At 70.9% G+C, this 56,424-nt stretch carries 53 protein-coding genes, 3 pseudogenes and 1 riboswitch (1 of these 57 only partly in view); of the genes and pseudogenes, 13 read left to right on the plus strand and 43 right to left on the minus strand.

Features of this window, described 5'->3' with window-relative positions; all coding sequences use genetic code 11:
* Positions 1-428 precede the first annotated feature (428 nt).
* Complete coding sequence (gabT, locus tag AB0903_RS16280) at positions 429-1,778, plus strand: 4-aminobutyrate--2-oxoglutarate transaminase (protein ID WP_366703217.1); 1,350 nt, start codon at positions 429-431, stop codon at positions 1,776-1,778.
* A gap of 354 nt (positions 1,779-2,132) precedes the next feature.
* Positions 2,133-2,702 (plus strand): phosphatase PAP2 family protein, encoded by a 570-nt coding sequence (locus tag AB0903_RS16285; RefSeq protein ID WP_366703219.1) that lies wholly within the window; start codon positions 2,133-2,135, stop codon positions 2,700-2,702.
* A gap of 102 nt (positions 2,703-2,804) precedes the next feature.
* Here the strand turns inward: AB0903_RS16285 and AB0903_RS16290 are convergent, their stop codons facing one another.
* The 7 genes from AB0903_RS16290 to AB0903_RS16320 form a co-directional block, all read right to left on the minus strand.
* Positions 2,805-3,236, minus strand: a complete 432-nt coding sequence (locus tag AB0903_RS16290) for a hypothetical protein (RefSeq protein WP_366703221.1) — start codon at positions 3,234-3,236, stop codon at positions 2,805-2,807.
* 224 nt (positions 3,237-3,460) lie between these two features.
* Complete coding sequence (locus tag AB0903_RS16295; RefSeq protein WP_366703223.1) at positions 3,461-4,873, minus strand: FAD-dependent oxidoreductase; 1,413 nt, start codon at positions 4,871-4,873, stop codon at positions 3,461-3,463.
* An 18-nt stretch (positions 4,874-4,891) separates the two neighbouring features.
* Positions 4,892-5,704, minus strand: coding sequence for an ABC transporter permease (locus AB0903_RS16300; RefSeq protein ID WP_366703225.1), 813 nt, complete (start codon positions 5,702-5,704; stop codon positions 4,892-4,894).
* Positions 5,704-6,633: an ABC transporter permease gene (locus tag AB0903_RS16305; RefSeq protein ID WP_366703227.1), complete on the minus strand. Its 930-nt coding sequence runs from the start codon at positions 6,631-6,633 to the stop codon at positions 5,704-5,706. The genes AB0903_RS16300 and AB0903_RS16305 overlap by 1 nt, the downstream gene beginning before the upstream one ends.
* Positions 6,630-7,781 (minus strand): ABC transporter ATP-binding protein, encoded by a 1,152-nt coding sequence (locus AB0903_RS16310; RefSeq protein WP_366703229.1) that lies wholly within the window; start codon positions 7,779-7,781, stop codon positions 6,630-6,632. Before AB0903_RS16310 ends, AB0903_RS16305 begins: the two co-directional genes overlap by 4 nt.
* Before the next feature lie 37 nt (positions 7,782-7,818).
* Positions 7,819-9,066, minus strand: coding sequence for a spermidine/putrescine ABC transporter substrate-binding protein (locus AB0903_RS16315; RefSeq protein WP_366703231.1), 1,248 nt, complete (start codon positions 9,064-9,066; stop codon positions 7,819-7,821).
* Between the two features lie 48 nt (positions 9,067-9,114).
* Positions 9,115-10,629, minus strand: coding sequence for a gamma-aminobutyraldehyde dehydrogenase (locus tag AB0903_RS16320; protein ID WP_366703233.1), 1,515 nt, complete (start codon positions 10,627-10,629; stop codon positions 9,115-9,117).
* Positions 10,630-10,805: 176 nt separating this feature from the next.
* Here AB0903_RS16320 and AB0903_RS16325 point away from each other — a divergent pair, with 176 nt between their 5' ends.
* A complete protein-coding gene (locus AB0903_RS16325) occupies positions 10,806-11,360 on the plus strand; it encodes an NADAR family protein (protein WP_366703235.1) in 555 nt (184 codons plus the stop codon).
* On the opposite strand, the gene AB0903_RS16330 is transcribed toward AB0903_RS16325, so the two are convergent.
* Positions 11,350-12,054, minus strand: a complete 705-nt coding sequence (locus AB0903_RS16330; protein ID WP_366703237.1) for a DUF4190 domain-containing protein — start codon at positions 12,052-12,054, stop codon at positions 11,350-11,352. The two genes, AB0903_RS16325 and AB0903_RS16330, sit on opposite strands and share 11 nt — an antisense overlap.
* A 146-nt stretch (positions 12,055-12,200) precedes the next feature.
* Here AB0903_RS16330 and AB0903_RS16335 point away from each other — a divergent pair, with 146 nt between their 5' ends.
* The 3 genes and pseudogenes from AB0903_RS16335 to AB0903_RS16345 all read left to right on the plus strand — a co-directional run bounded on the left by AB0903_RS16335 (position 12,201) and on the right by AB0903_RS16345 (position 14,699).
* A complete protein-coding gene (locus tag AB0903_RS16335; RefSeq protein WP_366703239.1) occupies positions 12,201-13,226 on the plus strand; it encodes an adenosine deaminase in 1,026 nt (341 codons plus the stop codon).
* 1 nt (position 13,227) lies between these two features.
* Complete coding sequence (locus AB0903_RS16340) at positions 13,228-13,935, plus strand: glycerophosphodiester phosphodiesterase (RefSeq protein ID WP_366703241.1); 708 nt, start codon at positions 13,228-13,230, stop codon at positions 13,933-13,935.
* Positions 13,932-14,699, plus strand: a pseudogene (locus tag AB0903_RS16345) (SAM-dependent methyltransferase). The gene AB0903_RS16340 and the pseudogene AB0903_RS16345 overlap by 4 nt, the downstream one beginning before the upstream one ends.
* 24 nt (positions 14,700-14,723) lie before the next feature.
* Here the strand turns inward: AB0903_RS16345 and AB0903_RS16350 are convergent.
* Both AB0903_RS16350 and AB0903_RS16355 read right to left on the minus strand, forming a co-directional pair.
* The gene (locus AB0903_RS16350; protein WP_366703243.1) at positions 14,724-15,263 is read right to left on the minus strand and encodes a hypothetical protein; all 540 of its coding nucleotides are present in this window, start codon (positions 15,261-15,263) and stop codon (positions 14,724-14,726) included.
* A gap of 162 nt (positions 15,264-15,425) precedes the next feature.
* Entirely contained in the window at positions 15,426-16,865 is a 1,440-nt protein-coding gene (locus AB0903_RS16355) for a gamma-aminobutyraldehyde dehydrogenase (RefSeq protein ID WP_366703244.1), read from the minus strand.
* A gap of 164 nt (positions 16,866-17,029) precedes the next feature.
* Here AB0903_RS16355 and AB0903_RS16360 point away from each other — a divergent pair, with 164 nt between their 5' ends.
* The 5 genes from AB0903_RS16360 (at position 17,030) to AB0903_RS16380 (ending at position 22,392) form a co-directional block, all read left to right on the plus strand.
* Entirely contained in the window at positions 17,030-17,545 is a 516-nt protein-coding gene (locus AB0903_RS16360; protein ID WP_366703245.1) for an Lrp/AsnC family transcriptional regulator, read from the plus strand.
* A complete protein-coding gene (locus tag AB0903_RS16365; RefSeq protein ID WP_366703247.1) occupies positions 17,530-18,918 on the plus strand; it encodes an aspartate aminotransferase family protein in 1,389 nt (462 codons plus the stop codon). Before AB0903_RS16360 ends, AB0903_RS16365 begins: the two co-directional genes overlap by 16 nt.
* A 219-nt stretch (positions 18,919-19,137) precedes the next feature.
* Positions 19,138-19,869: an ATP-binding cassette domain-containing protein gene (locus AB0903_RS16370; protein WP_366703249.1), complete on the plus strand. Its 732-nt coding sequence runs from the start codon at positions 19,138-19,140 to the stop codon at positions 19,867-19,869.
* On the plus strand, positions 19,851-20,960 hold the full coding sequence (locus tag AB0903_RS16375; RefSeq protein WP_366703251.1) for a hypothetical protein: 1,110 nt from the start codon (positions 19,851-19,853) through the stop codon (positions 20,958-20,960). The genes AB0903_RS16370 and AB0903_RS16375 overlap by 19 nt, the downstream gene beginning before the upstream one ends.
* Positions 20,961-21,255: 295 nt before the next feature.
* On the plus strand, positions 21,256-22,392 hold the full coding sequence (locus AB0903_RS16380) for an LOG family protein (RefSeq protein WP_366703253.1): 1,137 nt from the start codon (positions 21,256-21,258) through the stop codon (positions 22,390-22,392).
* 172 nt (positions 22,393-22,564) lie between these two features.
* Here AB0903_RS16380 and AB0903_RS16385 read toward each other — a convergent pair whose 3' ends face one another.
* The 11 genes from AB0903_RS16385 to rpsB all read right to left on the minus strand — a co-directional run bounded on the left by AB0903_RS16385 (position 22,565) and on the right by rpsB (position 34,254).
* A complete protein-coding gene (locus AB0903_RS16385; protein ID WP_366703255.1) occupies positions 22,565-22,945 on the minus strand; it encodes a hypothetical protein in 381 nt (126 codons plus the stop codon).
* Positions 22,942-23,529 carry a TetR/AcrR family transcriptional regulator gene (locus AB0903_RS16390; protein ID WP_366703257.1) on the minus strand — a complete coding sequence of 196 codons (588 nt, stop codon included), beginning with the start codon at positions 23,527-23,529 and terminating at the stop codon, positions 22,942-22,944. Before AB0903_RS16390 ends, AB0903_RS16385 begins: the two co-directional genes overlap by 4 nt.
* Positions 23,530-23,849: 320 nt before the next feature.
* A complete protein-coding gene (locus AB0903_RS16395) occupies positions 23,850-24,884 on the minus strand; it encodes an ABC transporter ATP-binding protein (protein WP_366703259.1) in 1,035 nt (344 codons plus the stop codon).
* Positions 24,884-26,500 carry an iron ABC transporter permease gene (locus tag AB0903_RS16400; protein ID WP_366703261.1) on the minus strand — a complete coding sequence of 539 codons (1,617 nt, stop codon included), beginning with the start codon at positions 26,498-26,500 and terminating at the stop codon, positions 24,884-24,886. Before AB0903_RS16400 ends, AB0903_RS16395 begins: the two co-directional genes overlap by 1 nt.
* Before the next feature lie 38 nt (positions 26,501-26,538).
* Entirely contained in the window at positions 26,539-27,636 is a 1,098-nt protein-coding gene (locus AB0903_RS16405; RefSeq protein ID WP_366703262.1) for a thiamine ABC transporter substrate-binding protein, read from the minus strand.
* Positions 27,632-27,751: riboswitch (TPP riboswitch) on the minus strand. Its footprint overlaps the gene before it by 5 nt.
* Positions 27,752-27,813: 62 nt before the next feature.
* Positions 27,814-28,920 carry a 23S rRNA (adenine(2503)-C(2))-methyltransferase RlmN gene (gene rlmN, locus AB0903_RS16410; protein ID WP_366703264.1) on the minus strand — a complete coding sequence of 369 codons (1,107 nt, stop codon included), beginning with the start codon at positions 28,918-28,920 and terminating at the stop codon, positions 27,814-27,816.
* Between the two features lie 685 nt (positions 28,921-29,605).
* Positions 29,606-30,760 carry a phosphatidate cytidylyltransferase gene (locus AB0903_RS16415; RefSeq protein ID WP_366703266.1) on the minus strand — a complete coding sequence of 385 codons (1,155 nt, stop codon included), beginning with the start codon at positions 30,758-30,760 and terminating at the stop codon, positions 29,606-29,608.
* Positions 30,760-31,317, minus strand: coding sequence for a ribosome recycling factor (frr, locus tag AB0903_RS16420; protein WP_366703268.1), 558 nt, complete (start codon positions 31,315-31,317; stop codon positions 30,760-30,762). Before frr ends, AB0903_RS16415 begins: the two co-directional genes overlap by 1 nt.
* A 127-nt stretch (positions 31,318-31,444) precedes the next feature.
* Positions 31,445-32,209, minus strand: coding sequence for a UMP kinase (gene pyrH / locus AB0903_RS16425; protein ID WP_366703270.1), 765 nt, complete (start codon positions 32,207-32,209; stop codon positions 31,445-31,447).
* A gap of 158 nt (positions 32,210-32,367) precedes the next feature.
* Positions 32,368-33,204 (minus strand): translation elongation factor Ts, encoded by an 837-nt coding sequence (gene tsf / locus AB0903_RS16430; protein ID WP_366703272.1) that lies wholly within the window; start codon positions 33,202-33,204, stop codon positions 32,368-32,370.
* Between the two features lie 105 nt (positions 33,205-33,309).
* Positions 33,310-34,254: a 30S ribosomal protein S2 gene (rpsB, locus tag AB0903_RS16435; RefSeq protein WP_366703274.1), complete on the minus strand. Its 945-nt coding sequence runs from the start codon at positions 34,252-34,254 to the stop codon at positions 33,310-33,312.
* Positions 34,255-34,732: 478 nt separating this feature from the next.
* Between rpsB and AB0903_RS16440 the strand changes: the two are divergent.
* Positions 34,733-35,341, plus strand: a pseudogene (locus tag AB0903_RS16440) (M23 family metallopeptidase); the annotation flags it as partial.
* A 305-nt stretch (positions 35,342-35,646) separates the two neighbouring features.
* Here the strand turns inward: AB0903_RS16440 and AB0903_RS16445 are convergent.
* From AB0903_RS16445 to proS, 18 genes and pseudogenes are all read right to left on the minus strand, one after another.
* On the minus strand, positions 35,647-36,213 hold the full coding sequence (locus AB0903_RS16445) for a TetR/AcrR family transcriptional regulator (protein WP_366703372.1): 567 nt from the start codon (positions 36,211-36,213) through the stop codon (positions 35,647-35,649).
* Positions 36,214-36,275: 62 nt separating this feature from the next.
* Positions 36,276-37,112 carry an RNA polymerase sigma factor WhiG gene (gene whiG, locus AB0903_RS16450; protein ID WP_366703276.1) on the minus strand — a complete coding sequence of 279 codons (837 nt, stop codon included), beginning with the start codon at positions 37,110-37,112 and terminating at the stop codon, positions 36,276-36,278.
* A gap of 243 nt (positions 37,113-37,355) precedes the next feature.
* Positions 37,356-38,540 (minus strand): DNA-processing protein DprA, encoded by a 1,185-nt coding sequence (gene dprA, locus AB0903_RS16455; RefSeq protein ID WP_366703278.1) that lies wholly within the window; start codon positions 38,538-38,540, stop codon positions 37,356-37,358.
* Positions 38,537-40,156 carry a YifB family Mg chelatase-like AAA ATPase gene (locus tag AB0903_RS16460; RefSeq protein WP_366703280.1) on the minus strand — a complete coding sequence of 540 codons (1,620 nt, stop codon included), beginning with the start codon at positions 40,154-40,156 and terminating at the stop codon, positions 38,537-38,539. The genes dprA and AB0903_RS16460 overlap by 4 nt, the downstream gene beginning before the upstream one ends.
* Complete coding sequence (locus AB0903_RS16465) at positions 40,156-40,518, minus strand: YraN family protein (RefSeq protein ID WP_366703282.1); 363 nt, start codon at positions 40,516-40,518, stop codon at positions 40,156-40,158. Before AB0903_RS16465 ends, AB0903_RS16460 begins: the two co-directional genes overlap by 1 nt.
* 223 nt (positions 40,519-40,741) lie before the next feature.
* Positions 40,742-41,050 carry a DUF2469 domain-containing protein gene (locus AB0903_RS16470; RefSeq protein WP_005311352.1) on the minus strand — a complete coding sequence of 103 codons (309 nt, stop codon included), beginning with the start codon at positions 41,048-41,050 and terminating at the stop codon, positions 40,742-40,744.
* A 56-nt stretch (positions 41,051-41,106) separates the two neighbouring features.
* A complete protein-coding gene (locus AB0903_RS16475) occupies positions 41,107-41,610 on the minus strand; it encodes an NUDIX hydrolase (protein ID WP_366703284.1) in 504 nt (167 codons plus the stop codon).
* Positions 41,600-42,343, minus strand: coding sequence for a signal peptidase I (gene lepB / locus AB0903_RS16480; RefSeq protein ID WP_366703285.1), 744 nt, complete (start codon positions 42,341-42,343; stop codon positions 41,600-41,602). The genes AB0903_RS16475 and lepB (AB0903_RS16480) overlap by 11 nt, the downstream gene beginning before the upstream one ends.
* Before the next feature lie 74 nt (positions 42,344-42,417).
* Positions 42,418-43,323, minus strand: coding sequence for a signal peptidase I (gene lepB, locus AB0903_RS16485; protein ID WP_366703287.1), 906 nt, complete (start codon positions 43,321-43,323; stop codon positions 42,418-42,420).
* Positions 43,253-44,300 (minus strand): annotated as a pseudogene (gene lepB / locus AB0903_RS16490) (signal peptidase I); the annotation flags it as partial. The pseudogene lepB (AB0903_RS16490) and the gene lepB (AB0903_RS16485), both read right to left, overlap by 71 nt.
* Positions 44,293-45,096 carry a signal peptidase I gene (gene lepB / locus AB0903_RS16495; protein WP_366703289.1) on the minus strand — a complete coding sequence of 268 codons (804 nt, stop codon included), beginning with the start codon at positions 45,094-45,096 and terminating at the stop codon, positions 44,293-44,295. The pseudogene lepB (AB0903_RS16490) and the gene lepB (AB0903_RS16495), both read right to left, overlap by 8 nt.
* Positions 45,097-45,167: 71 nt before the next feature.
* A complete protein-coding gene (gene rplS, locus AB0903_RS16500) occupies positions 45,168-45,518 on the minus strand; it encodes a 50S ribosomal protein L19 (RefSeq protein ID WP_366703291.1) in 351 nt (116 codons plus the stop codon).
* A 128-nt stretch (positions 45,519-45,646) separates the two neighbouring features.
* Positions 45,647-46,468: a tRNA (guanosine(37)-N1)-methyltransferase TrmD gene (gene trmD / locus AB0903_RS16505; protein WP_366703293.1), complete on the minus strand. Its 822-nt coding sequence runs from the start codon at positions 46,466-46,468 to the stop codon at positions 45,647-45,649.
* Entirely contained in the window at positions 46,468-47,013 is a 546-nt protein-coding gene (gene rimM / locus AB0903_RS16510) for a ribosome maturation factor RimM (protein ID WP_366703295.1), read from the minus strand. Before rimM ends, trmD begins: the two co-directional genes overlap by 1 nt.
* 93 nt (positions 47,014-47,106) lie before the next feature.
* Positions 47,107-47,346 carry an RNA-binding protein gene (locus tag AB0903_RS16515; RefSeq protein WP_018850017.1) on the minus strand — a complete coding sequence of 80 codons (240 nt, stop codon included), beginning with the start codon at positions 47,344-47,346 and terminating at the stop codon, positions 47,107-47,109.
* A gap of 2 nt (positions 47,347-47,348) precedes the next feature.
* Complete coding sequence (rpsP, locus tag AB0903_RS16520; RefSeq protein ID WP_366703297.1) at positions 47,349-47,801, minus strand: 30S ribosomal protein S16; 453 nt, start codon at positions 47,799-47,801, stop codon at positions 47,349-47,351.
* Between the two features lie 250 nt (positions 47,802-48,051).
* Complete coding sequence (locus AB0903_RS16525) at positions 48,052-48,645, minus strand: hypothetical protein (protein ID WP_356895622.1); 594 nt, start codon at positions 48,643-48,645, stop codon at positions 48,052-48,054.
* A gap of 199 nt (positions 48,646-48,844) precedes the next feature.
* The gene (gene proS / locus AB0903_RS16530; protein ID WP_366703299.1) at positions 48,845-50,257 is read right to left on the minus strand and encodes a proline--tRNA ligase; all 1,413 of its coding nucleotides are present in this window, start codon (positions 50,255-50,257) and stop codon (positions 48,845-48,847) included.
* A gap of 210 nt (positions 50,258-50,467) precedes the next feature.
* Here proS and AB0903_RS16535 point away from each other — a divergent pair, with 210 nt between their 5' ends.
* Complete coding sequence (locus AB0903_RS16535; protein WP_366703301.1) at positions 50,468-51,271, plus strand: methyltransferase domain-containing protein; 804 nt, start codon at positions 50,468-50,470, stop codon at positions 51,269-51,271.
* Between the two features lie 138 nt (positions 51,272-51,409).
* On the opposite strand, the gene ffh is transcribed toward AB0903_RS16535, so the two are convergent.
* From ffh to AB0903_RS16555, 4 genes are all read right to left on the minus strand, one after another.
* A complete protein-coding gene (gene ffh / locus AB0903_RS16540; RefSeq protein WP_366703303.1) occupies positions 51,410-52,960 on the minus strand; it encodes a signal recognition particle protein in 1,551 nt (516 codons plus the stop codon).
* 224 nt (positions 52,961-53,184) lie between these two features.
* Complete coding sequence (locus AB0903_RS16545) at positions 53,185-55,635, minus strand: [protein-PII] uridylyltransferase (protein WP_366703305.1); 2,451 nt, start codon at positions 55,633-55,635, stop codon at positions 53,185-53,187.
* 149 nt (positions 55,636-55,784) lie between these two features.
* Positions 55,785-56,123 carry a P-II family nitrogen regulator gene (locus AB0903_RS16550; protein ID WP_150493276.1) on the minus strand — a complete coding sequence of 113 codons (339 nt, stop codon included), beginning with the start codon at positions 56,121-56,123 and terminating at the stop codon, positions 55,785-55,787.
* Positions 56,120-56,424: the 3' portion of an ammonium transporter gene (locus AB0903_RS16555; protein WP_366703307.1), read on the minus strand. The gene runs 1,051 nt beyond the window's last position; the window shows 305 of its 1,356 coding nt (coding positions 1,052-1,356); its start codon lies off the right edge, out of view; the stop codon is at positions 56,120-56,122. The genes AB0903_RS16550 and AB0903_RS16555 overlap by 4 nt, the downstream gene beginning before the upstream one ends.

Genomic DNA, 56,424 nt, shown 5'->3' on the forward strand with positions numbered 1-56,424 from the left:
AGCGCGGTGAGGAAAGCCATTCCGGACACCCCCCTCCGGAGGCCCCGCCCCCCGCCACCCACCACCAACACAGCCACGCCCCGCACAGGCGCAGCACACCCGCAGACCCGGCCAGGCCCGACCCGCCCCACGGCCCGCCACACCCACAGACCGGCCAGGCCCGAACAGCCACGGCGCCGAGGCCGCCCGGCGCCCCCGCACCACCCACCAGCGCAGCCACCCCGCCCCACGGCCGGCCACACCCACAGACCCGGCCGCGCCCGACCCGCCACCGGCAGAGCCAGGGCCGCCCGCCCCGGGGCCGTATGGCCGTCGCGGACAACGACAGACGCTCAACACTCCCGATCGGCGCATGCCCGCTGCCCCGCCCCGCACCTAGCCTGCGGAGAAAGACATCAAGCGTCCGGAAACACCCCCAGGAGCCCCGCATGACCGCAATCCCGCAGGAGCGCCGCGTCGTCACCGCCATCCCCGGTCCGAAGTCGATCGAGCTGCAGGCCCGCCGCACCGCGACGGTCGCCGGTGGTGTGGGGTCCGTGCTGCCCGTGTTCACGGCCCGGGCCGGCGGCGGGATCATCGAGGACGTCGACGGGAACCGTCTGATCGACTTCGGCTCCGGCATCGCCGTGACATCGGTCGGCGCGTCCGCAGAGGCCGTCGTGCGCCGGGCGACCGCCCAGCTGCAGGACTTCACCCACACGTGCTTCATGGTGACCCCGTACGAGGGCTACGTGGAAGTGTGCGAGCAACTCGCCGAGCTGACGCCGGGCGACCACGCCAAGAAGTCCGCGCTGTTCAACAGCGGCGCCGAGGCCGTCGAGAACGCCGTCAAGATCGCCCGCGCGCACACCAAGCGCCAGGCGGTCGTGGTCTTCGACCACGGCTATCACGGCCGTACGAACCTCACGATGGCGCTGACCGCCAAGAACATGCCGTACAAGCACGGCTTCGGCCCGTTCGCGCCCGAGGTGTACCGCGTGCCGGTGGCGTACGGCTACCGCTGGCCGACCGGTCCGGAGAACTGCGGCCCGGAGGCCGCGGCCCAGGCGATCGACCAGATCACCAAGCAGGTCGGCGCGGAGAACGTCGCGGCGATCATCATCGAGCCGGTGCTCGGCGAGGGCGGCTTCATCGAGCCGGCGAAGGGCTTCCTCCCTGCGGTCGTGAAGTTCGCGAACGACAACGGCATCGTGTTCGTCGCCGACGAGATCCAGTCCGGTTTCTGCCGCACCGGCCAGTGGTTCGCCTGCGAGGACGAGGGCATCGTCCCGGACCTGATCACCACGGCCAAGGGCATCGCCGGCGGTCTGCCGCTCGCCGCGGTGACCGGCCGCGCCGAGATCATGGACGCCGCGCACGCCGGCGGCCTGGGCGGCACGTACGGCGGCAACCCGGTGGCCTGTGCCGGTGCGCTCGGCTCCATCGAGACGATGAAGGAGCAGGACCTCAACGGCAAGGCACGCCGGATCGAGGAGGTCATGAAGGGCCGCCTGGCCGCGATGCAGGAGAAGTACGCCGACAAGATCGGATGCAGTATCGGTGACATCCGCGGCCGCGGCGCGATGATCGCGATCGAGCTGGTGAAGGACCCGGCGACAAAGGAGCCGAACCCCGAGGCGGCCGGCGCGCTCGCCAAGGCGTGCCACGCCGAGGGTCTGCTCGTGCTGACCTGCGGCACGTACGGCAATGTGCTGCGCTTCCTGCCGCCGCTGGTGATCGGCGAGGACCTGCTGAACGAGGGTCTCGACATTCTCGAGCAGGCGTTCGCGCGCGTCTGACCGGCGGCGACGGAACCGCTCTGTGAAGAAGCTGTGGGGGGCCGATGGCGGGATGGGAATCCGGCTGTCGGTCCCCTTCCGCCTGGCGTACGGTCTCTGCAGATGAGAGATACACCCCGCTCGCAGGAGACTGCGGGCGGTCCCGGGCCGGAGCCTCCCCAGCTCCGACCTGGTCGTGCCCTCGCGCACACCACTGGAGCTTCAGGCTCCGGAACTCCTCACCGATCGGATGGCCGCCCGCCCCAAACCCCCCGGGGCGCGCGGCACACCGGTCCGGCCGGCCATTTCGGAACCACCCCCCCTGTTCCGAGGTGGCCGGCCTCTCGGCGTTCGGGCGCCGCCGTCGGTCTGTGCGTGGTGCTCTTCGCGGTGATCACCTGGCAGGTGGTGGTCGAAGGACCGCTGTTCGCGGCGGACGTGGCGCTGGGCCGCGCCCTGTTCGGCGCCGGGCCCACCGCCGTCGCGGAGCTGTTCGCGGATCTGGGGAACACGGCCGTCGCGCTGCCCGTGGCGGCCGCGGCGGTGGGGTACGTCCTGGTGCGTGACCGACGGCAGTGGCCGGCGGCACTGGCGGCCGTGGCAATGATGGCGGCGGTGCCCGCACTCGTGGTTCCGCTGAAGCTCCTCGTCGCGCGTCCGGCCCCGCTGGAGCCGGGCAGCACCGGCTGGTATCCGTCGGGCCACACGGCGACGGCGATGGTCGCCTACGGAACAGCGGCGCTGCTCGTCACGCCGTATCTGCGGCGGAGGTGGGCGATGCCCGTCGCCGTGGTGCTGACGGCGGCGACGGGCATCGGCCTGGTGCTGCGCGGCTATCACTGGCCGCTGGACGTGGTGGGCAGTCTGTGCCTGTTCGGGGCGGTGCTGCCCTTCTTCAGCGCCTCGGACAGGCGTCGAAGTTCCTCGAGAACTCGTACTGGTTGAAGCGGTCCCAGTTGACGGACCAGGTCATCAGCCGGCGCAGGGCGGGCCAGGTGCCGTGGGTCGTGGCAGGAGCCGCGGTTCGTCGTGTTCATGAGGGGCCGGTCAGCCCTCCGGCCCGCGAGCCATACCGGCCGCCGCCTCATGCATCGCTGGCTCCAGCAGCGAGGGGTCGGTGAGGGCGCCCGACCCGTCGGGGGCGACCAGCGAGCGCACTCCCCCGGCCGCCCGGCCCGAGTACGGCACGACGATCCAGGTGCCGTGCCCCGCGTTCCGCACTCCCGTGCCCAGCCACCGTCCGGCGGTGCCCGGCGGTACGAAGAAGCCGATGCGCGACTCTTCGGAATCGGCCAGGACCGGGCCGGGCCGGCCGACCAGCCGGGTCGGCACGTCCAGCGTGGGAAAGCCCAGTGCGCCCGGGAGGATCAGTACGTCCCAGCGCCGGCCGGCGGGCAGGAGCGCGACTCCGTGCTCGATCCGTTCCCACTCCCACCGGCAGGCGTCCGGATCCGGCGCCACCGCCGCCAGCCATTCCACCGCGTTCCTTGCCCCCGAGCCGCGCGTCTCCTGATCTCCCTCCGTGCCATCAGTACTTCCGCATGAAGGAGAGGAGGGATGCGGCCGTTCCATTACGTGACTTCGGCTGCCCGTCGGGAGTGACCTGCCCCACGCGCACCTGACTGCACCGCGCCGGTCCGGACAGGTACGGTCCGGACCGGCGCGGTGCAGTCAGGTGCGGGGGCCTGACAGGTGCGGTCCGGTCAGCTGTCGAAGCCGAGACCGAGACGGTCCATCGTCCGCAGCCAGAGATTGCGGCGGCCGCCGTTGGCGTCGGCCCTGGCCAGGGACCACTTGGTGAGACCGATCCCGGCCCAGGCCACCGGTTCCGGCGGGAACGGGAGGGGCTTGCTGCGGACCATCTCGAGTTCCGTCCGCTCGGTCCGCTCGCCGGAGAGCAGGTCCAGCATGACGTCCGCGCCGAACCGGGTCGCGCCGACGCCCAGACCCGTGAAGCCTGCCGCGTAGGCGACCCTGCCGGCGTGCGCGGTGCCGAAGAAGGGCGAGAAGCGCGTACAGGTGTCGATGGCGCCGCCCCAGGCGTGACTGAAGCGGAGCCCTTCGAGCTGGGGGAAGCAGCGGAAGAAGTGCTCAGCGAGCCTGAGATACGTCTGGGGCCGGTGGTCCATCTCGGCGCTCACCTTGCCGCCGAAGGGGTAGACCGCGTCGTAGCCGCCCCACAGGATGCGATGGTCGGCCGTGATGCGGAAGTAGTGGAACTGGTTGGCGCTGTCGCCGAGCCCCTGGCGCCGTTTCCAGCCCACGGAGGCGAGTTGGGGGGCGCTGAGCGGCTCGGTCATCAGCGCGTAGTCGTAGACGGGGACGGTGTAGGCACGCACACGCCGGATCAGCGAGGGGAAGACGTTGGTGCCGAGGGCCACCCGGTGGGCGAGGACCCGGCCGTACGGGGTGCGCACGACGATCCCCGGACCGGATGCGGCCAGTCGCAGTCCGGGGGTGTTCTCGTAGATGCGGACACCGAGGTCCAGGCAGGTCCGCTTCAGGCCCCAGGCCAGCTTCGCCGGGTGGAGCATCGCCACACCCTGCCGGTCCCACAGCCCGCCGAGGAAGGTCGGCGAGTCGACCTCCGCCCGTACTGCTTCCGCGTCGAGGAGTTCGAGGCCGGTGAAGCCGAGCCGGGTGGCCTGTTCGTGCATCTCCTGGAGCTCGGCGAGCTGGTGGGGCTCGGTGGCGACGTCGATCTCGCCGGTGCGTTCGAAGTCGCAGTCGATTCCGTAGCGCGCGACGGTCTCCTCGATGGCACCGAGGTTGCGCGCGCCGAGTTCCTCCAGTTTCGTCAGTTCGTCCGGCCAGCGGGCGAGTCCGTTGCCCAGGCCGTGGGTGAGGGAAGCGGCGCAGAAGCCTCCGTTGCGGCCGGAGGCGGCCCAGCCCGCCTCCCTGCCCTCGATCAGGACGACGTCCCGCCCGGGGTCGCGTTCCTTGGCGAGCAGCGCGGTCCACAGACCGCTGTAGCCGCCGCCGACGACGAGGAGGTCGCACCGCTCGTCGCCGGCGAGGGCGGGCAGCGGGTCGGGCTTGCCGGGGTCCTCGAGCCAGAAGGGCGCCGGCCGGGCGTCGGAGAGCGATCGGGCCGTGTTCATGGCTGCTGGGGCCATGGTTCCCACTCCTTCGTGCTACTGCGAAAGCGCGCGTTTCCTGCGGCGGTCGGTGACGATCTGGGCGCCGGCCACGATCAGCACGGCGAGGGCGAACATGGCGGTGCCGATGACGTTGATCTGGACGGGCGTACCGCGTTGCGCCGAGCCCCAGACGAACATGGGGAAGGTGACGGTGCTGCCCGAGTTGAAGTTGGTGATGATGAAGTCGTCGAAGGACAGGGCGAAGGCCAGCATCGCGCCCGCCGCGATGCCGGGGGCGGCGATCGGGAGGGTGACCCGCAGGAAGGTCTGCACCGGTCCGGCGTACAGGTCCCGCGCGGCTTCCTCCAGCCTCGGGTCCATCGACATGACGCGTGCCTTCACCGCCACCACGACGAAGCTCAGGCAGAACATGGTGTGGGCGATGAGGATGGTCCAGAAGCCCAGCTGGGCACCCATGTTGAGGAAGAGGGTGAGCAGCGAGGCCGCCATGACCACCTCGGGCATGGCCATCGGCAGGAAGATCAGCGAGTTGATCGTGCCGCGGGCCCGGAAGCGGTAGCGGACGAGCGCGAAGGCGATCATCCCGCCGAGGACCGTGGCCCCGATCGTCGCCCACAGCGCGATCTGGAGGGACAGGGTGAGCGAGCCGCAGAGATCGGCGACACCGCACGGGTCGCGCCACGCGTCGGTGGAGAACTCCCGCCAGGCGTAGTTGAAGCGCCCGGCCGGCTTGTTGAAGGAGAACACCATCACGACGATGTTCGGCAGGATCAGATAGGCGAGCGTGAGCAGGCCCGCGATGACCACGAGGTTGCGCTTCAGCCAGTTCGTTGCGTGTCGCGGCATCAGACCAGGTCCTCCGTTCCGGCCCGGCGGATGTAGACGGTGACCGTGAGCAGGACGACGGCCATCAGGATGAACGACAGCGCCGCCGCCGTCGGATAGTCGAGAACGCGCAGGAACTGCGACTGGATGACGTTTCCGATCATGCGGGTGTCGGTGGAGCCCAGCAGCTGGGCGTTGACGTAGTCGCCGCTGGCCGGGATGAAGGTCAGCAGCGTCCCGGAGACCACGCCCGGCATGGACAGCGGCAGGGTCACCTTGCGGAAGGTGGTGGACGGCCTGGCGTACAGGTCGCCGGCCGCCTCGTGGAGCCGCGGGTCGATCCGCTCCAGCGAGGTGTAGAGCGGCAGGATCATGAACGGCAGGAAGTTGTACGTCAGACCGGTGACCACCGCGAGAGGCGTGGCGAGGACCCGGTCGCCCGCGGTCATGCCGAGCCAGCTGGTGACGTCCAGGAAGCCGACGGTGTTCAGGACGTCGACCACCGGGCCGCCGTCCGCGAGGATCGTCTTCCAGGCCAGCGTGCGGATCAGGAAACTGGTGAAGAAGGGGGCGATGACCAGCACCAGCAGTACGTTGCGCCAGCGGCCGGCCCGGAACGCGATCAGATAGGCGAGCGGGTAGCCCAGCATCAGGCACAGGGCCGTGGCGGTGCCCGCGTAGAGCAGCGAGCGCAGGAACTGCGGGTAGTACTCGCTGAGCGCCTCCCAGTAGGTGGCGAAGTGCCAGGTGACCTCGTAGCCCTCTTCCAGGGAGCCCGTCTGCACGGACGTCGACGCCTGGTAGACGAGCGGCAGTACGAAGAAGACGACGAGCCACAGGATGCCGGGCAGCAGCAGCCAGTACGGGACCAGTCTGCGGCGCACCGGGGTCCGGTGGACGGGCGGCTGCGCCGGGGCCGGGGAGAGGGGCGGTGCCTCGGTGACGGTCATGCCGTCTCCCCCAGCGTCTCCACACCGGCGTCGATGGCCTGGGCGGCGTTCAGGCCGAAGGTGTGCTCCGGGTTCCAGTGCAGGACGACCTCGGCACCCGGCTCGAGGCCCGCGCGGTGCTCGACGTTCTGTGCGTAGACCTCGAGTCCCTTGCCGGCCGGGCTTTCGACGACGTACTGCGTGGAGACGCCGATGAAGGAGGAGTCGGTGATCCGGCCGGTGACGGAGTTGCGGCCGGCGGGGACGGCGTCCGCGTCGGCGGCGGGGGTGAGGGAGATCTTCTCCGGACGGATGCCGACGCGGAGCCTGCCGCCGGTGGGGGTGGCGTCGGGGCAGCGTCCGGCCGGCAGCCGGAGCTTGCCGCCGCCGGCGGTGACGACGACCTCGCCGCCGGAGTTCCGGACGACCTCGGCCTCGATCAGGTTGGAGGTGCCGAGGAAGTTGGCGACGAACGTGGTCCGCGGGTTCTCGTACAGCTCCGCGGGCGGGCCCAGCTGCTCGACCCTGCCCCCGTTCATCACCGCGACCGTGTCGGCCATCGTCATGGCCTCCTCCTGGTCGTGGGTGACGTGCACGAAGGTGATACCGACCTCGGTCTGGATGCGTTTGAGCTCGAGCTGCATCTGGCGGCGCAGTTTGAGGTCGAGCGCGCCCAGCGGTTCGTCGAGCAGCAGGACCTGGGGGTGGTTGATGAGGGCGCGGGCGACGGCGACACGCTGCTGCTGTCCGCCGGAGAGCTGGTGCGGCTTGCGCCGGGCGAAGTCGCCGAGCTGGACGAGCTCCAGCATGTCGTCGACCTGCTTCTTCACGGACTTGACACCGCGGCGGCGCAGACCGAAGGCGACGTTCTCGTAGATGTTCAGATGGGGGAAGAGCGCGTAGCTCTGGAAGACCGTGTTGACGGGGCGTCTGTGCGGCGGGAGGGCGGTGACGTCCTTGTCACCGAGCCGGACGGTGCCCGTGGTGGGGTCCTCCAGTCCGGCGATCATCCGCAGTGTGGTGGTCTTGCCGCAGCCCGAGGCGCCGAGCAGGGCGAAGAAGGAGCCCTGCGGGACGGTCAGGTCCAGCGGATGGACGGCCGTGAAGGAGCCGTACGTCTTGCTGATCCCGGAGAGGCGGACGTCGCCGCCCGCTTGCTTGTCAGTCATGGGTCGCGATCCCAGGTGTCTCGGGGGAAGGGGACGGTCAGGCGCCGATGAGCTTGGCGAACTTCTCCTCGTACGCCGTCTCTTCCTCTGCGGAGAGCGAGCGGAACGAGTGGGACTTGGCGGCCATGGCCTCGTCCGGGATGATCAGCGGGTTCTCGGCCAGCGCGGGGTCGATCTTGGCGAGTTCGGCGCCGACTCCGGCGACCGGACACACATAGTTGATGTATGCGGCGAGCTGTGCGGCGACGGGCAGCTCGTAGTAGTAGTCGATCAGCCGGGTGGCGTTCTTGCGGTGCCTGGCCTGCGCCGGGACCAGCAGGTTGTCGGTGGCCGTGACGTATCCGGCGGCGGGGATGGCGTACTTGATGTCCGGGTTGTCGGCCTGGAGCTGGATGACGTCACCGGCCCAGGCGAGACAGGCGGCGATGTCGCCCTTGGCCAGGTCCGCGGTGTAGTCGTTGCCGGTGAAGCGGCGGATCTGGTTCTTGTCGACGCCCTTCTGGAGACGGCCGACGGCGGCGTCGAAGTCGGCGTCGGTGAAGGAGGCGGGGTCCTTGCCCATGTCGAGCATGGTCATGCCGACCGTGTCGCGCATCTCGGTGAGGAACCCGACCCGGCCCTTGAGCGACGGGTCGTCGAGCAGCTGGGTGACGGAGTCGACCTTGCGTCCGCGGGTCGCCTTGGAGTTGTAGGCGATGACGCACGGGATGCCGGTCCACGGGTACGAGTAGGCCCGGCCCGGGTCCCAGTCGACGGTGCGGAACTGGGAGGAGAGGTTGGCGTAGGCGTGCGGCAGCAGCGAGGGGTCGAGCTTCTGGGCCCAGCCGAGCCGGATGATCCGGGCCGCCAGCCAGTCGGTGACGTTGATCAGGTCGCGGCCGGTGTCCTGCCCGGCCGCCAGCTGCGGCTGGATCTTGCCGAAGAACTCGACGTTGTCGTTGATGTCCTCGGTGTACTTGACCTTGATCCCGGTGCGCTTGGTGAACGCCGCGAGGGTGGGGCGGCTCTTCCCGTCCTCGCTGGTGTCCATGTACTCGGTCCAGTTGGAGAAGTTGACCTGTTTCTCCTTGTCCGAGTGGTCGTCGGAGTCGGCCGCCCCGCCTTCCCGCTTGGCGGGCGGGATGCCGCAGCCGCTGAGGATCGCCGCACCGCCGGCGGCGAAGACGCCGGCGCCCGAGGCGCGCAGCAGCGAACGGCGGGAGAGGGCCCCCCGTCCGCTGGTCAGGCTGCGCCGCACGGCCGCAAGCTGGGCCGCTGAGAGGCGCTCGGTCTCGTACTGCTCCATGACGCTCTGCCCTTTCGGGTGGATGGCCGCCGGAGGGACGGCCGCCGGCTATCGGCCTTGGAAGATGGTGCGGTGCCAGTCCTTGCGGACCGTGGCGGTGTTGTCGTACATCACGTGCTTGACCTGCGTGTACTCCTCGAAGGAGTACGCCGACATGTCCTTTCCGAAGCCACTGGCCCGGTATCCGCCGTGGGGCATCTCGCTGATGATCGGGATGTGGTCGTTGACCCACACGCAGCCGGCCCTGATCTCGCGGGTGGCCCGCCCGGCGCGGTAGACGTCCCTGGTCCAGGCCGAGGCGGCCAGTCCGTAGGGGGTGTCGTTGGCGAGCGCGATGCCCTCGTCATCGGTGTCGAAGGGCAGCACGACGAGGACGGGCCCGAAGATCTCGGACTGCACGATCTCGCTGTCCTGTGCGGCGCCGGTGACGAGCGTGGGCAGGTAGTAGGCGCCGTTCTCGAGATCGCCGCCGGGCGCCTCGCCGCCGGTGACGACGGTGGCGTAGCCGCGGGCCCGGTCGACGAACGCGGCGACGCGGTCGCGCTGCGCGTGGGAGACGAGCGGGCCGAGATCGGTGGCCGGGTCGAACGGGTCGCCGAGCCGGACCGTCGCCATCAGGTCGGCGACGGCGCCGACGAAGGCGTCGTACAGCGGCCGCTGGACGTAGGCGCGGGTGGCGGCGGTGCAGTCCTGGCCGGTGTTGATGAGCGATCCGGCGACGGCCCCGTGCGCGGCGGCCTCGAGGTCGGCGTCGTCGAAGACCACGAAGGGGGCCTTGCCGCCCAGTTCGAGGTGGAGGCGCTTGACGGTGTCGGTGGCGACGCGTGCGACGCGTTTGCCGACGGCGGTCGAGCCGGTGAAGGAGGTCATGGCGATGTCCGGGTGGCCGACGAGATGCTCGCCGGCGTCCCTGCCCGCGCCGCTGACGATGTTGACGACGCCGTCGGGGATGCCTGCCTCGGTCGCCGCCTGGGCGAACATCAGTGAGGTGAGCGGGGTGATCTCGGCGGGTTTGAGAACGATGGTATTACCTGCGGCGACGGCCGGAAGGATCTTCCACGCGGCCATCTGCAGGGGGTAGTTCCAGGGGGCGATGGAGCCGACCGTGCCGATCGGCTCCCGCCGTACGTAGGAGGTGTGGTCACCGCTGTACTCACCGGCGGACTGGCCCTGGAGATGGCGGGCCGCACCGGCGAAGAAGGCGGTGTTGTCGACGCTGCCGGGGACGTCGAACTCGGTGGTCAGTCTGAGAGGTTTGCCGCACTGGAGCGATTCCGCGCCGGCGAACTCGTCCGCCCGGTCGGCGAGGACCCCGGCGAAGCGGTGCAGCGCGTCGGAGCGCTCTGCCGGAGTGGCTCCGGCCCAGCCGGGCAGCGCGCCCCGGGCGGCCGTGACGGCCGCGTCCACGTCCGCGGTGCCGGCCAGTTCATAGGTGTGGACCGTCTCGCCCGTGGCCGGGTCGACGATGTCCTGGGTGCGTCCCGAGGTACCGGGGCGCAGCCTGCCTCCGATGTACTGCGCACCGGCCGCGAAGCGGTCCTGTGTCCGGTAGCGGTTGCCCATAGCGCTCTCCGTAGTCCCAGCTCGAATTGAGTGCCGATCCTGGCAGAGAGTGACCCATGCAACAAGGGATTCCGTTGTTGCCATTTGATTACGCGACGGAATCGGTCGACCAAGTGTCGTGTCAGCGCGCCTTCGGCAGGACGAGGTGTCAGTGGCGGCTGCCAGACTCGTGTGTCATGGGGATCGACGAGCTGATCAAGCTGACGGCCGAGGGCCGGCGGGTCAAGTACCTGCACTTCTGGGGGCACAGGCCGCGCGGGGACGGCACGCTCGGCGCGAGCTGCCTCAGTCAGTGGTGGCCGTCGCCGTTCGAGGTGGACGGCGTGCGGTACGAGACGGCGGAGCACTGGATGATGGCGGCCAAGGCCCGGCTCTTCGGCGACGCCGAGGCGGAGCGGGCGGCTCTGGCCGCGCGGACACCTGCGGAGGCCAAGAAGGCGGGGCGGCTGGTGCGCGGCTTCGACGACACGATATGGGAGCGCGAGCGGTTCGCCGTCGTGCGCTCGGGCAGTGTTCACAAGTTCGGGCAGGACGCGGCGCTGCGCGGCTTCCTGCTGGGCACGGGGCACCGGGTGCTCGTCGAGGCCAGTCCCATGGACCGCGTCTGGGGCATCGGACTGGCCTCGGACGACGAGCGGGCGCAGGACCCCGCGCGCTGGCGCGGGCTGAACCTGCTGGGATTCGCGCTGATGGAGGCGCGCGAGGAGCTACGCGGCGGCGTCAGCGGGTGACGTCGACGACCAGCTGGTTGGAGTAGCTGTCGTAGTCGTAGTCGTTGTTCTTCTTCTCCTCGTTGATCGCCGTGGTGATGCCCCAGGCGAGCAGCGCGATGACGACGGCCCCGATGACGATGCCGCACACGCCGAGGATGATGCCCGCCAGCGCCATGCCGCCGTTGGTGGCCTCGCCCCGCTGGGCGCGCTTGCGGCCGAGGATGCCGAAGATCAGCGCCAGGATGCCGAGGACGATGGCGACGACGCCGTACAGGCAGAAGAGGCAGACGGAGAGGATGCCGAGCACCATCGCCGTGATGCCCATACCGTTGGCCGGCTGCTGCTGCCACCCGGCGGTCTGGCCGTACCCGGGGTAGCCCGGGTAGCCGGCGCCGTACGGATCGGGGGCACCGTAGCCGGGCGCGCCGGCGGCCGGGGGCTGCGGCATGCTCGGAGCGGCCGGGTAGCCGTAGGCTCCCGCGGAGGGCTGGGCGGGGGCGGGGCCGCCGGGTGCGACGGGCGGCGGCGGTACGGAACCCGTGTCGTCGGCGCCCGGCATCGAGATGACCGTCTGCTGGTCGTGCACGCTCGGCGGCGGGGTCGCCACCGGCTTGTCCATGGGTACGCCGCCGGCGGCGCTGCCGTTCTCCGGCGGAGCCCACGGATCGTTCGGCTGAGGCCCGCCGGGCGGCTGGGCCTGGTTGTCGGACATGGTTCTCCCCCATCGGTGGTCCGGCCATGTTACGGCCTTGGCTTCACGCTCCGGAGCGCCGCCTACGATGATCCCCGGGCACACCACCGCCCGGCACTCAGGACCTGCCCCCGGGCAGGAGCGGCACGCCGTACTCGGAGGAACCGATGACCGATCTGCACCCCTTCGTCGCAGGGCTGCCCAAGGCCGAACTGCATGTGCACCATGTCGGTTCCGCCTCTCCCCGGATCGTCGCCGAACTGGCGGCGAACCACCCGGACTCGAAGGTCCCCACCGATCACGAGGCGCTCGCCGACTACTTCACCTTCACCGACTTCGCGCACTTCATCGAGGTCTATCTGACGGTCGTGGACCTGATCCGCACACCTGACGACGTACGGCTGCTCACCTTCGAGGTCGCCCGTGACATGGCGCGGCAGAACATCCGGTACGCCGAACTGACCGTCACGCCCTTCAGCTCCACCCGCCGCGGCATCGAGGAGAAGGCGTTCATGGCCGCCATCGAGGACGCCCGCAGAGCGGCGGAGACCGAGCTCGGGGTGGTGCTGCGCTGGTGCTTCGACATCCCCGGCGAGGCCGGCCTCGAGGCCGCGGAGGAGACCGCGCGGCTCGCCGTCGACCTGCACCCGGAAGGACTGGTCTCCTTCGGCCTCGGCGGCCCGGAGGTCGGGGTCCCGCGCCCCCAGTTCAAGCCGTACTTCGACCGCGCGATCGCCGCCGGACTGCACTCGGTACCGCACGCGGGCGAGACGACCGGGCCGCAGACCGTCTGGGACGCGCTGAACGACCTGGGCGCCGAGCGCATCGGGCACGGCACCAGCTCGGTGCAGGACCCCGCACTGCTGGCGCATCTGGCCGAGCACCGCATCCCGCTGGAGGTGTGCCCCACCTCCAACATCGCCACCCGCGCGGTCGCCCGCCTCGACGAGCACCCGATCAGGGAGATGGTCGCCGCCGGAGTGCTGGTGACGATCAACAGCGACGACCCGCCGATGTTCGGCACCGACCTCAACAACGAGTACGCGGTCGCCGCCCGACTGCTGGAGCTGGACGAGCGCGGCGTCGCCGCCCTCGCGAAGAACGCCGTGGAGGCGTCGTTCCTCGACCCGGCCGGCAAGGCCAGGATCGTCTCGGAGATCGACACGTACACCACCGAGTGGCTGGCCCGCTGACATGCGCGCGGTGACGGTGGTCGCACACCGGGGTGACCCGTACCGGTTCCGTGAGAACACCCTGCCCTCGCTGCGCTCGGCCCTCGAACGGGGCGGGGACGCGGTCGAGATCGATGTGCGGCTCACCGGCGACGGTGTGCCCGTGCTGCTCCACGACGCGACGCTCAAGCGGCTGTGGAGGCATGACCGGCCGCTGGCGGGGCTCAGGAAGGCCGAGGTCGACTCCCTCACCCATGGAGGTGTGCCGACCCTGCGCGAGGCACTGACCGTCCTCGGCGGGCACCGGCTGATGATCGACCTGCCCGGCGCGACACCGGAGTCGGTGCGCAGGGTGGTGGACACCGTCCGCGACTGCGGCGCCGGCGAGCACGTCTACTACTGCGCGGGCCCCGCGACGATGCTGGCGGTGCGGGCGGCCGACGCCTCCGCGGAGATCGCCATGACCTGGACGACGCTCGCCCCGCCGCGTCCCGTGCTGCTGGAAGCCGTGAAGCCGCGCTGGCTCAACTACCGTTTCGGCCTGGTGGGGCCGGAGTTGACGGACCGTGTGCACCGGGACGGTCTGCTGGTCTCCGCGTGGACGGCGGACACCCGCCGTACGATGCGACGACTGATCGGCTGCGGCGTCGACTCGATCACCACGAACAGGGTCGACGCCCTCAGGGCCGTCCTGGACGACTCGCGCTCCCCGAAGGGACCTCGCAGCTGAGAGACCGGATCCGCACCGACATAGCCCACAACGCCCGTGTCCGGAACTACTGGCTGGGCGGCAAGGACAACTACACGGTGGACCAGGAGGTCGGCAGGCAGGTCGCCGGCATGTTCCCGAGCATCGCCGAAGTGGCCCGAGCCGACCGCGCGTTCCTCGGCCGGTCGGTGTCCTATCTGGCGGCCGAGGCGGGGATCAGGCAGTTCATCGACATCGGCACGGGGCTGCCGACCGCGGACAACACCCACGGCGCAGCGCATCGCGCCCGAGGCGCGGATCGTCTACGTGGACAACGACCCGATCGTGCTGACCCACGCACGCGCCCTGCTCTCCGGTACCCGGGAGGGCGCCACGGAGTACGTGGACGCGGACGCACACGCCCCGACGGCATCCTGCGGTCCGCCTCGCAGACGCTCGACCTGAGCCGTCCCGTCGCCGTGATGATGCTCGGCATCCTCAACTTCGTCCTCGACACCGACAAGGCCCGGTCGATCGTCCGGACCCTGATGGACGCGCTGCCGTCCGGCAGCCACCTGGTGCTCACCCACCCCACCCTGGAGCTCGGTGGCGATGGCAACGCGGAGGCGATGGCGTTCTGGAACGAGAACGCGACTCCGCCCATCACCGCACGCAGCCGCGAGGAGTTCGCCTCCTTCCTCGACGGTCTGGAGATCGTCGAGCCGGGCATCGTCTCGTGTGCGCGCTGGGGCGCGCCGGAGGCGACGGAAGTGGCACAGTTCGGCGCGGTGGGCCGCAAGCCGTAGCAGTCGGTCGGCCGGCCTGTCGCGTCAGGCCGCCGACGGTGCCGGTTCCCGTGCGACGGCGGGCGCCGTCAGCGCCTCGAGCCGCTTGATCCTGCGGCGTACGAGGTACAACGGGATCACCCCGAAGACGCCGAAGGACATGTCCACGACCGACCACCAGAGGGGGATCCCCCTGATGGGGCCGCAGATCAGGGCGAGCGGGATGATCCCGGCGCAGGCGATCATGCCGAACTCCACGACCCAGACGTTGCGGACGGGGTCGCGGTAGGGCCCGTAGAAGGCGACGGCGATCACCAGGTGGGCGAAGGCGAGCCAGTCCGTGCCGTAGAGCACGAAGGGGTACTGCTCCTCTGTGGCGTCGAGCCCTTCCCGTACCCGCTCGATCCACTCCATGAGGCCGGGCAACTGCTCGGGCACGGGCGAGGCGGAGGACTTCAGCAGGCCCTCCAGCCACCGCATCTCCGTCACCAGGGGAAAAGCGGTCACTCCACTGAGCACCAGGCAGACGACGAAGAAGCCCAACCAGACGCGTATCCCCCGCAAGAGGGCTGCTCGCTCGCTCATACGGGCAGCCTACGACAGAAGTGAACACGTTCAAAACGAGGCGTCGCCCCTTCCGGCCGCAGCACGGGCGACGGCAGTCGCGCCCGCGGCCCGCCGCACGACAACGCGCCCGGTGCACGGTGCACCGGGCGCGCAGCGTTTCCCCTGCGGGAGGGGCCGAGGTCAGCCGTCGAGGGACGTCATCACGTGCTTGATGCGCGTGTAGTCGTCGAAGCCGTACGCCGACAGGTCCTTGCCGTAGCCGGACTTCTTGAAGCCGCCGTGCGGCATCTCCGCCACCAGCGGGATGTGGGTGTTGATCCACACGCAGCCGAAGTCCAGGGCCTTGGACATGCGCATCGCCCGCGCGTGGTCCTTGGTCCACACCGAGGAGGCCAGCGCGTACTCCACGTCGTTCGCCCACTCGAGGGCCTGCGCCTCGTCGGTGAAGGACTGCACGGTGATGACCGGGCCGAACACCTCGTTCTGGATGATCTCGTCGTCCTGCTTGAGCCCGGAGACGACCGTCGGGGCGTAGAAGTACCCCTTGTCACCGACCCGCTGTCCGCCCGCCTCGACCTTGGCGTGCGCCGGCAGCCGGTCGATGAAGCCGGTGACCTGCTTCAACTGGTTGGCGTTGTTCAGCGGACCGTAGAGCACGTCCTCGTCGTCCGGGGCGCCCGTCTTCGTCTCCGCCGCCGCCTTGGCCAGCGCGGCCACGAACTCGTCGTGGATCGACTCGTGCACCAGCACGCGGGTCGCCGCGGTGCAGTCCTGGCCGGCGTTGAAGAAGCCCGCCACGGAGATGTCCTCGACGGCCTTGGCGATGTCGGTGTCCTCGAAGACCACGACCGGCGCCTTGCCGCCGAGCTCCAGGTGGACGCGCTTGACGTCCTTGGCCGCGGACGCGGCGACCTGGATGCCCGCCCGCACGGAGCCGGTGATGGAGGCCATCGCGGGGGTCGGGTGCTCGACCATCGCGCGGCCGGTGTCGCGGTCGCCGCAGACGACGTTGAAGACGCCCTTGGGCGCGATCGCGCCGATGATCTCGGCCATCAGCACGGTCGACGCGGGCGTGGTGTCGGACGGCTTCAGCACGACGGTGTTTCCCGCGGCGAGCGCCGGGGCGAACTTCCAGACGGCCATCATCATGGGGTAGTTCCACGGCGCGACCTGCGCACAGACGCCGACCGGCTCACGGCGCACGATCGAGGTCAGGCCCTCCATGTACTCGCCCGCGGAGCGGCCCTCCAGCATGCGCGCGGCGCCCGCGAAGAAGCGGATCTGGTCCACCATCGGCGGGATCTCTTCGGTGCGGGTGAGCCCGACCGGCTTGCCCGTGTTCTCCGACTCTGCCGCGATCAGGTCCTCCGCCCGCTCCTCGAACGCGTCGGCGATCTTGAGTAGCACCTTCTGCCGCTCGGCGGGCGTGGTGTCGCGCCAGGCGGGGAAGGCAGCCGCGGCAGCGTCCATGGCGGCGTCGACGTCGGCCTGGCCGGAGAGCGGCGACGTGGCGTACGCCTCGCCGGTGACGGGGTTGACGACATCGATCGTCCGGCCGTCGGCGGCGTCCTTGAACTCCCCGTTGATGTAGTTGCGCAGTCGACGCAGCTCGGTGGTCACTGTTGCCACCCCTCCTGTCGTGTCCGATGGGTGAGACACCCCACCCTAATCGCTTCGCAGCGCTTTTCAACAGGTCCTCCACTCTGCAACTTCGGATTCAGTGAAGTTTAACCCTCTCCACAACGAATTTCATCGGTCAGGGCTTGCCAGACAGACGAGTCGCGGTGCACAGTGAGGTTGTGGCCAGTCGTAGCGCAGACTCCAGGAACGGGACCGCAAGTGGTTCGTCGACCCCGACGATCGACGCGGTCTCCCTCGCGATCATCGAACAGCTCCAGGAGGACGGTCGCCGTCCGTACGCCGCGATCGGCAAGGCCGTGGGCCTCTCCGAAGCAGCCGTGCGGCAGCGCGTCCAGAAGCTGCTCGACCAAGGCGTGATGCAGATCGTCGCCGTCACCGACCCGCTCACCGTGGGCCTGCGACGCCAGGCGATGGTCGGCATCAAGGTCGAGGGTGACCTCGACCCCGTGGCGGACGCGCTGACGGCCATGGCCGAATGCGAGTACGTGGTGATGACCGCGGGCTCGTTCGACCTCATGGTGGAGATCGTCTGCGAGGACGACGACCACCTGCTCGAAGTGATCAACAAACGGATCCGCGCGCTCCCCGGCGTGCGCTCCACCGAGAGCTTCGTCTACCTCAAGCTCAAGAAGCAGACCTATATGTGGGGAACCCGATAGCCGTGAGCAAGGACCGCAGCGACCTGTCAAAGTCCGCCTACGACCACCTGTGGATGCACTTCACCCGCATGTCGTCGTACGAGCACGCACCCGTGCCCACCATCGTGCGTGGCGAGGGCACCTACATCTACGACGACAAGGGCAAGCGCTACCTGGACGGCCTCTCCGGCCTCTTCGTGGTCAACGCGGGCCACGGCAGGCACGAGCTCGCGGAGACCGCCTACAAGCAGGCCCAGGAGCTCGCGTTCTTCCCCGTGTGGTCGTACGCCCACCCCAAGGCCGTCGAGCTCGCGGAGCGCCTCGCCCACCACGCGCCGGGCGACCTCAACAAGGTCTTCTTCACCACCGGCGGCGGCGAGGCCGTCGAGACCGCCTGGAAGCTCGCCAAGCAGTACTTCAAGCTCCAGGGCAAGCACACCAAGTACAAGGTCATCTCCCGCGCGGTCGCCTACCACGGCACCCCGCAGGGCGCCCTGTCGATCACCGGCCTGCCCGCGCTCAAGGCCCCCTTCGAGCCGCTGGTCCCCGGCGCGCACAAGGTGCCGAACACCAACATCTACCGCGCTCCGATCCACGGCGACGACCCCGAGGCGTTCGGCCGCTGGGCCGCCGACCAGATCGAGCAGCAGATCCTCTTCGAGGGCCCCGAGACCGTCGCCGCGGTCTTTCTCGAGCCGGTGCAGAACGCGGGCGGCTGCTTCCCGCCGCCGCCCGGGTACTTCCAGCGGGTCCGCGAGATCTGCGACCAGTACGACGTGCTGCTCGTCTCCGACGAGGTCATCTGCGCCTTCGGCCGGCTCGGCACGATGTTCGCCTGCGACAAGTTCGGCTACGTACCGGACATGATCACCTGTGCCAAGGGCATGACCTCGGGCTACTCCCCGATCGGCGCGTGCATCGTCTCCGACCGCCTCGCGGAGCCCTTCTACCAGGGCGACAACACCTTCCTGCACGGCTACACCTTCGGCGGACACCCGGTCTCCGCGGCCGTGGGCCTCGCCAACCTCGACATCTTCGAGCGCGAGGGCCTCAACCAGCACGTCCTCGACAACGAGGGCAACTTCCTCTCCACGCTGCAGAAGCTGCACGACCTGCCGATCGTCGGCGACGTCCGCGGCAACGGCTTCTTCTACGGCATCGAGCTCGTGAAGGACAAGGCCACCAAGGAGTCCTTCAACGACGAGGAGACCGAGCGCGTCCTGTACGGCTTCCTCTCCAAGGCGCTGTACGACAACGGCCTGTACTGCCGGGCCGACGACCGGGGCGACCCGGTCGTCCAGCTGGCGCCGCCGCTGATCTCCGACCAGTCGACGTTCGACGAGATCGAGCAGGTCCTGCGCGGCGTCCTCACCGAGGCGTGGACGAAGCTCTAGACCCGCCGGGGCCGGGACCGTGTCCGGCCCCACCTCCGGCGCCCGCAGGCGCCGGCCCGCGGCCCGGGTACCTCCATCCGAGTGAGATGGACGGTGCCCGGGCCGCGTGCTTCCCCGGAGCCCGGCAGTGACTCCTTAGCGTGCCCAGTGACCGATCGGCCCTGTCTTCGTTCCCCCGTACGGGGGGCCGGAAATCTGATCAGAACCGAGGTGTACGTCATGGTGGCCCCGCCGGACAATGATGTGATCTGGGCTCGCTCCCTGCACCACGCCCACCGCGGCTCCCCTGCCCTCGTCGGCGTGTCACTGGGCGTGCGCGAGGGCGAGATCCTCGCCGTGCACGGTGCGCGCGGCAGCGGTAAGACCACGCTCCTGCAGTGCCTCTCCGGCCGGCTCGTGGCGCAGCAGGGCGAGGTGTGGTTCAACAGCACGCCCGTGCACACCATGCCCGCCATGGTCCGTGAGCGTTTGCGGAGGGACCGTTTCGGCTGGATCGACCCGGAGCCGACGCTTGTACCGGAACTGAAGGCGTGGGAGAACGCGGCCCTGCCGCTGCTGCTCGCGGGTGTCTCCCGCCGGGCCGCGAAGACGACCGCGATGGAGTGGATGGAGCGCCTGGACATCGGCCCGTGCGCGAGCAAGCGCCCCCGGGCACTGCTCCGGGCCGAGCAGCAGCGGGTCGCCGTCGCACGGGCCCTGGTCGTCACCCCTTCCGTGATCTTCGCCGACGAGCCGACTGCGTCGCTGCACAGCATCGACCGGGCGCACGTCCTGCGTACGCTCGCCGCCGCCGTCCGCTCGCACCGGATCACCATGGTCCTCGCCACGCACGAAGCGGACGTCGCGGCGATCGCCGACCGCACGATCACGCTCGCCGACGGACGGCGCGTGGGCTCCCTTCCGGCAGCGGACGCGGAAGGCCGGGCCTCCGCGTGCTCGCTCTCCGTCTAGCCCTCGGGGCACATCCGCTGGTACTCCTGCGCCGTCTGGTGGTGGCGGCGGCATCGGCGGGTGTCGGCTTCCTGCTGCTGTGCACGCTGATGTACGCGCTGTCGCACCCCGGAGACCCGGCCGCCCTGGTGCGCCTGCTGTGGTGCGGGCTGCCACTGGCCGCGACGGTGTACCTCGCGGTGGCCGTGGCCCGTACGGACCCGGGGACCCGGCCGCGGCCCGGCCTCGCCGCCGTCGGGCTCGGGCCCGTACGGCTCACGGCGCTCGCGGTGGTGTCCACCGCGCTGTCCTGCACCCTCGGCAGCATGGTCGCGCTGCTGTTCTTCCTGCATCTGCGGGGCGACCTGACGGGCCTGCCGTTCGACGGGGCCGCGGCCGAACTCCTCGCCGCGGACCTGTCGCTGCCGCTGCCCGCCACCCTGACGCTCCTGGCACTCGTACCGCTCCTGGCCACGGCGGCGGCCGCGGTGGTCCTGCGGCCGGGCTCCGCGGCGCCCGACGCGGAGGAGCCGGACGCCACCCCGGCCGGGCTGCCCTGGGGCGTCGCACTCGTCGCGGCCGGCCTGGCCGTCGAGACGTACACGAGCGCCACCCGCGCCAACGGGCAGCCGGCCGGAGTGCTGGTGGGCTGGACCCTCACGGCCATCGGCCTCTGGCTCGCCGGCCCGGCCGTCGCCCACCTCTGCGGCCGCCTCCTCCAGTCCACCCGGCCCGGCGCGACCCGCCTGCTGGCCGGCCGCATCCTCATGCACGAGTCCCGGCGCATCGGCCGGCCGCTCGGCGTGATGTGCGCGGTGGCCTCCGGTGCGGTCGCGGCCACGGCCGCGTACGGCTCCGCCCCGCGGCCCTGGGGGCCGATGTCGGCCCTGGGCGCGACGCTGGTCGTCGCCTGCACGGCGGCGACGCTCCTGACGTCCGCGCTCGAGGCCCGAGAGGCCCGCTCGGAGGCGACGACGACGCTGCAGACCCTGGGCGCCCCGGCGACGATTCTGCGCCAGGCGGCGGCGCTGCGGGCGGGCATCCTCGTGACGGTCTTCGTCCCCCTGACCCTCACGGTGGGCGCGCTCGCGGCGGCGCCGCTGACCCGCTGAACCGTTTCGGACGCGGGCGCCCACCGGCCCACCGGTTCCGACGCGGCCGCCCACCGAACCACTTCCGGACCGAGGCGCCCACGCCCCGCCGGCCCACCGAACCGCTTCCGGACCGAGGCGCCCACGCCCCGCCGGCCTGCTGAACCGCTTCCGGCCGCGGCCACGGCCGACTCGCGGCACCGCTTCGACGAGGCGCGGCGGTACGGGGCGGAGCCCCCGTGAACCAGGGGCGGGCGGAGCCCGTTCGGGAAGGGGCGGCGTGGGGCGAGCACCCGCCGCCGCCTATCGTGGGCGCATGACGGCCACCCCGCACGACCGCGAGATCGAGTCCCTCGACGAGTTCGACCGGGTCGCCGCCCGCGGTTCGCTCGTCGGGTACCGGCTGCAGTCCCTCGACCTGACCGCCCGCACCGCCGACCTGCTCCGCGTCGGGACGACCGCCGCGGTGTTCCTCGGCTGCCGGATGGAGCCCGACGCCGCCGCCAAGGTGCGCGCGGACGGCGCACTGGTCTTCCCGCCCGTCCCCGATCTGCCCTTCGACCCGTACCGCGGTCGCCTGTACTCCCCCGACGGCCTCTTCGCCGGCCTCACGGACGGCGGCTACGAGGCGACCCCCGACGCCCTCGCCTACGCCTGGTTCCAGCGGACCAAGGCAGACGGCGACATCTTCGCCTCGATGCTCCGTGCCGTCCACGACGACGCGATCTCCGACGCACTCGACGAACTCCTCGTCGGCAAGGGGGTCGTGGGCGTCATGGGCGGGCACGCGATGGGCCGCGGCACCGACGCGTACGCCGGTGCCGCCCGGCTCGGCCGTGAGCTGTCCCGTGCCGGGTTCACGGTCGCCACCGGCGGCGGGCCCGGCGCGATGGAGGCCGCCAACCTCGGCGCGTACGCGGCGCCCCATCCCGACGCGATGCTGCAGGACGCGCTTCTGCTGCTCGCCAAGGCCCCGTCGTTCGTGCCGTCGGTCACCGACTGGGCGCAGGCCGCTTTCGAGGTGCGTCACCGCTGGCCGCAGGGCGGCGACTCGGTCGGCATCCCGACCTGGTTCTACGGTCACGAACCGCCGAACGCCTTCGCGGGCCACATCGCCAAGTACTTCGCCAACGCCACCCGCGAAGACGGTCTGCTGGCCCGGTGCACCCAGGGTGTGATCTTCCTGCCGGGCGCGGCAGGCACCCTCCAGGAGATCTTCGACAACGCGACCCCGAACTACTACGAGTCCCGCGGCGAGCCGACCCCCATGGTGCTGGTGAACCGGACCCACTGGACGGACCATCTGCCCGCCTGGCCGCTGCTGCGGTCACTGGCGCGCGGCCGGTCGATGGAGTCCCGGATCGCTCTCGTCGACTCGGTCGAGGAGGCTCCGGACGCCCTGCGCCGACTGCTCGCGGCCACGCCCGGACAGACACCTGAGCGGCTTCGGTGACGTCGGCTGCTGATCCTTCGACGCGTGTGCGTTGAGGTTCAGGGCTTGGTCGACTGCGGTGCCGACCTCTTCGGCGGTGGGGCGGACGCACTCGGGACCGTGGGCGCGTGAAGCTGCCGGCGGCCCGGATCAGTGCTGCGGCCACCCTTGCCGTATCCCTCCACGGCTGCCGCTACACGGCTCCCGCCGCTGCCAGGACCGCGACCGGCAGGAGCAGAATCCACTGCGGCAGCCGGAGCAGTGGCTTCGGCCAGCCGACCGACAGCGTGACGACCAGGAAGGCGACTGCGTACGCGACGAAGTGCGCAGCCACGAACCACGCGACCGGGCCGGTCGCTGACGCATCGTCGGTCAGCGCGAGATGGACCAAGGCGGCCGCGGAGAGCACCAGATCCACGCTCACCATGTGCCACACAGCATGGAGGACGCGTTTGGGTTCGTCCGCGAGTCCGCAGGACAGCAGCGGGCGGACGACATCCCGGTGTCCGCCGACGATGTGCACCGCAGCCACCCCGAACGCGGTGACGCCCGCTGCGAGAAGCCAGCCGTTCATCGGATCTCGATTCCTTTGGCGATGACAGCAGCCAGCCGGCCGGCCAGCTGAGGGTCGGAGTCTTCTCCGACCAGGCCGACGTGGAAGAACACGGCTCCGGCCAGCGTGTCCAGGACCAGATCCACGGGCGTGTCGGCCGCGATCTCTCCGCGCGTCACGGCGCGCTCGAAGACGATCAGCAGCCGTTCCTTCGAGGGGGCCAGGAAGTCGCTGCGGATGCGCGCCTTCAGCACCGGATCGGCGGCGAAGTCGGCGAGCAGCCCCGGGAGCGCCGCCGCGGCGGCCGGTGCTCGGAACTCGTCGACCAGACCCCGCAGCAGTTCGTTCAGGTCCCCGGCCAGCGTTCCGGTGTCCGGGACCGGAGCATGGTCGGTGGTCGTGAACACGGCCTCGAAAACCAACTCCGGCTTGCCCCGCCACCGCCGGTAGACCGTGTCCTTGCCGACACCGGCACGGGCAGCCACCGCGCCGATCGATGTCGCGGCGTAGCCGACCTCTGTCAGCAGCTCCGAGGCCGCGCTGACGATCGCCTGGTGCGAACGGGGATCCCTGGGACGTCCTCTGGAGGACGGAGAGGAACTCATAATTGTTTACCATACGGGTCGACCCGCATGGTAAACAACCTCCGATCGATGTCACGCGGACATCGCCGCTGCGGCGGAGCGCGGGCGACGCGACGATGCGACGAGCCACGGCAGTGGCAACAACCGGAACGCACTTGCCCAAGGACCACTCAGGGCCTCCCGTTCGGAACGTCCCGGGCTCGCGTGCCCCGGCGCGCCACCTCCCTGCGCCGACGTCAGCCGCCGGCGCTCCGCGGGGAGCCCTTCCCCCGCCGCGCCGCCGTGCGGTGCACGGCACCGGACCCGCTCGCTGATCCGGCCCGCTCCGGACGGAAGACCTTCTAGGGCGGGTCCGACCCGAGGACCACGACGTCGTCGGCGGCGAACACCACGCCCACCGTGCCGCCCTCGTCCGGCGTCCCGGCCGGGGAGCACTCCGCCTCGATCTCGGGGCCGTCGTCCGGCCGCAGCCGTACGGCGACGTGGCTGCCGCGGAACGTGCGCGGTCCGACGGTGCACCGCAGACCCTGCGAGGGGTCGGTGAGCCGCACGCCGTCGGGCCGTACGAGCACCGTCCGCGCGCCCTGCGGCGAGCCGTCCGGCACGGGGACCTTGCCCCACACCGTGTCCGCGGCCGTGCCGGCGACCGTCGCGGCCACCACGTTGTCGAAGCCGAGGAAGCGGGCGACGAACTCCGACGCGGGCCGCTGCCAGACCTCCAACGGCGCCCCCGCCTGCGCGATCCTTCCGTCCCGCATGACGACGACACGGTCGGCGAGCGCGAACGCCTCGCCCTGGTCGTGGGTGACGGCGAGCACCGTCGTGCCCAGCCGTCCGAACAGGCCGCGCAGTTCGACGACGAGCCGTTCCCGCAGGCCGCGGTCCAGCTGTCCGAGCGGCTCGTCGAGCATCAGGATCCTCGGCTCGGGCGCCAGCGCCCTGGCGAGGGCCACCCGCTGCTGCTCGCCGCCGGAGAGCGCCGCGACGGACCGCTTGTGCGCGCCGGGCAGTCCGACGAGCCTCAGCAACTCGTCCGTCCGGCGGGCCTGTTCCCCGCGGTCCGCGCCGTGCATCCGCAGCCCGAACGCCACGTTGCCGCCGACGTCCCGCTGCGGGAAGAGCTGGTGGTCCTGGAACATGAGGCCCACCCCGCGCCGGTGCACCGGCACACCCGCCTGGTCGGCGCCGCCGAGCAGGACCCGGCCCGCGTCGACGTCCTGGAGCCCGGCGACGGCCCGCAGCAGCGTCGACTTGCCGCTGCCGCTCGGTCCGAGCAGGCACACGATCTCGTGCTCGGCGACCTGGAGGTCCACCGCATCGAGCGCGGTTCGCGTCCCGAACCGCACGCTCACACCGTGAAGTTCCAGCAGCGTCATCACAGCTCCTCGGACGTCGACCCGGTGCGGACGCGTTCGAGCAAGAGCAGAGCCGCCGCGCACACCACCATCAGGATCGTGCTCAGCGCCATCGCCTGCCCGTAGTTGAGCTCGCCGGGCCGGCCGAGCAGGCGGGCGACGGCGACGGGCAGGGTCGGGTTGTCGGGCCTGGCGATGAAGACGGTCGCACCGAACTCACCGAGGGAGACGGCGAACGCGAACCCGGCGGCCACCAGCAGCGCCCTGCGCACCAGCGGCAGGTCGACCTCGCGCCAGGCCCGCAGCGGTGACGCGCCGAGGACGGCCGCGGCCTCCCGCAGCCGTTCGTCCACCGCGCGCAGCACGGGCAGCATGGTGCGGACGACGAAAGGCACGCCCACGAGTGCCTGGGCGAGCGGCACCAGGATCCAGGAGGCGCGCAGGTCGAGCGGTGGTTCGTCGAGGGTGATGAGGAAGCCGAAGCCCACGGTCACCGCGGAGACCCCGAGCGGCAGCATCAGCAGGGCGTCGAAGCCGCGGACCAGCCGGCCGGCCCTGCGGGTGAGCGCCGCCGCGGCGAGCCCGCCGACCGCGACCGCGATGGTCGTGGCGGCGAGGGCGTACCGGAGCGAGTTCCACACGGCGTCGATCGGGGGCACGAGGAAGGCGCCGCCGGCCGGGTCCACGGTCGCCAGCTCCCGGTAGTAGCCGAGCCCGTATCCGGCCGGGGTGTCGAAGGAGCGCTCGACCAGCACCGCGAGCGGCGCCAGCAGCAGGACGCCCATGGTGGCGAGGACGCCGCCGAGCAGCGTCCACTGGGCGGCGCCGCGCGGCCGCCGAGCGGTGCGCGCGGGGTCGGCGAGCCGCAGCGCGCTCTCACGCCGCCGCACGGTCCAGGCGTGCACGGCGAGGACCGCACCGACCGCCGTGAACTGCACCATCGTCAGCACGGCCGCCGTCGTCAGATCCAGGAAGTCGGCGGTCTGCCGGTAGATCTCCACCTCCAGGGTGGAGAAGGAGGGGCCGCCGAGGATCTGCACGACACCGAATGAGGTGAAGGTGAAGAGGAAGACCATCAGGGCGGCGGCGGCCAGTGACGGCACCAGGGCGGGGAACGTCACCCGCCGCCAGGCGGCGAAGCGGCCGGCGCCCAGGACCCGGGCGGCCTCCTCCTGGCGGGGGTCGAGCTGGGACCAGAGGCCGCCGACGGTGCGGACGACCACGGCGTAGTTGAAGAAGACGTGGGCGAGGAGGATGGCCCACACGGTGGTGTCCAACCGGATGCCCCACAGTTCGTCGAGGAGTCCGCCCCGCCCCAGCAGCGCCAGGAACGCCGTGCCGACGACGACGGTCGGCAGCACGAACGGCACGGTGACCATCGCGCGCAGCAGCCGCTTCCCCGGGAAGTCGAGGCGGGCGAAGGCGTAGGCACCGGGAAGCGCGATCAGCAGGGTCAGCGCCGTGGAGGCGAGGGCCTGCCAGGTGGTGAACCAGAGCACCGACAGGATGTCCGGCCGGCCGAGCACCTCGCCGAACCGGCCGAACTGCCAAGCGCCGTCGGCGCGCAGACCGCGCCCGACGATCGCGGAGACGGGGTAGGCGAAGAAGACGGCGAAGAACGCGACAGGGCCGGCCATCAGACCGAGCCGTGCCGCGTTCCCGCGCAGGGGCGTCTTTACTTCACTACGAGCGAGGACCACGACCGGACCCACTGCTCACGGTTCTTCGCGATGGTGTCGGCGGCGACGGTCTCGGGCTTCTCGATCACGGCACCGTGCTCGGTGAACAGCTCAGGCAGCTTCGCGTCCCCGACCACCGGGTTGACGAACATGTTCAGCGGCATGTCCTCCTGGAACTCCTTGCCGATCAAGAAGTCCAGCAGTGCCTTCCCACCTGCCTCGTTCTTCGCGCCCTTGAGCAGGCCCGCGAACTCGATCTGGCGGAAGCAGGTGCCGGTGGCCACACCGGTCGGCGCCTCGGCCGGCTGCGGGTCGGAGTAGAGGACCTCGACGGGCGGACTGGAGGCGTACGAGACGACGAGCGGGCGGTCGGCCCCCGCCTTCTTTCCGCCGGCGGACCCGGAGAACTCCTCGTTGTATGCCTGCTCCCAGCCGTCGACGACCTTGACGCCGTTGTCCTTGAGCTTCTTCCAGTAGCCCTGCCAGCCGGACTCGCCGTACTCGCCGATGCTGCCGAGGAGGAAGCCGAGGCCGGGAGAGGACGTGGCGGCGTTCTCGACGACGAGCATGTTCTTGTACTCGGGCTTCGCCAGGTCCGCGAAGGTCTGCGGCGGCGCGAGCTTCTTGTCGGCGAAGAACTTCTTGTCGTAGTTGACGCAGATGTCGCCGGTGTCGACGGGCGTCACCCGGTGCCTGCCCGCGTCGAGCTGCACCTCCGGTTCCACCCGGTCGAGGCCCTTGGCCTCGTGAGGCGTGAAGAGGTCGTTGTCGAGAGCGCGGGAGAGGAGGGTGTTGTCGACACCGAAGAAGACGTCGCCCTGCGGGGAGCCCTTGGTGAGGATCTCCTTGTTGAGCGCGGTGCCGGCGTCGCCGCTCTTGAGCACCTTGACCGTGTAGCCGGTCTGCCGGGTGAACTCCTTCAACACCGCCTCGGACGCCGCGAAGGAATCGTGGCTGACGAGCGTGACGGTCTTCGACTTGCTTCCGCCGCCGGACCCCGGGTCCCCGGACTCCCCGCCGCACGCGGCGAGGACCGAGACACCGAGGGCGCCGACGAGTGCCGTGCCGACGGCACGCCGAAGCTGGCTGTTCATGATGATGCTGACTCCCTACGCCGGTATGACCCGGATCAGGTCCGAGGGTCTGCGGCCCTGGCCATGAAGGCTCGCCGCACTCTCAGCGCTGTGGTGCGCTCCCCTGTCGGAATGTGTTGTTGTTCATTTGTGCGAACGCACAGGGCACAGTATCAGCCATGGCCGACGGCCCTTCGGTCACCGCTCCTGCGCCGCCAGCTGCCCGCAGGCCCCGTCGATCTCCTGACCGCGGGTGTCCCGGACGGTCACCGGCACGCCGTGCGCGGCGATGGCCTCGACGAACGCCTTCTCGTCCTCGGGGCGCGACGCCGTCCACTTCGAGCCGGGTGTCGGGTTGAGCGGGATCAGGTTCACATGGACCCGCTTGCCCTTGAGCAGCCGGCCGAGGAGGTCGCCGCGCCACGCCTGGTCGTTGATGTCGCGGATCAGCGCGTACTCGATGGAGATCCGGCGGCCGGACTTCTCCGCGTACTCCCAGGCGGCGTCGAGGACCTCGCGGACCTTCCAGCGGGTGTTGACCGGGACCAGGGTGTCGCGCAGTTCGTCGTCCGGGGCGTGCAGCGACACCGCGAGGCGGCACTTGAACCCCTCGTCGGCGAACCGCAGCATCGCGGGAACCAGGCCGACGGTCGAGACCGTGATACCGCGCTGCGAGAGCCCGAGACCGTCCGGCTCGGGGTCCGTGAGGCGGCGGACGGCTCCGACGACCCGCTTGTAGTTCGCGAGCGGCTCACCCATGCCCATGAAGACGATGTTGGACAGCCGGGCCGGTCCTCCGGGAACCTCTCCGTCGCGAAGCGCCCGCATACCGTCCACGATCTGGTGCACGATCTCGGCGGTCGACAGGTTCCGGTCGAGACCGGCCTGACCGGTGGCGCAGAACGGGCAGTTCATCCCGCACCCGGCCTGCGAGGAGATGCACATGGTGACCCGGTCCGGGTAGCGCATGAGCACGGACTCGACGAGGGTGCCGTCGTGCAGTCGCCAGAGCGTCTTGCGGGTGGTGTCGTCGTCGCAGGAGATGTGCCGGACGACGGACATCAGGTCGGGCAGCAGCTCCCCGGCGAGCTTCTCGCGGGCCGCGGCGGGGATGTCGGTCCACTGCGCCGGGTCGTGAGCGTACCGGGCGAAGTAGTGCTGGGACAGCTGCTTGGCGCGGAACGGCTTCTCGCCGATCGCGGCGACGGCCTCCTTCCGCTCGGCGGGCGAGAGGTCGGCAAGGTGCCGCGGCGGCTTCTTGGCTCCGCGGGGCGCGACGAAAGTGAGTTCTCCGGGCTTAGGCATGTCCGTACCAGTGTCGCAGACGCCGACCGGTGACCTGCGGCAGGTGATTCCGGCGGTGGTCGTTGGTCACCGTTGGTCCGCCTTCGACGCCCGCAGACGGCCCGGCTGCGCCCCTCCCGCCAGCGGTCGGGGGCGCTGGCGTCAGCGCCCCCGATAGCGCAGCGGGCCCGCCTTGACCAGGGCGTTGGCCGTGAGCACCCCATCGGCGCGGCGCCGTGGAACCCGCCCTTCATGCGGTTCCGGCATCAGGCCCACGTCGCCTCACCGGCCCGGCCGGTGAGGCGCGGGCCGAAGCGAACGACGAGTGGCCAAGGTCGCTTCCGACAGCGACCCGCCGGTTGACGTGTGACCTGCACGTACGCCGTGCCCACGACGGCACGTGCACCGTAACCACGCGGCTGTGCGGGGTCGGAAGAACGGCAGCATGAACACACCCACCAAACCCCTGAACGCCGTGAACGGCACCGTGAACAATCGACCGACGTCATACGAAATAGCCGCAAGCGGGCAAATCCCTTCCCGACAGACCAATGTCGGCATCTGTGAGGACCGTCCGGGATCGTGCCGGCCGCACCTGCCAGAAGGCGGCGTTCTCCGGATCCGGCAGGGGCGCCGCCAGGGCCACGGGAAGGACGAAGGGCCCGCCGTCCTGTGGACGACGAGCCCTCGCGGACGAATCCGTGGCTCAGCCGGAACCGACGAAGAGCACCAGCAGCAGCCACACCACCGGGGCCGTCGGCAGGAGGGAGTCCAGGCGGTCCATGATGCCGCCGTGCCCGGGGAGCAGCGTGCCCATGTCCTTGATGCCGAGGTCCCGCTTGATCATCGACTCGCCCAGGTCGCCGAGCGTGGCGCTGACCGCGACCGCGAGGCCGAGGAGCAGGCCCTGCCACCAGGTGCCGCCGTCGAAGAGGAACTCCACGCACAACGCGCCGGCGGCCATCGCGAACGACACCGCGCCGAGCAGCCCTTCACGGGTCTTGCCCGGGCTGATGCGCGGCGCCAGCTTGGTCCTGCCGAAGCGCCAGCCCACCGCGTACGCACCGGTGTCGCTGACCACGGTCAGCAGCAGGAAGGTGATCACCCGCTCCGGACCGTCGTCCGCCGCCAGCATCAGGGCGACGAAGGTGGCCAGGAAGGGAACGTAGAACGCTGCGAAGATACCGGCCGTGACGTCCCTCAGGTACCCCTCGGGCGGTTCCGTCATCCGCCAGACGAGGACCGCCAGGGCGGTGAGAGCCATCGCGACCCAGGCGCCCTCCGCGCCGCGGGCGTAACCGGCGACGACCATCGCCGCGCCACCCACGGCGAGCGGGACGAGGGGCGCCTTGATCTGCTTGCGCTCCTCGAGCCGGGAGGTCAGCTCCCACAGTCCGACGACGACGGCGACGGCGATCACACCGACGAAGACGGCCTTCACGAAGAAGAGCGAGACGACGATCACCGCGCCGAGGCCGACGCCGACTCCTATCGCCGCACGAAGGTCCCGGCCGGCCCGCTTCTTCTGCGGGGGCTCGGGCCGCGGAGGCGGCTGCGGGGTGGGCTCGCCCGACGGCGGCGGGGTGGGCATGGGCTCCTGCGGCGTTTCGTCACGGAACAGGGGGCCGCCCAGCCGAGCGGCCCCCCGGTCACGGTCCTCGCGGTCTGCACCGCGACGGTTCTCGGCGTCTCTACCTGCGTCGGGAAACCCGGGCACGATGGGCATGGGCTGCGTCTCTGATGTATACCGTGCGTCGTGCCCATCGTGGGCGGGACCCGCCGGGAGGGGCCCCTGGTCGGGCGGCGGCCACGCTCCGGCGTATCCGGCGCCGTGCGAGGCCCCCCGGGAAGAGTCGTTCATCAGACCTCGAGCAGCTCGGCTTCCTTGTGCTTGAGCAGCTCGTCCACCTGCGCCACGTACTTCGAGGTGGTGTCGTCGAGCTCCTTCTCCGCACGGCGGCCCTCGTCCTCGCCGACCTCGCCGTCCTTGATCAGCTTGTCGATGGTCTCCTTGGCCTTGCGGCGCACGGAGCGGATCGAGATCTTTGCGTCCTCGGCCTTGGTCTTGGCGACCTTGATGTATTCCTTGCGGCGGTCCTGCGTCAGCTCCGGGAACACCACCCGGATGATGTTGCCGTCGTTGCTCGGGTTGACGCCGAGGTCCGAGTCGCGGATCGCCTGCTCGATGTTGCGCAGCGCGGTCTTGTCGAACGGCGTGACGACGGCCATCCGCGGCTCGGGAACGGAGAACGACGCCAGCTGGTTGATCGGGGTCAGGGCACCGTAGTAGTCCGCCACGATCTTGTTGAACATCGCCGGGTGCGCACGTCCGGTGCGGATCGCGGCGAAGTCATCCTTGGCGACCAGGACGGCCTTCTCCATCTTCTCCTCGGCCTCGAGGAGGGTCTCTTCGATCACCACTTGCTCCTGCGTGTCTTGAGGTAGGCCCGGCTCGTACCACTGGGCCGACGGAACCTGCGTCGCGTGTTGCCTGCACGGTCTCCGACCGGCAGGACTTTGTCCATCCCTCTTGGGGCGCCCCGGATCAGGCTCGGGTGCCCCGGTCGCTCACGAGCGTGCCGATCTTCTCACCCTTGACGGCCCGAGCGATATTGCCTTCGGTGAGGAGTTCGAAGACGAGGATCGGCAGGGCGTTGTCGCGGCAGAGGGTGATCGCGGTGGCGTCGGCCACCTTGAGGTTGCGCGACAGCACCTCGCCGTACTCCAGCGCGTCGAACTTCACCGCGTCCGCGTTGGTCTTGGGGTCGGAGTCGTAGACCCCGTCGACGCCGTTCTTGCCCATGAGCAGGGCCTCGGCGTCGATCTCCAGGGCCCGCTGCGCTGCGGTGGTGTCGGTGGAGAAGTACGGCATGCCCATACCGGCGCCGAAGATGACCACACGGCCCTTCTCCAGGTGGCGCACGGCGCGGAGCGGGATGTACGGCTCCGCGACCTGGCCCATGGTGATGGCGGTCTGGACGCGGGAGTCGATGCCTTCCTTCTCCAGGAAGTCCTGGAGGGCAAGGCAGTTCATGACCGTGCCGAGCATGCCCATGTAGTCGGAGCGGGCCCGGTCCATGCCGCGCTGCTGCAGCTCGGCCCCGCGGAAGAAGTTGCCTCCGCCGATGACGACCGCGATCTCCGCCCCGTCGCGTACGACCGCGGCGATCTCGCGGGCGATGGCGTGTACGACGTCGGGGTCGACGCCCAGGCCCCCGCCACCGGCGAACGCCTCGCCGGACAGCTTCAGCATGAAGCGTCCGTACTTTTTGCCGTGGTTGTCGTCGCTCTGTGCGGCGCCCTGATTCATGGAGATCTCCTCGTGCACATACGAAGAAGGCCATTGCCAGTGGGTCCTTGCGGTTTCCCGTACGGCAATGGCCTCCTCGTCAGATCTGCGATCGTCGGGCGCGTACGCCGACGACTGCTTCAGACCCTACCGGGGTCCGGTGTCCGTCGCGTACGGACTCAGATGCCGACCTTGATGCGGCTGAAGCGCTTCAGGGTGACACCGGCCTCGTCCAGAATCTGCTGAACGGTCTTCTTGTTGTCGAGCGCGTACGGCTGACCGAGGAGGGTGGCCTCCTTGAAGAAGCCGTTGACGCGACCCTCGACGATCTTCGGGAGCGCGGCCTCGGGCTTGCCCTCGGCGCGCGTGGTCTCCTCGGCGACGCGGCGCTCGGACTCGACGACCTCGGCCGGGACGTCCTCGCGGGAGAGGTACTTCGGGGCGAAGGCGGCGATGTGCTGCGCGACGCCCTTGGCGAGGTCCGCGTCGGCCTTGTCGAGCTCGACCAGGACACCGATCTGCGGGGGCAGGTCGGGCATGGTGCGGTGCATGTAGGCGGCGACGTAGGCGCCGGAGAACTGCGCGAAACGGTCCAGGACGATCTTCTCGCCGAGGTTGGCGTTGGCCTCGTCGACGTACGCCTGGACGGTCTTGCCGGGCTCGATCTCGGAGGCGAGCAGCGCCTCGATGTCGGCCGGGGCGGTCTTGGCGGCGTGCGCGGCGAGCGCGCTGGCGACGGCCTGGAACTTGTCACCCTTGGCGACGAAGTCCGTCTCGCACTTCAGCTCGACGAGCACACCGGAGGTGTTGTCGTCGGCGATCAGGGAGACGACGGCGCCGTTCTCGGCGGAGCGGCCCTCGCGCTTGGCGACGCCCTTCTGGCCCTTGATGCGCAGGGCCTCGACGGCCTTGTCGACGCTGCCGTCGGCCTCGTCCAGCGCCTTCTTGCAGTCCATCATGCCGGCGCCGGTGAGCTCGCGGAGCTTCTTCACGTCAGCGGCGGTGTAGTTCGCCATGTCCTTGAATCTCTCTCGAAGGTCGAAAGTCGAAGATCTGCGGGTGAGCGGCGAGGCCGGTGCCTGCTGGCACCGCCCCCGCCGTCAACCACCGAACCGGTGAGGTCAGCCCTGCTCGGCGTCCGCGGCCGGCTTCTCAGCCTCGGCAGCGGGCGCCTCAGCGGCGGGCGCCTCGGCCGGGGCCTCGGCAGCCGGGGCCTCGGCGGCGGGAGCCTCAGCAGCCGGGGCCTCGGCCGGCTTGGCCTCGGCGGCCTCGTCGCCGTCCGCCTTCTTCTCGCCCTCGAGGAGGTCACGCTCCCACTCGGCGAGGGGCTCGCCGGCGGCCTTCTCGCCCGGCTTGGAGTCACCGGTGGCGACGCCGGAGCGGGCGATGAGGCCCTCGGCGACGGCGTCGGCGATCACGCGGGTGAGCAGGGTGACGGAGCGGATCGCGTCGTCGTTGCCCGGGATCTTGTAGTCGACCTCGTCCGGGTCGCAGTTGGTGTCGAGGATCGCGACGACCGGGATGTGGAGCTTGCGCGCCTCACCGACGGCGATGTGCTCCTTCTTGGTGTCGACGATCCAGACGGCGCTCGGCACCTTCTGCATCTCGCGGATACCACCAAGGGTCTTCTCCAGCTTGGCCTTCTCACGCGAGAGGACCAGAAGCTCCTTCTTGGTGAGGCCGGAGGCGGCCACATCCTCGAAGTCGATCTGCTCGAGCTCCTTGAGGCGCTGCAGACGCTTGTAGACGGTGGAGAAGTTGGTGAGCATGCCGCCCAGCCAACGCTGGTTGACGTACGGCATCCCGACGCGCGTCGCCTGCTCGGCGATGGCCTCCTGGGCCTGCTTCTTGGTGCCGACGAACATGATGGAGCCGCCGTGGGCGACGGTCTCCTTGACGAACTCGTAGGCGCGGTCGATGTACGACAGCGACTGGAGCAGGTCGATGATGTAGATGCCGTTGCGCTCCGTGAAGATGAATCGCTTCATCTTCGGGTTCCAACGACGGGTCTGGTGACCGAAGTGGACGCCGCTCTCCAGCAGCTCCCGCATCGTGACGACGGCCATGGCCGTATCTCCTTGTTCTTCTCGGTTATGTCCTGACGCCCCGACGCGCCGTGCCACAAGGGACCGAGGAGCGCGGCCACCCGACCGCTGAGGGTGTGGTGGCGGGGCGTGCGAAGTCGACCCGGTGACCCGGATCGCCAGAAGAAGTGTACGGGACCGCTGACCTACCGGGTGACGGCGTTGTCCACAACGGGACCGTTGTCCACAGAACCGGACCATGATCAGCGAGCGGGCCGCCGCCTGCGGGACGGTTCCGTCCATGAACCGTACGTTTTGGGCGGGCGCGGCGGCGCCCGTGTCTCGGGTGGAGCGCCCTGCCGTGGCCGTGGCTCGGGCCGGACCCCTGGCTCGGGCCGTAACCGTGACCTCGATCCGGGCCGCGGCCCTGACTCCGGCCGTGGCCTGCCGGGCCGTAACCGTGACCTCGATCCGGGCCGCGGCCTGCCGGGTGGTGCTCTTCGTGCTGCTGCTCGCCGCCATGCCCGCGGGGGCGTCGCCGGCCGACCGGGCACGTGCCGCCCCCGCCGCCGAGCGGCCCGCATCGGCGGCGGGCGTGTACGCGGACGGAGCGGGCGGCGGGAGCGGTCGCGCGGTGACGGTCCGGGCCGGACCGGCAGCGGGCGCCGCGGCCGACGGCGACGTGCGGAGCTGGCCCGTCGGGGCACCGCGGCCGGTGGTGGTGCGCGGGTGGGAGCCCCCCAGCTCTCCGTACGGGCCGGGACACCGCGGTGTGGACCTGGCCGCGGCCGCCGGTACGCCGGTGCGGGCCGCGGCGCCGGGCACGGTGTCCTTCGCCGGGTCGGTCGCGGGCCGGGGTGTGGTGTCCATCAGCCTCACCGGTACGGGTGACCCGCCGCTGCGGACGACCTACGAACCCGTCCGCCCGTTGGTCGCGGAGGGCGCAGAAGTGCGCGCCGGCCAGACGGTCGCGGTCGTCGAGCCGGGGGCCTCGCACTGCGCGGGCTGTCTGCACTGGGGGCTGCGCCGCGGCACCGCCTATCTGGACCCGCTGACGCTGCTGCCGCCGTGGATGCTGCGCCGGCCGCCCTCCCGGTTGCTGCCGGTCTTCGGCGTACCGGAGCCGGGGGCGCGCACGGCTGCCGGCGCACGCCGGGCTGCTACCGCCGCCCGGCCTGCCGGCCCGGGGCCGACTGCCTTCGCGGGGCCGGGGCGCATCGCACGCCCGACGGCCGTCACCGGTCGGGGGAGCGGTGTACACCCGACGGCTGCAGCAGGGACCGCCGATACGGTGCAGGCCGGACTGCTGCTGCTCGCCTGCCTGGCGGCACGTCACGCCCTGCGGCGACCCCTGACGAACCGCTGCCGTCACCGCCACTGTCAACATCATCTCCGCCGTCAACACCGCCGCCGGCAACCCCGGGAGCTGCCCGGTCAGTCCCCTGCGCCCCGAACGCCCCGCAGCACCATCGCGACAGCCGCCTCCGCGATGGCGTCGGGCTCCTCGGCCGCGCCGAGCTCGATGCGGCGGACCGCCGCATCCACCACGCCCTGCAAGAGCATCGCGGTCAGGCGGGGCCGGTCCTGGCCCAACTCCCCCAGCGCCTCCACGATCATCGCGATCAGACCGCCGTGCGCGGCCCGGATCTTCTCGCGGGCCCCCGCCTCCAGCTCACTGGCCGAGATCGCGACGACGGCCCTGTGCCGTCGGTCCCCGACCAGCTCGAGCTGGCTGCGCACATACGCCTCGACCTTGCCCTCCGGCGTCTCGGCCCGCCCCATGGCGGCCTCCACCTCGGCCGCCCAGACAGGGAAGTCCACCGCGCAGAGCTCTTCGACGACCGCGGCACGCGAGCGGAAGTACTCGTAGACGGAGGACCTCGCCAGACCGGTGCGCTCCGCGAGGGCGGGGAAGGTCAGCGCCTCCGTACCGCCTTCGGACAGAAGGGAGCGCGCGGCGTCCAGCAGGGCGCTTCGCTGCATCGTCCGGTGCTCGGCCACGGAGGCCGCTCGAATCCTTGGCACGTCTCCACTTTACGGATGCCGCGCCGGCGATCCCAGAGTCACCGTCCCACGTCGGCCAGCTTCGCCCGCAGCTGCAGCACCGACTTGGTGTGGATCTGGCTGACCCTGCTCTCCGTGACGCCGAGGATGTTACCGATCTCGGCAAGGGTGAGGCCCTCGTAGTAGTAGAGCGTGACCACGGTCTTCTCGCGGTCGGGCAGAGTGTTGATGGCACGGGCGAGCAGCCGGCGCAGTTCGCGGTCCTCGGCCACTTCCACCGGGTCGTCGGCCGCGGTGTCCTCGAGTTTGTCCATGAGGCTGAGGCGCTCACCGCTCTCGCCGCCGACATGCAGCAGTTCCTCCAGGGCCACCACGTTCGCCAGGGACAACTGACTGAAAACGGCGTGCAGTTCCTCGACCGCGACGCCCATCTCAGCGGCGACCTCGCACTCGGAAGGAGTACGCCGCAACTGCGCCTCGAGCGTCGCGTACGCCCGCTCGACGGCTCGCGCCTTCTGGCGCACGGACCGGGGGATCCAGTCCAGCGCGCGCAGTTCGTCGATCATCGCGCCGCGGATCCGGGTGATGGCGTACGTCTCGAACTTGATCGACCGCTCGATGTCGAACTTCTCGATCGCGTCGATGAGCCCGAAGACGCCGGAGGAGACGAAGTCCGCCTGCTCGACGTTGGACGGCAGGCCCACACTCACCCGGCCTGCGACGTACTTGACCAGCGGCGAGTAGTGCAGGATCAGCTGTTCCCGCAGCCGGTCGTCACCCGTGGCCTTGTACGACCGCCACAGCTCGTCGAGCGACGAGGGCGCGGCGGGCCGCCCGGCGCCACGGGCAGCGGGTGGCGCTGCCGCGCGGTCAGACCCTGAGGTGTGCTGGGGCATGCGTTGCCTTGAGCCGTTCTGCTGTGAGGGGAGCGGGAAGGGCCGCCTGGGCCCGGGGATCCGGTGAGCGTAGCGTGACTGCGCGGTCGCGGTGGGCGAAGGCGGGCGACGGGAACCTGCTCAAGTATTCGCCCTCGTCCACACCCTCGAGCCGGGGCCGATGCCCAGCGCACCGGCCCCTCAGGTCCCGCCGACCGGCCCGCAGAGGTCATCGGCTTCACCTTTTCACCCGAATGCCCGAGGTCAAGCACCGCCTCGCCGTGCGTTCGAACCGGCGTGGGATCTCGGCGCCAGTCTCCATCCCTCACCGCCACGTTCCACGAATCCGAGTGAATGCAGCTCGTACAGCTTGCCGAGGGCCTCGTCCTCCGTCGTACCGGCGCCACGGGCCGCGTCCCGGACGGCGAGCGCACCCCCGGCCGGCAGCGCCTCGAGCACCCGTCTGCCGACCGGGTCCAGCAGGTCCCTGGGCACCACCGGGCCGCTGCGCGGCGGGGCCAGCTCCCCCATGTCGCCGACGAGTTCGATCACTTCCGCCGCATCGGTGACCAGCACGCCCTCGCCGCGCAGCAGTTCGTGGACGCCGGCCGACAGGCCACTGGTGGCGGGTCCCGGCACTCCCATCGTGCAGCGGCCCAGCCGCTGGGCGCCGCGTGCGGTGACCAGCGAGCCGCTTCGGTACTCGGCCTCGACGACGACGGTGCCCCTCGTCAACGCGGCGATGACGCGGTTGCGCATGACGAACCTGCTCGGCGTCGGATGATCCCCCGGCGGCAACTCCCCGATGACGAGCCCCTGTTCGACGATCCGTCCGATCAATTGGCCGTGACCGCGGGGATAGACGACATCGACGCCGCAGGCGAGGACCGCGACCGTGGCACCACCCGCCGCCAGCGCGCCGCGGTGTGCGGAACCGTCCACGCCGAACGCCGCTCCCGACACCACGACCCAGCCGCGCTCCGCGAGACCGGAACCGAGGACCGCCGCCATGTGCGCCCCGTACGGCGTGCACGCCCGTGCCCCGACCACGGCGACCGAGCGCAGCGCCCACATCCTCAGGTCGGGCCGGCCCCGGACCCACAGGCCGACGGGTCTCGCGTCGTGGAGATCGTCCAGTTGGCTCGGCCACTCCGCGTCGCCGGGCACGACGAACCGGCCGCCGACCGTCCCGATCGCCTCCAGGTCGCGCTCCGGATCGACTCCGAGGGCACGCGCCCGCAGTCCTTGCACCCGCCGCTCGCCGGCTCCGGGCAGTGCATCGGCCGCGCAGTCCTCCGATGTCAGCCGGGACAGCAGCTCCTCGGCGCCGAACTCACGCAGCCATCGTCCGCCCTGCTCGTCGCCCGGCTCGAGGATGCGGGTCAGGGCCGCCCGCGCCGTCCGCTCCCGTACGCCCGGTGGCCCGTGCGTGGCCGCCCGCGGCGTCATGACCCGCCTCCGGCCCCCGCGCCCGCCGGCACGCCTCTGGCGATGCCGGTCCGCATCTCCAGTGCCAGCGCCACGTCGGACGGTTCTGGCCGGTCCCGGCCGGCCAGGTCGGCGACGGTCCAGGCGACCCGCAGCACCCGGTCGAGGCCGCGGGCCGTGAGCAGGCCGCGCTCCACGTCCCGTTCGGCGGCCGCCAGGGCGCCGGGAGCCACCGTCCAGCGGGTCCGCAGTTCATGGCCGGGCACCTCGCTGTTGACGCTCCAGGGTGTGCCGTCCAGCCGGGCCGCGGCGCGGGCCCTGGCCTCCCGCACCCGGGCCGCGACCACTGCCGTGGACTCGCCGCGGCCGCCTTGGCCGAGGAGGTCGGACCGGCTCACCGGTTCGACTTCGATCCGCAGGTCGACACGGTCCAGCAGCGGCCCCGACAGCCTGGCCCGGTACCGCCGGATGACCGCGGCGGGGCATTCGCAGCCGGCCCCGTGGAGGCTGTGCCGGCCGCACGGACAAGGGTTGGCGGCCAGCGTCAGGAGGAACCTCGCCGGCAGGCGCACCACTCCCCCGCTCCTGGCCACCACGACATGGCCCGACTCCAGCGGCTGCCGCAGCGCGTCCAGCGCCTTGCCGGAGAATTCCGGCGCCTCGTCCAGAAAGAGCACACCCCGGTGGGCGAGCGAGACGGCTCCCGGCTTCGGCAGGCCGTTGCCGCCGCCCACCAGCGACTGCATCGTCGCCGAGTGGTGCGGAGCGCAGTACGGCGCGGTCCGCACCAGCGGTTCGCCCGGAGGAAGGATGCCCGCCACCGAGTGCACCGCCGTCACTTCGAGTGATTCGCGGCGGTTCAGCGGCGGCAGCACACCGGGCAGCCGCTCGGCCAGCATGGTCTTCCCCGCCCCCGGCGGGCCGGACAGCAGCAGATGATGGCCGCCGGCCGCCGCGACCTCCAGCCCGGTGCGCGCCCTGTGCTGGCCCGCGACATCGGCCAGATCGGGCCCTTCGCCCGGGGCGGCGGCCAGTCCCGTGCCAACGCCCGCACCCGGTACCAGCAGGCCCGCCAGCATGGCGTCGGGCCGGCCTTCCTCGACGCGTTCCTCGTCCGGCACCGGCTCGTCGGCGAGCACGGCGATCAGTTGGCGCAAGCTGCGCACGCCGAGGACCGAGACCCCCGGTACGAGTGATGCCTCGCCGGCGGTCCGTTCCGGCACGACGACGTGTTCGTACCCGGCTTCCGCCGCCGCGAGCACCGCGGGGAGCACTCCGCGCACCGGTCTGACCCGTCCGTCGAGCCCGAGTTCGCCGATGAGCACGAGGTCGGCGATCTGCCGCGGGTCGATCCGCTCGGCCGCGCCCAAGATCGCGCAGGCAACTGCGAGATCGTAACCACTGCCGCCTTTCGGCACGGATGCCGGGCTGAGCCCCACGGTCAGCTTCTTCTGCGGCCACTCGGCGCCCGAGTTCACCACGGCCGCACGGACCCGGTCGCGGCTCTCGACCAGGCTCTTGTCGGGCAGGCCGACCAACGTGAAGGCGGCCACCCCCGGCTCCAGGTCCGCCTGGACCTCGACCACCACGCCCTCGACGCCCACCAGGGCCACGGAACACGCTCGCGCGAACCCCATCAGGCCACCCCGCGGACATGCTCGACGACCGCGGCGCCGCGCCTGGGCAGCGTCACGCCGACGAGGTCGATACGCACACCCCCTGGCGGCGCGCCGCCGTGCCGCTCCACCCAGCACTCGGCGAGTCGGCCGAGGCGCCGTGCCTTCAGCGGTGTGATAGCGGCCATCGGATGCTCGTAGGCGCCGCCCCTGCGGGTCTTGACCTCGCAGACGACCACCGTGTCGCCGTCCCGGGCGACGATGTCGATCTCCCCGGCCCGCCCGCAGCGCCAGTTCCGCGCCAGCAGACGCATGCCGGACCCGGTCAGCAGCCGTGCGGCCAGGTCCTCTCCGTACCGTCCCAGTGCCCCCGTCGCGTTCATTTCGGCACCACCTCCGGCACCGACTCTGACGTGTGGGACCCCTCAATGTGGATCTTGGTCGAGAACTGTGGACAACCCGCGGCCTGTGGACAACCGCGTCACCCGCGGGAGTGGATCGATCAACCGCGTCACCCACGGGGAGCGGATCGATCAGCGCGTCGGCGGATCGATCAGCGCGTCGTCCTCGGCAGTGGATCGACGGCCGCGTGCCCGCGGGGTGGCTTCAGCTGCCGGGAAGCTCGAGGTCGCTCTTGTTCAGCTCCTCGATGTTCACGTCCTTGAAGGTGAGCACCCGGACCTGCTTGACGAACCTGGCCGGCCGGTACATGTCCCAGACCCAGGCATCGGCCATCGAGACTTCGAAGAAGACCTCGCCCTGTACCGAGTGCACCTGCATCTCGTAATCATTGGTCAGGTAGAACCGGCGCTCGGTCTCGATCACGTATTTGAACAGCCCGACGACATCTCGGTACTCCCGGTAGAGCTTCAGCTCCATCTCGGTCTCGTACTTCTCGAGGTCCTCGGCGCTCATGGCATGTTCCCCTTCAGCCTTGCGTCCCCCCATTGTGCGCCAGTCACCCTGGGTCCTCAGACGATTTCCGGGTCCAGGACCACCGGGACACTCGGAGGTCCCTCGTCGAGCAGCGTGCACAGCAGCCCGGCGAGCCTGGTCGGGTACACCGTCTCACGCGCCGCCGACAGTTCTGCGCAGGTCCACCACCTCAGGCCGCGGACGCTTCTCCGCTCGAGCTCCGTCAGCCCGGCGGGCGCGGTCGCGGTCCGGTCCGTGCGCCCCAGGAAGTACCACTCGTCCTGATCCCAGCGCCGACCGTCGAACGGGAACGAGCAGCGCCGCTGCCACAGCACCGGCCCCAGGTCCACGTCGGTGATCCCGGTCTCCTCCGCGAGCTCCCGCCGCGCCGCCTCCTCCCGCGTCTCGTCGCCCTCCAGGCCGCCGCCGGGGGTGAACCACCAGCCGTCGGCCGGGTCCGCCGGCTCGTAGCCGTGCAGGAGCAGGATGCGGTCCCGAGGGTCGAGGAGCACGATCCTGGAAACCTTGCGCAGCCGGGCCGGCGGTACCTCAGGCGACACCGGGTGCCGCCCCGTCGCGCCGCTTGCGTCCCCTACGGCCTGCCACCGGCCCGTACGCCGCCCCGCCGACGATCAGCACGGCGCCGGCCGCCACCGCCGCGGCCATGAGCTTGACCGGCCCGGGCCGGGACACCCCTCCCGGCAGACCGGCGAAGCCCTCGGGGCGTTCGACGATTCCGCCGTCCAGGGGCCAGGCCACGGCGTCGACCCTGGCCGAGACCGCGGAGCGGGGCACGGAGCCGTGACCGGCGTCCTGCAGGTGCGACCTCGAGTCGAGCGAGCCCAGGCGCTCGTCACCGAGCAGGAAGAGCTGCCCCTCGGGCACCGTTGCCGTGAACTCCTCTGACGCGGGCTGGTCGCGCTGCAGCAGATACGGTTCCTCGATGGCCTTGCCGTTGATGGTCAGCCGGCCGTTCCCGGTGCAGCACGCGATCTCGTCGCCGCCCACACCCACGACCCGCTTGATCATGGGCATGTCGCCCCACTGCGTGTCGCGGAAGACGACGATGTCCCCGCGGCGCACCTCGTCGCCGTCGATGCGCTCGGCCAGCACCCGGTCGCCCGCCTCCACGGTCGGCGCCATCGACTCCGTCGGCACGGTGTACGGCTGGTAGACGAGGGCTCCCCAGACGAACCCGCCGAGGAAGAGCACACAGCCGACGGCCACGGCCAGCCCCGACAGCGCACTGCCGAGCCGGCCGTGGCCGTCTTCGTCACGTCCCGTTCCGCCCATCCCGGCGCCCCCCACCTCGGAGATACGACCCCCGAGAGTCCGGTGCTCGGGAAGTCGGCGATCTGGGCGGCACCCTACCCGGCGGTACGCCCGGCGGTCAGCCTCCTGCGCCACAGCACGACCGGCACCGCGCCGGCCAGACCGAGCGCCGCGGGGGCGGCGGGCAGGGCGGCGGCCGCGGACCCGATCCCGGGCTGCTCGAAGGTGTCCGGCACCGGCAGGGTGGACCAGCGGTCCAGCGGCCACGCGACCACCACCGCGCGCCCCACGACCTTGTCGACGGGGACGAACCCCCGGTTCACGTCTTCCATGTGGTAGCGGGAGTCCTGCGAGTTCTGGCGGTTGTCGCCCATCACCCAGATCTTGTCGTCCGGCACCTTGAAGGGCCCGAACGGCATGTCGTCACAGGCCGAGCTGCCCGGGAAGACGTACGGCTCGTCGAGGGCCTTTCCGTTGACCTTGACCGGGCCGCCCTTCTTGCACTCCACCGTGTCGCCGCCGATCGCGATCGTCCTCTTGATGAGGTCCTTGTCCTCGGCGGACGGCATCAGGCCGATGAAGCTCAGGAACCGCTGCACGATGTTCGGCTCCGGGACGGGCTCGCCCTCCAGCCAGCCTCCCGGGTCGTGGAAGACGACCACCTCGCCGCGCTCGGGCTCCGACCCGAACCACGGAGTCAGCTTGTCCACCAGCACGCGGTCACCCCGCTGCAGGGTGTTCATCATCGATTCCGAAGGGATCGAGAACGCCTGCACCAGGAACGTCTTGATCAGCAGCGCGAGAAGCAGCGCGATACCGACGAGGAGCGGCAGCTCCTTCCAGAAGGACTTCTGCTTCTTCCGGTCCGTACCGCTGCCCTCCGAGGAATCGCCGTCGTCGCCGGGCGCCGGCGGGGGGTCGTCCGTCATGCCCGGGGGCGTCTCGGGAAGCCCGCGCCTCTCCTCGGGATCGTCGTGCCCGGACCGTGCGCCGACCGCCACGTCCCCCACATCCACTCCTCACGCCGTGCGAACCGCCTGTGCCACAGCAGGTACAGGCCCACCACTCCCATAACGAGCGGGAGTTCCGCAGGGGTCGGGAGCAGGACCATTCCGTTGTGGTCCTGGGAGGACAGGGTATTCGACGGCGACTGTGCCGCCGCCGTCCCGCCGCGCGCGTTGGGCACGGATGCGTACGTCTCCGGCTCCCCGAGCCGCCGCCAGTGGTCCAGCGGCCAGGCGATCACGACCGCCCTGCCGACGACCCGGTCCTCCGCAACCGTGCCACTGCCCTCCTCTTCGAGGTGGAAACGCGAGTCGGCCGAATTCGACCGGTGGTCCCCCATCACGAAGAGCCGCCCCGCGGGCACGCGCACATCGAACTGCATCGACGAAGGGACGTCCTCCGGGTGCAGATAGGGTTCGTCCAACGGGACGCCGTTCACGGTGACCCGGCGGTCCTTGTCGCAGCACGCGACCCGGTCACCACCGATGGCCACCACCCGCTTGATGAGGTCCCGTTCGTCGTCCGACGGCAGCAGCCCGATGAAGGTCAGAGCCTGCTTGACCTGCTTGACCACGACCGGATCGTCCTGCTCCGGCTGCTCCTCCTGCGGCAGCCAGCCGCCGGGGTCCTTGAACACGACGACGTCGCCCCGCTCCGGCTTGGAGCCGAACCACGGGGTGAGCTTGTCCACCAGCACCCGGTCCTGGATCCTGATCGTCTGCTCCATCGAGCCCGACGGGATCACGAACGCCTGCACCAGGAACGTCTTCAGCACCAGCGCTATGAGCAGCGCCACCGTGATCAGGAGAGGTACCTCCTTCACCGCGGAACGGCGGCGTCTCCTCCTGACCTTCTGTGCCAGTCGGCGCCGCTCGGCCCGGCCGGGCAGTGGCCGGGCCCCGTCGGTGGGCCGTGTACCGGTCGGCAGCCGGGTGTCCGCCCGGTGACTCGGGGGGCGCCCGCGGTTACCCATGGGCGCCGCCCGGGGGTGCGTCGGGTACGCCGGAGAACGCGTCGGTCGTCTGCAGGCCCGACCAACGGCCGACGGGCCAGCCGATCCAGTCCACCCGGCCGACCACCATGTCGACGGGCACCATCCCCCCGCCCGGGCGGCCGAGATGGTCCCTGGAGTCGCGTGAGTTGCTGCGGTGGTCACCCATGACCCAGAGCTTTCCCTCGGGGACGACGATGTCGAACGCCACTTCCGACGGCGCACCGTCGGGGTGCAGATACGTCTCTGCGACCGGTACGCCGTTCACCTCGACCCTGCGCCCCTCGTCGCAGCAGACAACTCGGTCACCGCCCACGCCAATCACCCGCTTCACGAAATCGGTCTCGGCCGGCTCGGCGAGTCCGAATACGGCGAGCCCTTCTCGTACTACGGAACCGACCGGATTTTCAGTCATGTCCTCCGGTACGAAGGAACCCGCGCCGTCGAAGACGATCACGTCTCCGCGCCGGGGCCCCGCATCGGAACGGTACGCCAGCTTGTTCACCAGCACGCGGTCACCGACCTGAAGCGTGGGCTCCATGGAGCTGCTGGGGATCTGGAACGGCTGGATCACGAAGTGGCTCAGCAGCAGCACGAAGACCGCGCAGGCCGCGCCGATCAGACCGGCCGTGCGCAGCGGCATCGCACGGCCCCGGCCGCCGCGAAGGGAGAAACGGGAGGTGCGGGAACGACGCACGGAGCGCGATCCCTCTTCCCCGGCCCCGTCCTCGGGGGTGGAAGAGTGATCGCGCTCCGTGTGCTGTGCTTGGGTGTCCATCGGGGGCAGAGCCTATCCGGCCGCCCTGTGACCGGTGGAACCGCAGCGCCGCCGCGGCTGTGAGCCCAGGCTCACTTGTCGCGCTTCTCCTTGATCTTCGCGGCCTTGCCGCGCAGCTCACGGAGGTAGTACAGCTTGGCGCGACGGACGTCACCGCGGGTGACGAGCTCGATCTTCTCGAAGATCGGGCTGTGCACCGGGAAGGTGCGCTCGACGCCGACGGAGAAGGAGACCTTGCGGACCGTGAAGGTCTCGCTCACGCCCGCGCCCTGGCGGCGGATGACGACGCCCTTGAACTGCTGGATACGGGAGCGGTTGCCCTCGATGACGCGAACGTGGACGTTCACGGTGTCACCGGGACGGAAGGCCGGGACGTCGCTGCGCAGCGAAACCGCGTTGACGTTGTCGAGCAGGTGAGCCATGGTGGTCTGCTTCCTCGCCGATGCCACAGGTCATCAGCGGAATGTCGTGTTGAGAAAAGGGTGCTCGCTCGTCGGGCGGGCGTCGTTCCCCCTGTGGCAGGGGCGCCGGCCGGACGTACGGCAGCGGCTCATTCTTCCACGGCCTGCGGCCTTCGCCAAAATCGGCCCCCGGGCTCCGGCGCCCAGCCCAGGATCGACAGGGTCTCCCGGTCCTTCTTGTCGAAGGCCGCCGGGTCGCAGCGCTCGATGAGGTCGGGCCGGTTGCGGGCCGTACGGGTCAGCGCCTGGTCCCGGCGCCAGCGCGCGATCCTGCCGTGGTGGCCGCTGACCAGCACCTCGGGGATCTCTCGGCCACGCCAGAGCGGGGGCTTGGTGTAGACGGGACCCTCCAGCAGGTTCGCCATCGCGCCGGGTGCGAAGGAGTCGTCCCGGTGCGACTCGGCGTTGCCGAGGACACCCGGCAGCAGGCGCGCGACGGCCTCGGTGACGACCAGCACGGCTGCCTCACCGCCGGCCAGTACATAGTCCCCGATGGACACCTCGAAGACCGGCATGCGGGTGGCGTACTCGTCGACGACCCGGCGGTCGATGCCCTCGTACCGCGCCGGGGTGAAGATCAGCCAGGGGCGCCCGGAGAGTTCGACGGCGAGTTCCTGGGTGAAGGGGTGCCCGCTGGGCGTGGGGACCACCAGGGCGGGCCCGTGGGCACCCGACTCGTAGCCGCTCGCCAGGACGTCGTCGAGCGCTTCGCCCCACGGCTCCGTCTTCATGACCATGCCGGGGCCGCCGCCGTACGGGGTGTCGTCGACGGTGTTGTGCCGGTCGTACGTCCACTCGCGCAGATCGTGGACATGGACGCCGAGCTGTCCCCGGGCGCGGGCCTTGCCGACCAGCGAGACGTTCAGCGGTTCCAGGTACTCGGGGAAGATCGTGACGACGTCGAGCCGCATCAGGATTCGTCCCGTGACGACGCGATCTCGGCCTCGGCCTCGTCCAGCAGCCCGGGCGGCGGGTCGATCACGGCCCGCTGCTCCTCCAGATCGATCTCCGTGACGATCTCGTGGACGAACGGGATCATCACCTCGCTGCCGTCGGGCCGCTCCACGATGAACAGGTCCTGCGACGGCAGATGGCTGATCTCGGTGATCCGCCCGACCCCGGTACCGTCCGCCAGCACCACGTCCAGGTCCATCAGCTGGTGGTCGTAGTACTCGTCGGGCTCCTCCGGCTGCTCCTCCGGGTCCACCTCGGCGATCAGCAGAGTGTTGCGCAGGGCCTCCGCCGCGGTGCGGTCGGCCACGCCCTCGAAGCGCAGCAGCAGCCGTCCGTTGTGCACCCTGCCGGTCTCGATGGTCAGCGGCCCGACGGCGGCCGGATCGGTGGCCAGCACGGCGCCGGGCCCGAGCCGCAGCTCCGGCTCGTCCGTGCGCACCTCGACGGTGACCTCGCCCTTGACGCCGTGGGCCCGGCCGATCCGCGCCACTACCAGCTGCACCTGAATGTCTCCTTCGATACGACTACGGGCCGGGGGGGCCGACGGCCCTCCCCGGCCCGAGCCGGCGCATCTATGAAAAAACAGCCAACTTGTTCAGTGGACCTGGTCCACGTCGACGAGGTCGACGCGGATACCACGGCCGCCGATGGCGCCCACGACGGTGCGCAGAGCGCGTGCGGTGCGGCCGTTGCGGCCGATCACCTTACCGAGGTCGTCGGGGTGGACCCGGACCTCGAGCACACGCCCACGGCGCAGGTTGCGGGAAGCGACCTGCACATCGTCCGGGTTGTCGACGATGCCCTTCACGAGGTGCTCGAGAGCCTCCTCGAGCATGCTCAGGCCTCGGTCGACTCGGTGGACGCAGCCGCCGAGTCAGCAGCCTCGTCCGCCTTCTTGTCGGCCTTCTTCGCCTTCGGGGTGATGGCCTCACCCTTGGCGTCGTCACCCTCGAGGGCCTTGGCGAAGGCGTCGAAGGAGGCACGCTTGTCCTCCTTGGCCGCCGGGGCCAGCAGCGGCTGCTCCGGGGCGGGCAGGCCCTTGACCTTCTGCCAGTCGCCGGTGAGCTTCAGGATGGCCAGGACCGGCTCGGTCGGCTGAGCGCCGACGGACAGCCAGTACTGCGCACGCTCCGAGTCGACCTCGATGCGCGACGGGTTGTACGTCGGGTGGTACAGACCGATCTCCTCGATGGCCCGGCCGTCACGGCGGGTACGGGAGTCGGCGACGACGATGCGGTAGTGGGGCTGGCGAATCTTGCCGAGACGCTTCAGCTTGATCTTGACTGCCACGGGAGTGGTGTCTCCTGGTCTTGACGTGGTTGGGCACACGAGATGCCACGTGGGGTTGCGGTACTCGGGATGCCCGATGGACGCGTCAGCCGGAGGCGAGAGGGTTCCTGTGCGGCTGTCGAGTACAGCTAGCCATTGTGCCACACACCCGCGACGGCTCTGCACCCGCCCGGGTCACGGCCCCGGGCGGGGCCGCGGTCCGCGGGCCGCCGGCATCACCGGCCGCCTGCGGCCCCGTGGGCACGGACGCTCAGCCCGCCGCGCCCACTGTCTCCGGGATCCGGAACGGCTTTCCGCAGCCCCCGCAGACGATCGGCGCCTGGGCCAGGACCGAGGGGACCACTCTGACATTGCGGCCGCAGTCGCAGACCGCCTTCACCCGCACGCCGCCGCCCGACGAGCCGTGCCGTGCGGCCGGCCCGCGGAAGGTGCGTTTGGTGTCGGAAGCCGTCGCGACCGTGTGCGCCTTGAGGGCACGCTGCAGCCGCTCGATCGTGGGGCGGTACCGCCGCTTGGCCTCGGGGTTGAGCGCGACCAGCGAGAAACCACTGCTGGGGTGCGGCTCTTCCACATGGTCGAGGCCCATCTCCTCGGCGATCGCGAGGAAGCGGCGGTTGTGGTAGCGGCCGGCGCGCGAGGTGTCACGGACGCCTCGCGCGGCGGCGATGCCGTGGACTGCCTCATGGAGCAGTCGCTCGAAGGAGAGCTCGGCGCCACAGGCGGACGAGGACTCTCCGATCAGGGATTCGGGCGCGGCAAGATCTGGCAGCTCGGGGTGGTGCCGCTGAATGTCGGCCCACGCCTGTGCCAGCTCTGCGGCGAGAACAGGTGGTGTCGTGCTCACGTCGTGATAACGAGCCGGAGGGCCGTCGGGTTCCATTCCGGGCCATCCGGAAATATTTTGCACGTACCCGTCAGTTCCCGTCACTTGCCGTTGATGCGCCCTGACGCGGTCGGGTGCGCCGATCTGCGGAGAATCCTCGCGGCTCGCACCAAGGCGGTACGTAGCGCCCCGACCTCTACGGGCGCCGGTCGGGCGCCGGTCAGTATGCCCGCGCCACGACCGCGACAGTACCGGGAGCGTCGTCCGCGTCGGGCACCGACCCGTCCTCCGCGACCAGACAGCGCACCGAGACGCCCTGCTCCGCGAGGTGCGCCTCACCCTCCTGGCCCAGCACCGCCCACGGGATGCGCGCCCACCCGCCGGCGGCGGCGGCCTCGGCCGCCTCCTCGATCGTGGCGACGTCGCTCGTTCGCGACTCGCGGCGCAGCCGGGACTGCTCGAGCAGCAGCGCCTGGTCGTCCTCCAGGATCTTCGGCAGCAGTGCGGCGAGCGACTCGATGCTCACCGGCTCCTTGCCTCCCGGGATGCGGCGGGCCAGCATTGCGGTGCCCGCCTCCAGGTCCCTCGGTCCGATCTCGATCCGTACCGGCACGCCCTTGAGCTCCCAGTCGACCGCACGACGGCCGAACGGGGTGTCCACCCGGTCGTCGACCTGCACTCGCAGGCCCGCGGCCCTGAGCGTCCCGGCGATCTCCCGCACCCTGGCGACCGCCTCGTCACCCTTGATGGCCATGACCACCACCTGGACCGCCGCCAGCCTCGGCGGCACCCGCAGCCCGCTGTCGTCGCCGTGCGACATGATCAGCCCGCCGACCATCCGGGTGGACGTGCCCCAGGAGGTCTGCCAGACCAGCTCCTGCTGTCCGTCCCCGGAGAGGTACCGGGTGTTGAACGCCTTGGCGAAGTTGGTGCCGAGCTCATGGCTCGTGCCCATCTGCAGGGCCTTGCCGTCACCCATCATCCCCTCCAGGGTGAGGGTGTTGATCGCACCGGCGAACCGCTCACGGGGCGTCTTGCGCCCGAGGAGCACATCGATACCGAGGACGTTCACCATGAAGTCCGCGTAGACGTGCCGGTGGATGTGGGCGGCGTAGTCCCTGGCGTCCTCATACGTGGCGTGGGCGGTGTGGCCCTCCTGCCAGAGGAATTCGGTCGTCCGCAGGAAGACCCGCGGCCGCATCTCCCAACGGACGACGTTCGCCCACTGGTTGATCAGCAGTGGCAGGTCCCGGTAGCTCTGGACCCACTTGGAGAAGTAGTCGTTGATGATCGTCTCGGACGTGGGACGCACCACGACCGGCTCGTCGAGTTCCTTGCCCCCGCCGTGCGTCACCACCGCGAGCTCGGGCGCGAAGCCCTCGACGTGCTCAGCCTCGCGAGTCAGGTAAGACTGGGGGATGAAGAGCGGGAAGTAGGCGTTCGACGCACCCGCGTCCTTGATGCGGGCGTCCATCTCCTGCTGCATCCGCTCCCACAGGCCGTAGCCGTACGGTCGGATGACCATGGTGCCGCGCACCGGTCCGTTGTCCGCCAGTTCGGCCTTGTTGATCAGGTCCTGGTACCACCGCGGGAAGTCTTCCGACCGGGGCGTGAGAACGGGTGCCTTAGCCATGGCGGGCATCGTACGGCGACACGGGACCTGTGCGTGAATCGGCCAGGTCGCCGGGGGCTCACGCCCCAGGCGCAGAAGCAGTGCCGCACAACCTCTGGACGTGGGGACGCCCGCGGAGTTCTCTGGCATACGGGGAAGCGCGGAGCGTACGCACACGGGGGCTGACCTTAAGGGCACAGACCGACCTCTCGGCGGATTGGGGCGCTTTCGATGACATCCACGCTCGTCCAGCACCGACCCCGCAAGGCGGCGGCATCCTCGGCGCAGGGAAGTACACGTGCCCGGGACTGGGCCGAGATCCAGGAACGCATGCTGGTGCCGCTCTACGAAGCGGTCTACGAACGTCTCGAAGTCGGCACCGGTACCCGGCTCCTGAGTCTGGGCTGCGGCTCCGGACTGGCCCTGCTGATGGCCAGGGCCCGAGGGGCGACCGTGACGGGCGTCGACACGGACCGTGACCGGCTCGCACTCGCACGGGAACGCATGGACGGCAGCCCGACGGCCCGGCTGCTCGACGGTGACGCCACCGCCGCGGCCGGTCCCGGCCGGTCCGCGTACAACCTCATCACCGCGTTCCAGCCGATCGGAGCCGGCACGGGCGACGCCGGGCGGCTGGAGAAGGCACTGAGGAACGCGGTCGCCCTCGCCGAGCGCGGGAGTCTGGTGGTGCTCACCGCTTGGGGCCCACCGGAGCGGTGCGCCACCGCCGGAGTGCTGGGCGCGGCCGGTGAACACCGGCGCGCCACCCACCGCGACGCACTGGAGGACGTGGCCGGGCGCGCCGGGCTCAACCCGGACGGCTCGGGCCGGGTCGCCTGCCCCTTCGGCTATGCCGACGTGGACAGCGCGGTACGCGGACTGCTGTCGACCGGGCTCTACGACAGGGCCGTGCGGGAGGGCGACCCGGCCCAGGTGGAGAAGGAGATCGAGGAGGCACTCCACGACCACCGGCGGCCCGACGGCACCGTCTGGATGCCCAACGTCTTCCGCTATCTGATCGCCCGCACGCCCTGATCCCCGATTGGGCAAGGGCCCCCACGCCCCGACCCCCGACCCCGACAAGGCAAAAGCCCCACGCCCCGACCCGGACACGCCGGACACGGCAAGGGCCCGCGACCGTGACGGTCGCGGGCCCCTCACTGCCTCGTGGGGTCAGCCCATGAACTTCTTGAACTCGTCGGGCAGCTCGAAGTCCTTGCCGGGCTCACCGGCCGGCAGCCCGAAGGCGCCGCCCTGAGCCGCCTGCTCCCGGCGCGTGGCCGCTGCCTGCTCCTCGGCCTTGCGCTTCATCGGGTTGCCGCTCTTGCGCTTGCCCTTGGCCTGCTTCTGCTGCTTCTTCTGCCGGCCAGGGCCACCACCCATGCCCGGCATCCCCGGCATACCGGGCATCCCGCCGCCCTGCGCCATCCGCGACATCATCTTGCGCGCCTCGAAGAACCGCTCCACCAGGCCCTTCACCGCGCTGACCTCGACGCCGGACCCCTTGGCGATACGGGCACGGCGCGAGCCGTTGATGATCGTCGGATCCTCGCGCTCCCCCGGCGTCATCGACTTGATGATCGCGGCCGTACGGTCCACGTCACGCTCGTCGATGTTGTTGATCTGGTCCTTCATCTGCGCCATGCCGGGCAGCATGCCGAGCAGCTTCGAGATGGAGCCCATCTTGCGGACCTGCTCCATCTGGGCCAGGAAGTCGTCGAGCGTGAACTCCTTGCCCTTGCTGCTCGCCAGCTTGGAGGCCATCTTGGCGGCCTCTTCCTGGCTGAAGGTCTGCTCGGCCTTCTCGATCAGCGAGAGCATGTCGCCCATGCCGAGGATGCGGGACGCCATCCGGTCCGGGTGGAACGCGTCGAAGTCGTCCAGCTTCTCGCCGTTGGAGGCGAACATGACGTTCTTGCCGGTGACGTGCGCGATCGAGAGCGCGGCACCGCCTCGGGCGTCGCCGTCCAGCTTGGACAGCACCACGCCGTCGAAGCCGACACCGTCGCGGAACGCCTCCGCGGTGTTGACGGCGTCCTGACCGATCATGGCGTCGACGACGAAGAGGATCTCGTCGGGCGAGACCGCGTCCCTGATGTCCGCGGCCTGCTGCATCAGCTCCTGGTCGATGCCCAGGCGGCCGGCGGTGTCGACGATCACGATGTCGTACTGGCGGCTCCGCGCGTGCTCGATCGAGTCCTTCGCGACCTGGACCGGGTCACCCACGCCGTTGCCCGGCTCGGGCGCGTAGACGGCGACACCGGCTCGCTCCGCGACGACCGAGAGCTGGTTCACCGCGTTGGGACGCTGGAGGTCACACGCCACGAGCAGGGGTGAGTGGCCCTGGCCCTTGAGCCACAGGCCGAGCTTTCCGGCCAGAGTGGTCTTACCTGCACCCTGCAGACCGGCGAGCATGATCACGGTCGGCGCGGTCTTGGCGAACCGCAGACGGCGGGTCTCGCCGCCGAGGATCGTGACCAGCTCCTCGTTGACGATCTTGATGACCTGCTGGCCGGGATTCAGCGCCTTAGAGACCTCCGCGCCGAGGGCGCGGGTCTTGACCTGCTTGATGAATTCCCGGACGACCGGGAGCGCCACGTCGGCCTCGAGCAGGGCGATACGGATTTCCCGGGCCGCGCCGTCGATGTCTGCCTCTGACAGGCGTCCCTTGCCCCGGAGGTTTTTGAAAGTCGCGCTGAGGCGGTCGGAAAGCGTATCGAACACGGTGGTCGCGATTCCTCGGGTCGGGGCCTGGTGGTCGCCCCAAGGGTATCGGGCCCCGGGACATTCATGCCCCCGCCCGCCGTGAGGGCGGACAGAGGCCCGATCACCGCACCGGCGCACAGCGTGCTCGCCGGTGTTCATGATCTGCCGAACCGAGCAACGCCGCCGCACGCCGACCAGAGCACGCCCTGGTCAGCGAGCGGCCGCGCCGCCCGTCACGGCCCTCACCGCAGTGCCTCCTCCACGCTCTTCGCCAGCGTCGCCGCCTCCGCGTCACCGAGCGGGGAACCGTTTCCGTCCGTCACGTAGAGGGTGTCCACCGCGTTCGCGCCCAGCGTCGAGACGTGGGCACTGCGGACCCGGACGTCCGCCCCCTCCAGCGCGCGCCCGATCCTGTGCAGCAGGCCGGGGGCGTCATGGGCGCGGACCTCGATGACCGTGGCCAGGCGGGACCCGGCCGGGGCGACCGTCACGCGCGGCGGCGGGGCCTTCACGCCGCGACGCCGCGGGTAGGCGGCCTCCCGTTCGGCGAGACGGCCGCGGATGTCCAGGGAGCCGTCGAGTGCGCGTACCAGGTCCACGCGGAGCCGGGCGGCCTGTGGCAGAGAGCCGTACTCGGCCGCCACGCGCCAGTTCAGTACCAGCACGGCCCCGTGGCCCACCTCGCTCGGCAGCTCGACCGCCCGCAGGTCCGCCGCGCGGACGGTGAGCCGGTGCAGCGCGAGGACTCCGGCGACCGCGGGCAGCACGCCCGGCTGGTCGGGCAGGGCGATGAGCAGTTCGACGCCCACGGGCTCCGGTCCGCCGTCCTCCGCCGGGGCCTCGGGCTGGGCGTGCAGGGCGAGCACGGGTTCCCCGGTGCGCAGGGCCTCGACCGCGAGGCGTTCCTGCTCGGCGCTGGGGGCGGCCTGGTCCGGTTCAGGCGGGACGTCTCCGGCGAGTACGGCCGCCACGCGCCGTACGAGATCCGCGACGAGCGAGCCGCGCCACGACGACCAGGCCGCCGGGCCGGTCGCGAGGGCGTCCGCCTCGGTCAGGGCGTGCAGCAGTTCCAGGGTGGAGGCGGACCCGACGACCGAAGCGACGGAGTCGACGGTCGCGGGGTCGTCGAGATCGCGGCGGGTCGCCGTGTCGACGAGCAGCAGGTGGTAACGGACGAGGGTCGCGATGACGCCGACGTCGGCGCGGTCGAAGCCGATCCGACCGGCGACGTCTCGGGCGATGGTCTCGCCGGCGACGGAGTGGTCACCGGGCCAGCCCTTGCCGATGTCGTGCAGCAGGGCCGCGACCAGCAGCAGGTCGGGGCGGCCGACGTGGCGGGTGAGTTCGGACGCCTTGACGGCGGTCTCGACGAGGTGCCGGTCGACGGTCCAGGTGTGCACGGCGTTGCGTTGGGGCCGGCAACGGACGCGTTCCCAGTCGGGAACGAGCCGGGTGATCAGGCCCTCCGCCTCCAGCGCCTCCCACACGGCGACGGTCGGCTCCCCGGCGCCGAGCAGGGTGACGAGCTCCTCACGGGCCTCAGCGGGCCACGGCACGGGCAGTGGCCTGGCGGCCATGGCCTCACCGAGGCGCCGGACGGCGTGCCGGGAGATCGGCAGGCCCGCCTGGGCCGCCGCGGCGGCGGCACGCAGCGGCAGGACCGGGTCGCGTTCGGGCCGTGCGGTGCGGGCGAGGACCGCCTCGCCGTCGAGTTCGACGACGCCCTCCGCGAGGGGGGTGCGTTCGGGTTGCGGCGCCCGGCCCCCGAGCATGGCCCTCAGCCTCGGCCGGACGGCGCGGGAACGCAGCACGCGGCCGACCTCGCGCCAGGTGACGTCGGTGGCGTACGAGACGGTCCGTGCCGCCTCGTACACCTGGCGGAGCAGAGCGTCGGCGTCGAGGAGGCCGAGTTCGGCGGCGACCTGGTCCTGTTCCTGGAGGGCGAGGCGGTCGGTGGCGCGGCCGGTGGTGAGGTGGAGTGCGTCGCGTACGTCGAGCAGGGTGCGGCGGGCCTCGGCGAGTCCTTCGCGCGGGGCGTCGGCGAGCCAGGAGGCGGCGACGGCACGCAGCGCGGTGACGTCGCGCAGTCCGCCGCGGGCCTCTTTGAGGTCGGGTTCGAGGAGGTACTGCAGTTCGCCCTGGCGGGCGGCCCGGTCCCGGCAGAGTTCGTCGAGTTCGGGCAGGCGCCTGGGCGCCTGGTTGCGCCAGTCCGCGAGGACGGCTGTGCGCAGGGAGGCGACGAGCCCCAGGTCGCCGGCGACGGGCCGGGCGTCGAGCAGCCCGAGCTGCACCTTGAGGTCCTCGCCGGCGGTCTTGCGGGCCTCAGCGGGAGTACGCACGGAGTGGTCGAGTGCGAGGCCCAGATCCCAGACGGGGTACCAGATCCGGTCGGCGATCGCGGCGACGGCGGCCGGGGACGCGCTGCCGTCGTGGAGCAGCAGGAGGTCGAGATCGCTGCGTGGGGAGAGCTCGCCGCGGCCGTAGCCCCCGACGGCGACGAGGGCGGCGCCCCGTACGCCCAGTTCCTGCGCGGCCGTGGCGAACAGCGCTGACAGCCATGCGTCGGTGAGCCGGGCGAGGGCCGCACGGCGCGGCGGCCCGGACCGCTCCTTCCCGGTGAGAAGGAGCAGCCGGGCCGCCGCGTAGCCGCCGGGTCCTGTGTCTTCCGCTTCGTTGGTCACGTCCAGGGTCACCCGGCAGCTCCCTCTTTCTGTGTCCGCTCGCCTCGGGGCGTGCCCCCTGTCGACGCTTCTCGACGCTGCGCTCGCTCGTGGTCGCTCGGTCTCGTCGCACTTTCGACGGGGGCGCGCCCTTGGGCTCGCTCACTTCGTGCCGGAATGGTTCAGAGGGCGTCCGGGCCGCGCTCACCCGTCCGCACGCGTACCGCCGTGTCGACCGGGACGCTCCAGACCTTGCCGTCGCCGATCTTTCCGGTGCGGGCGGCCTTGACGACGACGTCCACGAGCTGTTCCGCGTCGTCGTCCTCGACCAGCACCTCGATGCGGATCTTCGGGACGAGGTCGACGGTGTACTCGGCACCCCGGTAGACCTCGGTGTGGCCGCGCTGCCGGCCGTAGCCGCTGGCCTCCGTGACGGTGAGCCCCTGGACGCCGAACGCCTGCAGAGCCTCCTTGATCTCGTCCAGCCGGTGCGGCTTCACGACTGCGGTGATGAGCTTCATGCGTCCACCTTCTTGTTCGCTGCGGCTGCCACGGCCTCGCCCGTCGCGGGCGCGGCCTTGCGGGAGCCGGCGCCGCCGCCCGCCCCGCTGAAGTCGTACGCGGTCTCCGCGTGCTCGTCCTGGTCGATGCCGGAGACCTCGACGTCCTCGTCGACCCTCATGCCGATGGTCTTGTCGAGGACGAAGGCCAGGACGGCGGAGACCACCAGAGAGTAGGCGAGTACCGCGAAGACGCCGACCGCCTGCTTGCCGAGCTGGTCGAGGCCGCCGCCGTAGAAGAGGCCCTTGGCGTCGGACTGGA

This window comes from Streptomyces sp. NPDC048389 (assembly GCF_040706335.1).
Taxonomy (GTDB): Bacteria; Actinomycetota; Actinomycetes; order Streptomycetales; family Streptomycetaceae; genus Streptomyces.

Excerpts from the sequence above, each read along its gene's own strand:
- proS (WP_366703299.1), bottom strand. The coding sequence starts at position 50,257 with ATGGCTAAGGCACCCGTTCTCACGCCCCGGTCGGAAGACTTCCCGCGG.
- trmD (WP_366703293.1), bottom strand. The coding sequence starts at position 46,468 with ATGCGGCTCGACGTCGTCACGATCTTCCCCGAGTACCTGGAACCGCTG.
- rplS (WP_366703291.1), bottom strand. The coding sequence starts at position 45,518 with ATGGCTCACCTGCTCGACAACGTCAACGCGGTTTCGCTGCGCAGCGAC.
- AB0903_RS16470 (WP_005311352.1), bottom strand. The coding sequence starts at position 41,050 with ATGAGCGCCGAGGACCTCGAGAAGTACGAGACCGAGATGGAGCTGAAG.
- AB0903_RS16395 (WP_366703259.1), bottom strand. The coding sequence starts at position 24,884 with ATGACGCTGCTGGAACTTCACGGTGTGAGCGTGCGGTTCGGGACGCGA.
- pyrH (WP_366703270.1), bottom strand. The coding sequence starts at position 32,209 with ATGAATCAGGGCGCCGCACAGAGCGACGACAACCACGGCAAAAAGTAC.
- AB0903_RS16465 (WP_366703282.1), bottom strand. The coding sequence starts at position 40,518 with ATGAACGCGACGGGGGCACTGGGACGGTACGGAGAGGACCTGGCCGCA.
- AB0903_RS16460 (WP_366703280.1), bottom strand. The coding sequence starts at position 40,156 with ATGGGGTTCGCGCGAGCGTGTTCCGTGGCCCTGGTGGGCGTCGAGGGC.
- lepB (WP_366703285.1), bottom strand. The coding sequence starts at position 42,343 with ATGGGCGGAACGGGACGTGACGAAGACGGCCACGGCCGGCTCGGCAGT.
- lepB (WP_366703289.1), bottom strand. The coding sequence starts at position 45,096 with ATGGACACCCAAGCACAGCACACGGAGCGCGATCACTCTTCCACCCCC.
- AB0903_RS16315 (WP_366703231.1), bottom strand. The coding sequence starts at position 9,066 with ATGGAGCAGTACGAGACCGAGCGCCTCTCAGCGGCCCAGCTTGCGGCC.
- AB0903_RS16385 (WP_366703255.1), bottom strand. The coding sequence starts at position 22,945 with ATGAACGGCTGGCTTCTCGCAGCGGGCGTCACCGCGTTCGGGGTGGCT.
- AB0903_RS16370 (WP_366703249.1), top strand. The coding sequence starts at position 19,138 with ATGGTGGCCCCGCCGGACAATGATGTGATCTGGGCTCGCTCCCTGCAC.
- AB0903_RS16330 (WP_366703237.1), bottom strand. The coding sequence starts at position 12,054 with ATGTCCGACAACCAGGCCCAGCCGCCCGGCGGGCCTCAGCCGAACGAT.
- whiG (WP_366703276.1), bottom strand. The coding sequence starts at position 37,112 with ATGCCCCAGCACACCTCAGGGTCTGACCGCGCGGCAGCGCCACCCGCT.
- AB0903_RS16550 (WP_150493276.1), bottom strand. The coding sequence starts at position 56,123 with ATGAAGCTCATCACCGCAGTCGTGAAGCCGCACCGGCTGGACGAGATC.
- gabT (WP_366703217.1), top strand. The coding sequence starts at position 429 with ATGACCGCAATCCCGCAGGAGCGCCGCGTCGTCACCGCCATCCCCGGT.
- AB0903_RS16380 (WP_366703253.1), top strand. The coding sequence starts at position 21,256 with ATGACGGCCACCCCGCACGACCGCGAGATCGAGTCCCTCGACGAGTTC.
- AB0903_RS16335 (WP_366703239.1), top strand. The coding sequence starts at position 12,201 with ATGACCGATCTGCACCCCTTCGTCGCAGGGCTGCCCAAGGCCGAACTG.
- rlmN (WP_366703264.1), bottom strand. The coding sequence starts at position 28,920 with ATGCCTAAGCCCGGAGAACTCACTTTCGTCGCGCCCCGCGGAGCCAAG.
- AB0903_RS16340 (WP_366703241.1), top strand. The coding sequence starts at position 13,228 with ATGCGCGCGGTGACGGTGGTCGCACACCGGGGTGACCCGTACCGGTTC.
- AB0903_RS16535 (WP_366703301.1), top strand. The coding sequence starts at position 50,468 with ATGACATCCACGCTCGTCCAGCACCGACCCCGCAAGGCGGCGGCATCC.
- AB0903_RS16325 (WP_366703235.1), top strand. The coding sequence starts at position 10,806 with ATGGGGATCGACGAGCTGATCAAGCTGACGGCCGAGGGCCGGCGGGTC.
- AB0903_RS16515 (WP_018850017.1), bottom strand. The coding sequence starts at position 47,346 with ATGCTCGAGGAGGCTCTCGAGCACCTCGTGAAGGGCATCGTCGACAAC.
- tsf (WP_366703272.1), bottom strand. The coding sequence starts at position 33,204 with ATGGCGAACTACACCGCCGCTGACGTGAAGAAGCTCCGCGAGCTCACC.
- AB0903_RS16300 (WP_366703225.1), bottom strand. The coding sequence starts at position 5,704 with ATGCCGCGACACGCAACGAACTGGCTGAAGCGCAACCTCGTGGTCATC.
- AB0903_RS16415 (WP_366703266.1), bottom strand. The coding sequence starts at position 30,760 with ATGAACGACTCTTCCCGGGGGGCCTCGCACGGCGCCGGATACGCCGGA.
- AB0903_RS16320 (WP_366703233.1), bottom strand. The coding sequence starts at position 10,629 with ATGGGCAACCGCTACCGGACACAGGACCGCTTCGCGGCCGGTGCGCAG.
- AB0903_RS16405 (WP_366703262.1), bottom strand. The coding sequence starts at position 27,636 with ATGAACAGCCAGCTTCGGCGTGCCGTCGGCACGGCACTCGTCGGCGCC.
- AB0903_RS16295 (WP_366703223.1), bottom strand. The coding sequence starts at position 4,873 with ATGGCCCCAGCAGCCATGAACACGGCCCGATCGCTCTCCGACGCCCGG.
- dprA (WP_366703278.1), bottom strand. The coding sequence starts at position 38,540 with ATGACGCCGCGGGCGGCCACGCACGGGCCACCGGGCGTACGGGAGCGG.
- AB0903_RS16305 (WP_366703227.1), bottom strand. The coding sequence starts at position 6,633 with ATGACCGTCACCGAGGCACCGCCCCTCTCCCCGGCCCCGGCGCAGCCG.
- AB0903_RS16310 (WP_366703229.1), bottom strand. The coding sequence starts at position 7,781 with ATGACTGACAAGCAAGCGGGCGGCGACGTCCGCCTCTCCGGGATCAGC.
- AB0903_RS16350 (WP_366703243.1), bottom strand. The coding sequence starts at position 15,263 with ATGAGCGAGCGAGCAGCCCTCTTGCGGGGGATACGCGTCTGGTTGGGC.
- AB0903_RS16400 (WP_366703261.1), bottom strand. The coding sequence starts at position 26,500 with ATGGCCGGCCCTGTCGCGTTCTTCGCCGTCTTCTTCGCCTACCCCGTC.
- AB0903_RS16390 (WP_366703257.1), bottom strand. The coding sequence starts at position 23,529 with ATGAGTTCCTCTCCGTCCTCCAGAGGACGTCCCAGGGATCCCCGTTCG.
- rpsB (WP_366703274.1), bottom strand. The coding sequence starts at position 34,254 with ATGGCCGTCGTCACGATGCGGGAGCTGCTGGAGAGCGGCGTCCACTTC.